The sequence below is a fragment of the Streptomyces sp. NPDC003379 genome (genome assembly GCF_053589195.1).
Genome location: NZ_JBSFRK010000009.1, coordinates 1 through 57,268, shown reverse-complemented (window position 1 = coordinate 57,268; position 57,268 = coordinate 1). Strand labels below are relative to the sequence as shown.

Annotated in this window: 46 protein-coding genes and 1 pseudogene (1 of these 47 cut by a window edge); 17 read left to right on the top strand and 30 right to left on the bottom strand. The window is 71.8% G+C overall.

Going from position 1 to position 57,268, the window contains the following annotated elements; all coding sequences use genetic code 11:
* The 6 genes and pseudogenes from nudC to ACWDVB_RS10725 form a co-directional block, all read right to left on the bottom strand.
* Positions 1–622 carry the 5' portion of an NAD(+) diphosphatase gene (gene nudC / locus ACWDVB_RS10750; protein WP_451512670.1) on the bottom strand. It extends 326 nt beyond the left edge of the window, so the window shows 622 of its 948 coding nt (coding positions 1–622); the start codon lies at positions 620–622; its stop codon lies off the left edge, out of view.
* 78 nt (positions 623–700) lie between these two features.
* Positions 701–2,104, bottom strand: coding sequence for a dipeptidase (locus ACWDVB_RS10745; RefSeq protein WP_451512669.1), 1,404 nt, complete (start codon positions 2,102–2,104; stop codon positions 701–703).
* Positions 2,105–2,114: 10 nt separating this feature from the next.
* Positions 2,115–5,717: a UvrD-helicase domain-containing protein gene (locus ACWDVB_RS10740; protein WP_451512668.1), complete on the bottom strand. Its 3,603-nt coding sequence runs from the start codon at positions 5,715–5,717 to the stop codon at positions 2,115–2,117.
* Positions 5,718–5,821: 104 nt separating this feature from the next.
* Positions 5,822–6,520, bottom strand: a complete 699-nt coding sequence (locus tag ACWDVB_RS10735) for a hypothetical protein (protein WP_451512667.1) — start codon at positions 6,518–6,520, stop codon at positions 5,822–5,824.
* Positions 6,521–6,657: 137 nt separating this feature from the next.
* Positions 6,658–10,227 (bottom strand): ATP-dependent helicase, encoded by a 3,570-nt coding sequence (locus ACWDVB_RS10730; RefSeq protein ID WP_451512666.1) that lies wholly within the window; start codon positions 10,225–10,227, stop codon positions 6,658–6,660.
* A 402-nt stretch (positions 10,228–10,629) separates the two neighbouring features.
* Positions 10,630–10,992, bottom strand: a pseudogene (locus tag ACWDVB_RS10725) (MGMT family protein); the annotation flags it as partial.
* Positions 10,993–11,204: 212 nt separating this feature from the next.
* On the opposite strand from ACWDVB_RS10725, the gene ACWDVB_RS10720 reads away from it, so the two are divergent.
* The 3 genes from ACWDVB_RS10720 to ACWDVB_RS10710 all read left to right on the top strand — a co-directional run bounded on the left by ACWDVB_RS10720 (position 11,205) and on the right by ACWDVB_RS10710 (position 17,365).
* Entirely contained in the window at positions 11,205–13,979 is a 2,775-nt protein-coding gene (locus ACWDVB_RS10720) for a lysylphosphatidylglycerol synthase domain-containing protein (RefSeq protein WP_451512665.1), read from the top strand.
* Between the two features lie 181 nt (positions 13,980–14,160).
* Complete coding sequence (locus tag ACWDVB_RS10715) at positions 14,161–15,711, top strand: alpha/beta hydrolase (RefSeq protein ID WP_451512664.1); 1,551 nt, start codon at positions 14,161–14,163, stop codon at positions 15,709–15,711.
* Positions 15,712–15,829: 118 nt separating this feature from the next.
* Positions 15,830–17,365 carry an alpha/beta hydrolase gene (locus ACWDVB_RS10710; protein ID WP_451512663.1) on the top strand — a complete coding sequence of 512 codons (1,536 nt, stop codon included), beginning with the start codon at positions 15,830–15,832 and terminating at the stop codon, positions 17,363–17,365.
* 49 nt (positions 17,366–17,414) lie between these two features.
* Here the strand turns inward: ACWDVB_RS10710 and moeZ are convergent, their stop codons facing one another.
* From moeZ to ACWDVB_RS10690, 4 genes are all read right to left on the bottom strand, one after another.
* Entirely contained in the window at positions 17,415–18,593 is a 1,179-nt protein-coding gene (gene moeZ / locus ACWDVB_RS10705) for an adenylyltransferase/sulfurtransferase MoeZ (protein ID WP_451512662.1), read from the bottom strand.
* A gap of 63 nt (positions 18,594–18,656) precedes the next feature.
* Positions 18,657–19,406 carry a spherulation-specific family 4 protein gene (locus tag ACWDVB_RS10700; RefSeq protein ID WP_451512661.1) on the bottom strand — a complete coding sequence of 250 codons (750 nt, stop codon included), beginning with the start codon at positions 19,404–19,406 and terminating at the stop codon, positions 18,657–18,659.
* Positions 19,394–20,347, bottom strand: coding sequence for an NAD-dependent epimerase/dehydratase family protein (locus ACWDVB_RS10695; RefSeq protein ID WP_451512660.1), 954 nt, complete (start codon positions 20,345–20,347; stop codon positions 19,394–19,396). Before ACWDVB_RS10695 ends, ACWDVB_RS10700 begins: the two co-directional genes overlap by 13 nt.
* A gap of 151 nt (positions 20,348–20,498) precedes the next feature.
* Positions 20,499–21,608 carry a hypothetical protein gene (locus ACWDVB_RS10690; RefSeq protein ID WP_451512659.1) on the bottom strand — a complete coding sequence of 370 codons (1,110 nt, stop codon included), beginning with the start codon at positions 21,606–21,608 and terminating at the stop codon, positions 20,499–20,501.
* A gap of 84 nt (positions 21,609–21,692) precedes the next feature.
* Here ACWDVB_RS10690 and ACWDVB_RS10685 point away from each other — a divergent pair, with 84 nt between their 5' ends.
* A complete protein-coding gene (locus tag ACWDVB_RS10685; protein ID WP_451512658.1) occupies positions 21,693–22,247 on the top strand; it encodes a hypothetical protein in 555 nt (184 codons plus the stop codon).
* An 86-nt stretch (positions 22,248–22,333) separates the two neighbouring features.
* On the opposite strand, the gene ACWDVB_RS10680 is transcribed toward ACWDVB_RS10685, so the two are convergent.
* The 8 genes from ACWDVB_RS10680 to ACWDVB_RS10645 form a co-directional block, all read right to left on the bottom strand.
* Positions 22,334–24,112: a DUF3492 domain-containing protein gene (locus ACWDVB_RS10680; RefSeq protein ID WP_451512657.1), complete on the bottom strand. Its 1,779-nt coding sequence runs from the start codon at positions 24,110–24,112 to the stop codon at positions 22,334–22,336.
* A gap of 265 nt (positions 24,113–24,377) precedes the next feature.
* The gene (locus ACWDVB_RS10675) at positions 24,378–25,985 is read right to left on the bottom strand and encodes a dipeptide ABC transporter ATP-binding protein (RefSeq protein ID WP_451512656.1); all 1,608 of its coding nucleotides are present in this window, start codon (positions 25,983–25,985) and stop codon (positions 24,378–24,380) included.
* Positions 25,982–26,989 (bottom strand): ABC transporter permease, encoded by a 1,008-nt coding sequence (locus ACWDVB_RS10670; RefSeq protein WP_451512655.1) that lies wholly within the window; start codon positions 26,987–26,989, stop codon positions 25,982–25,984. The genes ACWDVB_RS10675 and ACWDVB_RS10670 overlap by 4 nt, the downstream gene beginning before the upstream one ends.
* A complete protein-coding gene (locus ACWDVB_RS10665) occupies positions 26,986–27,924 on the bottom strand; it encodes an ABC transporter permease (RefSeq protein ID WP_451512905.1) in 939 nt (312 codons plus the stop codon). Before ACWDVB_RS10665 ends, ACWDVB_RS10670 begins: the two co-directional genes overlap by 4 nt.
* A 56-nt stretch (positions 27,925–27,980) precedes the next feature.
* Entirely contained in the window at positions 27,981–29,717 is a 1,737-nt protein-coding gene (locus ACWDVB_RS10660; RefSeq protein WP_451512654.1) for an ABC transporter substrate-binding protein, read from the bottom strand.
* 165 nt (positions 29,718–29,882) lie between these two features.
* Positions 29,883–29,975, bottom strand: a complete 93-nt coding sequence (locus ACWDVB_RS10655; protein ID WP_451512653.1) for an Ms4533A family Cys-rich leader peptide — start codon at positions 29,973–29,975, stop codon at positions 29,883–29,885.
* 115 nt (positions 29,976–30,090) lie between these two features.
* The gene (locus ACWDVB_RS10650) at positions 30,091–31,434 is read right to left on the bottom strand and encodes a DUF3152 domain-containing protein (protein WP_451512652.1); all 1,344 of its coding nucleotides are present in this window, start codon (positions 31,432–31,434) and stop codon (positions 30,091–30,093) included.
* Positions 31,435–31,442: 8 nt separating this feature from the next.
* Positions 31,443–32,495, bottom strand: coding sequence for an alpha/beta fold hydrolase (locus ACWDVB_RS10645; protein ID WP_451512651.1), 1,053 nt, complete (start codon positions 32,493–32,495; stop codon positions 31,443–31,445).
* A 170-nt stretch (positions 32,496–32,665) separates the two neighbouring features.
* Between ACWDVB_RS10645 and ACWDVB_RS10640 the strand changes: the two genes are divergently transcribed.
* The 4 genes from ACWDVB_RS10640 (at position 32,666) to ACWDVB_RS10625 (ending at position 34,537) form a co-directional block, all read left to right on the top strand.
* Entirely contained in the window at positions 32,666–32,890 is a 225-nt protein-coding gene (locus ACWDVB_RS10640) for a hypothetical protein (RefSeq protein ID WP_451512650.1), read from the top strand.
* 163 nt (positions 32,891–33,053) lie between these two features.
* Positions 33,054–33,695 (top strand): TetR/AcrR family transcriptional regulator, encoded by a 642-nt coding sequence (locus tag ACWDVB_RS10635; RefSeq protein ID WP_451512649.1) that lies wholly within the window; start codon positions 33,054–33,056, stop codon positions 33,693–33,695.
* A 155-nt stretch (positions 33,696–33,850) separates the two neighbouring features.
* Positions 33,851–34,078, top strand: coding sequence for a DUF3107 domain-containing protein (locus tag ACWDVB_RS10630; protein WP_194138286.1), 228 nt, complete (start codon positions 33,851–33,853; stop codon positions 34,076–34,078).
* 189 nt (positions 34,079–34,267) lie between these two features.
* Positions 34,268–34,537: a hypothetical protein gene (locus tag ACWDVB_RS10625; protein WP_451512648.1), complete on the top strand. Its 270-nt coding sequence runs from the start codon at positions 34,268–34,270 to the stop codon at positions 34,535–34,537.
* Positions 34,538–34,627: 90 nt separating this feature from the next.
* On the opposite strand, the gene ACWDVB_RS10620 is transcribed toward ACWDVB_RS10625, so the two are convergent.
* On the bottom strand, positions 34,628–35,365 hold the full coding sequence (locus tag ACWDVB_RS10620; protein WP_451512647.1) for a ferritin-like fold-containing protein: 738 nt from the start codon (positions 35,363–35,365) through the stop codon (positions 34,628–34,630).
* A 463-nt stretch (positions 35,366–35,828) separates the two neighbouring features.
* Here ACWDVB_RS10620 and ACWDVB_RS10615 point away from each other — a divergent pair, with 463 nt between their 5' ends.
* Entirely contained in the window at positions 35,829–38,318 is a 2,490-nt protein-coding gene (locus ACWDVB_RS10615) for a DEAD/DEAH box helicase (RefSeq protein ID WP_451512646.1), read from the top strand.
* 211 nt (positions 38,319–38,529) lie between these two features.
* Complete coding sequence (locus ACWDVB_RS10610) at positions 38,530–39,477, top strand: alpha/beta fold hydrolase (protein WP_451512645.1); 948 nt, start codon at positions 38,530–38,532, stop codon at positions 39,475–39,477.
* A gap of 36 nt (positions 39,478–39,513) precedes the next feature.
* Here the strand turns inward: ACWDVB_RS10610 and ACWDVB_RS10605 are convergent, their stop codons facing one another.
* Entirely contained in the window at positions 39,514–40,443 is a 930-nt protein-coding gene (locus ACWDVB_RS10605) for an NYN domain-containing protein (RefSeq protein WP_451512644.1), read from the bottom strand.
* 238 nt (positions 40,444–40,681) lie between these two features.
* On the opposite strand from ACWDVB_RS10605, the gene ACWDVB_RS10600 reads away from it, so the two are divergent.
* Positions 40,682–40,834: a hypothetical protein gene (locus ACWDVB_RS10600; protein ID WP_162933566.1), complete on the top strand. Its 153-nt coding sequence runs from the start codon at positions 40,682–40,684 to the stop codon at positions 40,832–40,834.
* A 76-nt stretch (positions 40,835–40,910) separates the two neighbouring features.
* Here the strand turns inward: ACWDVB_RS10600 and ACWDVB_RS10595 are convergent, their stop codons facing one another.
* From ACWDVB_RS10595 to ACWDVB_RS10580, 4 genes are all read right to left on the bottom strand, one after another.
* On the bottom strand, positions 40,911–41,516 hold the full coding sequence (locus ACWDVB_RS10595; protein WP_451512904.1) for a MarC family protein: 606 nt from the start codon (positions 41,514–41,516) through the stop codon (positions 40,911–40,913).
* A gap of 173 nt (positions 41,517–41,689) precedes the next feature.
* Entirely contained in the window at positions 41,690–42,556 is an 867-nt protein-coding gene (locus ACWDVB_RS10590; protein ID WP_451512643.1) for a PHP domain-containing protein, read from the bottom strand.
* Between the two features lie 82 nt (positions 42,557–42,638).
* The gene (locus tag ACWDVB_RS10585; protein WP_451512642.1) at positions 42,639–43,280 is read right to left on the bottom strand and encodes a DUF6758 family protein; all 642 of its coding nucleotides are present in this window, start codon (positions 43,278–43,280) and stop codon (positions 42,639–42,641) included.
* A gap of 319 nt (positions 43,281–43,599) precedes the next feature.
* Entirely contained in the window at positions 43,600–44,184 is a 585-nt protein-coding gene (locus ACWDVB_RS10580; RefSeq protein WP_451512641.1) for a suppressor of fused domain protein, read from the bottom strand.
* Positions 44,185–44,691: 507 nt separating this feature from the next.
* Here ACWDVB_RS10580 and ACWDVB_RS10575 point away from each other — a divergent pair.
* Positions 44,692–45,831, top strand: a complete 1,140-nt coding sequence (locus ACWDVB_RS10575) for a magnesium and cobalt transport protein CorA (protein ID WP_451512640.1) — start codon at positions 44,692–44,694, stop codon at positions 45,829–45,831.
* 22 nt (positions 45,832–45,853) lie between these two features.
* Positions 45,854–46,381, top strand: coding sequence for a hypothetical protein (locus tag ACWDVB_RS10570; RefSeq protein WP_451512639.1), 528 nt, complete (start codon positions 45,854–45,856; stop codon positions 46,379–46,381).
* A 93-nt stretch (positions 46,382–46,474) separates the two neighbouring features.
* Here ACWDVB_RS10570 and ACWDVB_RS10565 read toward each other — a convergent pair whose 3' ends face one another.
* Positions 46,475–47,254 (bottom strand): hypothetical protein, encoded by a 780-nt coding sequence (locus ACWDVB_RS10565; RefSeq protein ID WP_451512638.1) that lies wholly within the window; start codon positions 47,252–47,254, stop codon positions 46,475–46,477.
* Positions 47,255–47,452: 198 nt separating this feature from the next.
* Between ACWDVB_RS10565 and ACWDVB_RS10560 the strand changes: the two genes are divergently transcribed.
* The 3 genes from ACWDVB_RS10560 to ACWDVB_RS10550 are packed head-to-tail and all read left to right on the top strand — an operon-like array spanning position 47,453 to position 50,439.
* Positions 47,453–48,733, top strand: a complete 1,281-nt coding sequence (locus ACWDVB_RS10560; RefSeq protein ID WP_451512637.1) for a magnesium transporter MgtE N-terminal domain-containing protein — start codon at positions 47,453–47,455, stop codon at positions 48,731–48,733.
* The gene (locus ACWDVB_RS10555; RefSeq protein ID WP_451512636.1) at positions 48,720–49,262 is read left to right on the top strand and encodes a DUF1003 domain-containing protein; all 543 of its coding nucleotides are present in this window, start codon (positions 48,720–48,722) and stop codon (positions 49,260–49,262) included. Before ACWDVB_RS10560 ends, ACWDVB_RS10555 begins: the two co-directional genes overlap by 14 nt.
* 43 nt (positions 49,263–49,305) lie before the next feature.
* The gene (locus ACWDVB_RS10550) at positions 49,306–50,439 is read left to right on the top strand and encodes an Mrp/NBP35 family ATP-binding protein (RefSeq protein WP_451512635.1); all 1,134 of its coding nucleotides are present in this window, start codon (positions 49,306–49,308) and stop codon (positions 50,437–50,439) included.
* A gap of 84 nt (positions 50,440–50,523) precedes the next feature.
* Here ACWDVB_RS10550 and ACWDVB_RS10545 read toward each other — a convergent pair whose 3' ends face one another.
* From ACWDVB_RS10545 to sigE, 5 genes are all read right to left on the bottom strand, one after another.
* Positions 50,524–51,192 (bottom strand): hypothetical protein, encoded by a 669-nt coding sequence (locus ACWDVB_RS10545; RefSeq protein WP_451512634.1) that lies wholly within the window; start codon positions 51,190–51,192, stop codon positions 50,524–50,526.
* Between the two features lie 120 nt (positions 51,193–51,312).
* Entirely contained in the window at positions 51,313–51,777 is a 465-nt protein-coding gene (locus ACWDVB_RS10540) for a sec-independent translocase (protein WP_451512633.1), read from the bottom strand.
* Positions 51,778–51,912: 135 nt separating this feature from the next.
* Positions 51,913–53,682: a trypsin-like peptidase domain-containing protein gene (locus ACWDVB_RS10535; protein WP_451512903.1), complete on the bottom strand. Its 1,770-nt coding sequence runs from the start codon at positions 53,680–53,682 to the stop codon at positions 51,913–51,915.
* A 752-nt stretch (positions 53,683–54,434) separates the two neighbouring features.
* Positions 54,435–55,454, bottom strand: a complete 1,020-nt coding sequence (locus tag ACWDVB_RS10530; RefSeq protein ID WP_451512632.1) for a zf-HC2 domain-containing protein — start codon at positions 55,452–55,454, stop codon at positions 54,435–54,437.
* The gene (gene sigE, locus ACWDVB_RS10525) at positions 55,451–56,224 is read right to left on the bottom strand and encodes an RNA polymerase sigma factor SigE (RefSeq protein WP_451512631.1); all 774 of its coding nucleotides are present in this window, start codon (positions 56,222–56,224) and stop codon (positions 55,451–55,453) included. The genes ACWDVB_RS10530 and sigE overlap by 4 nt, the downstream gene beginning before the upstream one ends.
* A gap of 153 nt (positions 56,225–56,377) precedes the next feature.
* On the opposite strand from sigE, the gene ACWDVB_RS10520 reads away from it, so the two are divergent.
* Complete coding sequence (locus ACWDVB_RS10520; protein ID WP_451512902.1) at positions 56,378–57,076, top strand: O-methyltransferase; 699 nt, start codon at positions 56,378–56,380, stop codon at positions 57,074–57,076.
* Positions 57,077–57,268 lie beyond the last annotated feature (192 nt).

The window sequence follows — 57,268 nt, the reverse complement described above, 5'->3', positions numbered from 1 at the left end:
CGAAGCCCGCGAGGGTCGAGAAGCGCCCTTCGGGCCAGTGCACCTGGCGGCCGAGGAGGATGCGGTCCTCGCTGTCCCTGACCGCCATGATCACGGCGGGGTCCGTGCGCGGGTAGTGCTCGGCGCCGCACGCCTGGCAGCGGCGGATGTGGCCCGCGGCGGCGATGACGGTGCGCTCGCCGCAGCGCGAGCAGAAGCGGTGCAGGCGCTGCCAGTTCTCCAGGGCCACGGCGTGCACCATCAGGCCCGCGTCGCGGGGTGAGAGCAGCAGCCCCGCCTCGCGCAGTCCGGCGGGGCGCGCCGACTGGTCCATGCGGCCCGGCAGGGTGTCCTTCTGGAGCGCGAAGTAGCTGACGCCGTCGTCGTCCGTGCCCAGGAAGTAGCGGTGCTCCTCGGTGAGCGGCGCCTCGAAGGACGGGGTCGTCACCAGCTCGGTGCGGCCCTCGGGGGTCTCGTCGATGAGCACCTGACCGCCGGACACGACGAAGACCCGCGTCGTCGGGTGGCTCCAGGCTGCGGCGAGCCACGCCTCGTCCATGCGGTGGTGGGCCGCGCGGTCGATGCCGCTCGGCGCGGTCAGCGAGACGGGGCGGTCTGCGGTGCGGTCGGTCCAGGTGGTCACAGGTGCTTCCAACTCCCCCGATGGAATGGGTGGCTCAGCAGGGCGTGCGGCAGGACGTGCTCGGCGTTCCGGGGACTGTCAGTGTGCATCGCGCCAGTTCTCCGCGAGGTCGCCCCACAGGTAGGCGGTCGTCTCCACACCCTTGAGGAGCAGATCGATCTCGACCTTCTCGTTCGGCGCGTGCCAGCCGTCGGACGGGACGGAGATGCCGAGGAAGAGCACGGGTGCGGCGAGGACGTCCTGGAGGTCGGCCGCCGGTCCTGAGCCGCCCTCGCGCGTGAAGCGGATCGGCTGCTCGAAGGCGCGGCCCATCGCGCGGACCACGGACTGCAGGGCCGGGTGGTCCAGCGGGGTCAGACACGGGCGGGTGCCGGGGCTGAAGGTGACGGTGTGGCGGATTCCGGCGGGGATGCGATCGGCGGCCCAGGCTCGCACGGCGTTCTCCACGTGCTCCAGGTCCTGGCCGGCGACCAGCCGGAACGAGAGCTTCACCAGGGCGGACGACGGAACGACCGTCTTGCTGCCCGCTCCCTGATAGCCGCCGCCGATGCCGTTGACCTCGGCGGTGGGGCGGGCCCAGACGCGCTCCAGGGTGGTGTACCCCGCCTCTCCGTGAGTGGCGTGCGACTTGGCCGTACGCAGCCAGCGCTCCTCGTCGAAGGGCAGCTCGGCGAAGAGTTCGCGCTCCCGGTCGGTGAGTTCCGTGATGCCTTCGTAGAAGCCGGGGATCGCCACGCGCGCGTGCTCGTCGTGGAGGGCGGCGACCAGGCGGGCGACCTCGGTGGCGGGGTTCGGGACCGCGCCGCCGAAGGAGCCGGAGTGGATGTCCTGGTCGGGGCCGTGCAGCACGATCTCGCACTCCGCGAGGCCGCGCATGCCGGTGCAGACGGTCGGGGTGTCCTGCGACCACATGCCGGTGTCGGAGACGATCACCGCGTCGGCGGCGATGCGGTCCTTGTGGGCCTCGATGAGCTCGCGGAAGTGCGGGGAGCCGGACTCCTCCTCGCCCTCGATGAGCAGCTTCAGGTTCACCGCCGGGGCGGTGCGGCCCGTGGCGGCGAGGTGGGCGCGGACCCCGAGGGTGTGGAAGAAAACCTGGCCCTTGTCGTCGGCCGCCCCGCGCGCGTGGAGGCGGTTCCCCTGGACGACGGGCTCGAAGGGGTCGGTGTTCCAGCCGTCCTCGCGGGCCGCGGGCTGGACGTCGTGGTGGCCGTAGACGAGGACGGTGGGGGCCTGCGGGTCGCCCGAGGGCCACTCGGCGAAGACGGCGGGCGCTCCCGGGGTCTGCCAGACCTCCGCGGTCGGGAAGCCGGTCTCCTTGAGCTGGGCGGCGAGCCACTCGGCGCTGCGGCGCACGTCCCCGGCGTGGTCGGGCTGCGCCGACACGGACGGGATGCGCAGCCACTCCGCGAGGTCCTTCAGGAAGGCGGCACGGTGGTCCTCGATGTACGTACGGACGGCGCTGTCCGGTGTCTCGCTCATGGTCACGAGCCTATCCGCCATCCGAGGTGGCCTCGTGCGGCGGTTCTCCGAGCAGGAGGCGTTCGAGATCGGCGCGGCCCGGGAGGTCCCTGGGGCGGGCGGTCTCCCCGCTGCGCACATACAGGAAGGCGGCCTTCACCGCCTCTGGAGGGACGCCTTGCTGTTCGGCCCAGGCGAGACGGTAGACGGCGAGCTGGAGGGGGTCGGCGCTGTGGGTGCGGCTGGTCTTCCAGTCGACGATCTCGTACGTCGTGTCGTCTCCGTCACCTTCCTTGTAGACGGCGTCGATGCGCCCCCGGATCACACGGTTGGCGATGACGAACTGGAAGGGCACCTCGACACGGTGGGGCGTGCGGCGGGCGTACTCCGTGCGCTCGAAGGCTTCCTTGAGGGCTTCCAGGTCGCGCTCGTCGGCGATCTCCGCCTCGTCCGGGCCGCCGCCGGGCAGGTCCTCGGGGGCGAGCATCGGCAGCGTGAGCTCTTCGAAGCGGGACTCGACCCAGGCGTGGAAGCGGGTGCCGCGGCGGGCTGCCGGCTGCGGTGGGCGGGGCATGGGCCGGGCGAGGTCCATGGCGAAGCCGTCGGGGTCGGCGGCCAGGCGCATCAGCTCGGACGCGGTGAGCGACGGCGGCACGGGGATGTCCCTGACGGCCTCGCGGGCATGCAGGAGCTCCCCGGTGAGGGCGTCCAGGTCACGGTCCCAGGAGGCGAGGGTGCGGAGCTCCTCGGGGGTGAGGCGAGTGTCCGCGACGCGGTGGCGCTCGGCGGGGTGCGGGCGCGCTTCGGAGGGCTGTGCGGGGAGCGGCACGCGTGCGTGGCCGGACGTGGCGGTCCCGGGCTGGGGGCCGCTTTCCGCCTCGGGGGCGTCCGCGGGGTGCGGGATCGTCGGGCGCTCCGTCGCCAGGGAGTCCCAGTCCGCCGGGTCGGCGTCGGGGAAGTCGGCGTCTCCGTAAGGAGCGCCCTCGTAGGCAGCCTCTTCGTAGGGGACGTCTTCGTCCTCGGGAGGGGGCGGCCACTCCGGGTCGTCCGCCGGGGGAACATCGTCGTACGCCGAAGGGTGGGCCTGTTCGTGGGAGCGGGCCGGCTCCTGTGCGCCCTCACCCGTGAGGCGCTCCAGGTGGTCGAGGACGGTCCTGGCGGCGGCGCGGCGGCGGGCCAGGGAGTCGTCGTCCAGCGGGAGCGGCCACGCCTGGTCGGCGGTCACCTCGCCCAGGGCGGGGTTCTCCTCGTCCTCGGCCGGTTCGTCCGCCCAGACCTCTGTCTCGCCGTGGCCCGCCGCGCAGTGGTCGTGCAGGGCCCACAGGAAGCCCGAGGGGCCGCGCGGCTTCTTCTGGGAAGGGCCCCACCAGTGGCCCGAGCCCAGGAGCAGGGAGCGGGGGCGGGTGAACGTGACGTACCCGAGGCGGAGTTCCTCGGTGCGCTGGTGGTCCTTCATGGCTTCGTGGAAGGCCTTCATGCCCTTGGCGTCCCACGCGTCGATGTCGGGCAGGGTGGCCGCGTCGCCGCGCAGTTCGTGCGGGACGACCTTGGCCTGGGCGGTCCACTTCTCGCGGCCCTGTGCGCTCGGGAAGACTCCGTTGACCAGGCCGGGGACGGCGACGACGTCCCACTCCAGGCCCTTGGACTTGTGGGCGGTGAGCACCTTGACGGTGTTCTCGCCGCCCGGCAGGGCGTTGTCGAGGCCCTTCTCGTACTGCGCGGCGGTGCGCAGGAAGCCGAGGAAGGCGAGCAGCGTCGCGCCGTTGTCGTTCGCGGCGAAGGACGCGGCGACGTCCAGGAAGTTCGAGAGGGTCTCGCGGCGGCGGGCCGCCAGGGCGCCCGGCGACGCGGAGAGCTCCACCTCCAGGCCGGTCACGGCGAGCACGCGGTGCAGTACGTCCATCAGCGGGTCGGACAGCGACCGGCGCAGCTCGCGCAGCTCGGCGGCGAGCCGGGCGAAACGCACCCTGGCGTCCGCCGAGAAGGGCAGTCCGTCGTCCCTTCCGGAGGCGTCGCCCGGGTCGAGGGGCGACTCCAGGAAGGTGTCCAGGGCGTCCGCGAGCGATATCACCTCGGCAGGGTCGACCCCCTCGACGGCCTCGGCGAGGCGCCGGTCGGGGTCGTCGGGGGCGGTGTGCCCGGGGCGTACGAGAAGGCGGGCGCAGCGGCCCAGGAGGGCGAGGTCGCGGGCGCCGATCCGCCAGCGCGGTCCCGTGAGCAGCCGCACCAGGGAGGCGTTCGCCCCCGGGTCCTGGAGGACCTCGCAGACGGCGACGAGGTCGGCGACCTCCGGGAGGTGGAGCAGCCCGGAGAGGCCGACGACCTCCACCGGGATGTCGCGGGCGACGAGCGCGGCCTGGATCTCCGCGAAGTCGGTCGCCGTGCGGCACAGGACGGCGATCTCACCGGGGGCCTTGCCGGTGCGGACGAGGTGGGCGATCGAGTCGGCGAGCCAGTCGATCTCCTCGGCGTGCGTGCGCAGCAGGGCGCAGCGCACCAGTCCGTCGCGCTCGGCGCCGGGCGCGGGCCGCAGTGCCTCCACGCCCGCGTGCATCGCGCGCAGGGGCTCCGCGAGGCCGTTGGCCAGCTCCAGGAGGCGGCCGCCGCTGCGGCGGTTCTCGCTGAGCGCGTGGCGCGTGGCGGGGCGCCCGTCGGCGTACGAGAAGTGCTCGGGGAAGTCGTCGAGGTTGGCCACCGAGGCGCCGCGCCAGCCGTAGATTGCCTGGCAGGGGTCGCCGACCGCGGTCACCGGGTGGCCCGTGCCGCCACCGAACAGGCCGGACAGGAGGATGCGCTGGGCCACCGACGTGTCCTGGTACTCGTCGAGGAGTACGACGCGGAACTCGTCCCGCAGGATCTCGCCGACCTCCGCGCGGGTGCGGGCGAGCGTCGCGGAGAGGGCGATCTGGTCGCCGAAGTCGAGGAGGTCGCGTGAGCGCTTGGCCGCGCGGTACCCGCCGACGAGCTCGGCCAGCTCCAGGCGGGCCGCCGCCGTCTCCGGGATCTTGCGCAGATCGGCGTTGGAGAGCTTCGCGCCGTCCAGGGCGCGCAGCAGTTCGGTGTCGTACGCGCGGAGTCTCTCGGGGTGTACGAGATGCTCCGCGAGCTCGCTGTCGAGGGCGAGGAGGTCGCTGACGAGGTCGGGGAAGGACCGGGTCAGCGCGGGATAGGGCCCGGGGGCCTCGCGCAGCACGCGTGCGGCGAGCTGGAAACGGGTGGCATCGGCGAGGAGGCGGGAGGCCGGCTCCAGGCCGATGCGCAGGCCGTGGTCGGTCAGGAGGCGGCCCGCGAAGGCGTGGTACGTGGAGATGACCGGCTCGCCCGGCGGATTGTCCGGGTCCACGGCCTCCGGGTCGGTGACCCCGGCCTTGATCAGCGCCTGGCGCACGCGCTCGGCGAGCTCGCCCGCGGCCTTGTTCGTGAACGTCAGTCCGAGGACCTGTTCGGGGGCGACCTGGCCGGTGCCGACCAGCCAGACCACGCGCGCCGCCATCACCGTCGTCTTGCCGGAGCCGGCTCCGGCCACGATCACCTGCGGGGCGGGCGGCGCGGTGATGCACGCCGTCTGCTCCGGGGTGAACGGGATCCCCAGGAGCTCCTTGAGCTGCTCGGGGTCGGTGATACGAGGTGGCACGTCAGAGAGGCTAGCGGTGGCCACTGACAACCGGGGCGGGCCCGGATGCGAGCGGCCACCGCGCGCTCATGGGGTGCGTGGGATCAGGATCCGTCAGGAAGGTGTCAGGAACCGGACGAGAGCTTGTCCGGGTCCACGACCTCACTGGCCGGCGGGGCCTTGACGTCGACGGCCTTGCCGTAGTCGCTGAAGGTCACCGTGCCCGGGCCGTCGCCGCCCTTGTTCACGACCTTCAGGAAGTAGGGCTTGCCCTCCATGGCCACGTAGAAGGTGGTGGTCTCGGAGCCCTTCTTGCGGGTGAGGACGGCGGCCTTCTTGCCCGCGACCTCGGAGTCGTCCCCTCGCTTCAGCTTCTTGAGGTTGTCGGACTTGAACATGTCGTCCGGGTTGCAGGGGCTCGCGCCCTTGTTGTTCGGTGTCTTCACCCAACGGCCCTTGAGGAGCTCGGCCGTGGCGCCACCGCCCTGGCCCTCCCAGAACTTGTCGTCGGCCTTGACGTACGAGAACTTCCCGGAGGCGAGGAAGTCGGCGGTGCCCTTCTTCGACGAGCCCATCGTGCCCTTGCAGTCCCCGGACTCGGCGACGGCGAACTCGATGTCGCTCACCTCGCCGCCCTGCTTCACCTGGCCCTTCATCGAGAAGGAGCCCGCGTCCTTGGAAGCCTTGGAAGCCTTGTCGGCGATCTTGTCGGCGCTCATGCCCTCAAAGGGGTCCTTGTCGCCCTCGCTGCCGCAGCCCGCCACACCGATGACGGCGGCGGCGCAGGCCGCGGCCACTGCCAGGAGCTTCCTATTGGCTGCCATATGCGCGTATCTCCTCGAAAAGGGTGCACCGCCAGCCGGTGCACAGCATGTCTTTACGGAGACTTTAGATTGCTGGGGAGGGTGCTGTGCCTGCGGGTGGCTCGTCGTGACAATCGCCACTGGTGGGGCGGAACGAGTCATTCCACGACGTGGCGGCCCTCCGGGCGCGCGCTGCACGAGGCGCGGAAGGCGCAGTGCGTGCAGTGCTGGCCCGCGGTGGGCGTGAAGCGCTCGTCGAGCACCTTGCCCGCGGCCGTCGCGAGGAGGTCGCCGATCCACTCTCCGGAGAGGGGTTCCTGGGCCTGCACCTTGGGGAGGGTGTCGCCGCCGTTCTTCTTGGCGGCGCCCTGGCGCAGCTGCACCAGTTCCGCGCCGCCCGGTTCGGGACGCACCCCTCCGAAGGCCTCGTCGGCGGCGCCTTCGCGGACCGCCAGCTGGTAGACGGCGAGCTGCGGATGGCGGGCGACCTCGGCGGCGGTCGGGGCCTGCTTGCCGGTCTTGAAGTCCACTACGTAGGCACGGCCTTCCGCGTCCTGTTCGACGCGGTCCATCGAGCCTCGTACGCGTACTTCGTAGGGCCCCGCTTCGAGGGTCACGTCGAAGCCGTGCTCGCTGGCGACGGGTGTACGGCTCCCCCGGGCGCCGTTGGAGTCGACGTGCCACTGAAGGAAGCGTTCGAGCGCCACGCGCGCGTGCTCCTTCTCCTGTGCCGACTTCCACGGGGCGTCGAAAGCGAGCGCGTCCCACACCGAGTCGAGGCGCTCCATGAGGACGGCGAGGTCGGCGGGGGTGCGTCCGGAGGCCACCTCGTCGGCCAGGACATGCACTACGTTGCCGAAGCCCTGCGCGGCGGTCGCGGGCGCGTCCGCCTTCACCTCGCGGCCCAGGAACCACTGCAGGGAGCAGGTGTTGGCGAGCTGGTCCAGGGCGCTTCCGGAGAGCACGACGGGCTTGTCGCGGTCCCTCAGGGGGACTTCGCTCACCGTCGGCTCGTACATGCCCCACCAGCGGTAGGGGTGCGCGGACGGCACCAGGGGACGGCCGTCGCCGTCGCTGAGCGCGGCGAGGCGCGCCAGGCGCTGGGCCGCGGCCTCGCGCAGGGTGTCCGAGACGCGCGGGTCGACGGTGGTGGCGCGCAGCTCGGCGACGAGCGCCGCGACGGACAGGGGGCGGCGGGGGCGGCCCGTCACGTCCTTGGGCTCGACGCCCAGTTCGGTGAGGAAGCGGGAGGGCTGGTCGCCGTCGTCCGCGGGCGCCTTCACCGCGGTCACTATGAGGCGTTCACGCGCGCGCGTGGCCGCCACGTAGAAAAGGCGCCGCTCTTCGGAGAGGAGCGCTCCGGGGGTGAGCGGCTCGGCGAGACCGTCGCGGCCGATGCGGTCCGCTTCCAGGAGGGAGCCTCGGCGGCGCAGGTCGGGCCAGAGTCCTTCCTGGACGCCCGCGACCACGACGAGGCGCCACTCAAGGCCCTTGGAGCGGTGTGCGGTCATCAGGCGCACGGCGTCGGGGCGCGCCGTGCGGCGCGTGAGCGTGTCCGCGGCGATGTCCTGCGCCTCGGTCTCCTCCAGGAAGTTGAGCGCGCCACGGCCGCCGATGCGCTCCTCGGCGCGGGCCGCGGCGGCGAACAGCGCGCACACCGCGTCCAGGTCGCGGTCGGCGTTGCGTCCTGCCGCTCCCCCGCGACGCGCGGCGCGTTCAAGGCGTCCAGGCCACGGTGTGCCGTCCCACAGCTCCCACAGGGCCTCTTCGGCCGTGCCGCCGCCCGCGAGGCGCTCACGGGCCTTGCGGAGCAGCGCGCCGAGCCGCTGGGCTCCCCGGGCGTACGTGGGGTCGTGCGCGACGAGCCGCTCCGGCTCGGCGAGGGCACGGGCCAGCAGCTGGTCCGAGGGCGGCGGCAGGTGGTTGCCCGCCGCGCGCTCCTCCTCGCGCAGGGCGCGGCCGAGACGGCGCAGGTCGGCGGCGTCCATCCCGGCCAGGGGGGAGGTCAGGAGGGTCAGCGCGGTCTCGGTGTCGAGCCAGGAGGGGACGACGGTGTCGGCGGTCACGTCCGTGGCCGCTTCTGTGTCGGCGCCCGCTTGTGTGTCGGCGCCCGCTTCTGTATCTGCGTCGTCGGTATCGGTGGCGTCGGTATCGGTGGCGTCGGCGTCCGCGTCGGCTTCGGGCATCGCTTCGGCAGTGGACGGGCGCTCGGTCTCCGCGTCCGCCTCGGTCTCCGAACCGGACGTCTCGGAACCGGACGTCTCGGAATCCGACGTCTCGGAATCCGACGTCTCGAAACCCGCTTCCACATCCGGCGTCTCCGAGATCACCGCCATGGCCACCACTCGAAGCGCCGTCAACAGCGGCGTCACCGCGGGCTCATGGCGGAGGGCGATGTCGTCGCCGTCGATCTCCAGGGGGACGCCCGCCGCGCTGAGGCTGCGGCGGACCGCGGGGATCGTGCGGGCGCCGGCGCGCACCAGGACCGCCATGTCGCCCCAGGGGACGCCGTCCTCCAGGTGTGCGCGGCGCAGGATGTCCGCGATGTTGTCGAGTTCCGTACCGGCCGTCGGGTACGTGTACACCTCGACCCCGCCGCCGTCCCTGACCGGCGTCAGCTCCCGGTGGGCCCGCACCTTCTCCGCGGGCAGTCTGGTCAGCGGCATGCGGCGGGTGAGCAGCCGGGTGGCCGCGAGCAGCCGCGCGCCCGACCTGCGGGACGTCGTCAGGACCTCGACCGGCGCCGGGGTGCCGTCCGCGCGCGGGAAGTCGTACGGGAACTCCAGGATGCCGTTCACATCGGCGCCCCGGAAGGTGTAGATCGACTGGTCGGGGTCTCCGAAGGCGACGAGTGTCCGGCCGCCCCCGGAGAGCGCGTGCAGCAGCCGTACCTGTGCCGGGTCGGTGTCCTGGTACTCGTCCACGAAGACGGCGTCGTACTGCGCGCCCAGCGCCCGCGCCACCTCGGGGCGGCGCGCGAGCAGTACCGCACGGTGCACCAGTTCCGCGTAGTCGAGCACTCCTTGCAGGTCGAGTACGTCCAGGTACTCGGCGAGGAAGGCCGCCGCCGCCCCCCAGTCGGGCCGGCCGCTGCGGCGGGCGAAGGCGTCTAGGGCGGCCGGGCCCAGGCCCAGCTCGCGGCTGCGGGCGAGCACCGCGCGCACCTCGTCGGCGAAGCCGCGGGTGGTGAGGCAGGCCCGCAGTTCGTCCGGCCAGCGGACGTGCCCGCGGCCTTCCTTCGCTAGGTCGATCTGGCCCGCGAGCAGCTCACGTACCGCCACGTCCTGTTCGGGACCCGACAGGAGCCGCAGCGGTTCGACGAACAGGTCGGCGTCCTGATGGGCCCTGACGAGGGCGTAGCAGAACGAGTGGAACGTCGTGGCCTGCGGGGCGCGCGCCGCCCCTATGCGCAGCGCCATGCGGTCGCGCAGCTCGACCGCGGCCTTGCGGCTGAAGGTGAGGACCAGCAGCCGGGCGGGGTCCGCGCCCCGGGCCACGCGCGCGGCGACGGCCTCCACGAGCGTGGTGGTCTTACCGGTGCCCGGCCCCGCCAGGACGAGGAGCGGTCCACCCCGGTGGTCAACCACCGCGCGCTGACCTGCGTCCAAGCGAGGGGGCTCCAACGGAGCCGGCGGGGTGCGCACCAGCCGGTAGGCACCCGGGGTCCCCTGTCGTACCTGAGGGTGCGACGGGTGCCGGATGTGCCGGGCGGAAGAAGGGGAGCTCACGTGGGTCGCCGGTCCTGGTGGGTGTGCTGGTCGAAAAGTGGCCGCGGTATGACGGGGGCGCGTGCTGTCGACGCTACGCCAGTGAGCACGGGGGACGCGGGGCTTCCCCCGGACGGGCCACCGGGTCTCCGCCGGGCCGCCCGATGGCGGAAGCTGTCAGATGTGAGCCTCCGGAGCCTGCGGGCGAGCGTCACCAGCGGCGTCGCCTCCCGCGCCGCCGCGGTCCCCCGAGCCTCCCTCGGCCCCTGCGTCCACCGATCTGCCCCCGGCGCTCCCGGTACTCCGCGTGACGCTCACGGCACGAGCCGACACCACGCCCGCCGAGTCCACCGCGCCCGGCATGTCACGCACCTCACACGCATCGCGCAGGTCGCGCAGGACGCGCCCGTCACGTATGTCACACCCGTCCCACCGCGCCCGCCGCATGTCGAGCTTCGGCACATGCCCCTGGGCGGCGCGCGAAGGCTGCCGCAAAGGGGTGTCCTCTTCGCGGTAGCGCTCCAGGGCACGCAGTTCGTGGCCCGGCAGCAGGACCCCGTCGGAGCGCACGACGCGCCACCACGGAACGCCTCCTCCGTAGAGGGCCATCACCCGCCCCACCTGGCGCGGGCCGCCTTCCTCCAGCCACTCGGCGACGTCTCCGTACGTCATCACACGCCCCGGAGGGATCAGTTCCGCGACGTCGAGGACCCGCTCCGCGTACTCCGGAAGCGCCTGCTCCGCATCGTCGGGCGGCACCTGTCGCACTCCGCTCTCCTCGCTCATCCGGACCATCCTGCCGTACCCCACCGACACCGTGACGGGCCCGCCGCGGAGCGTCCCGTGGGGCTGCCGACAGGGCGCAAAGTGTCGTTTCGTGACCACTTCGCGTCCTTGCGTTGCCCCCTGATGCCTCCCTGTAGCGACCCGGCATGCCACCATCGTGCGGGCGGTGACTGGTGATACGAGATCAAGAAGAGACGACGGAGCAGCAGGGCGTGCATCCCGATGAGAAGGCGGGCACCTCTGCGTCCGAGTCACACCCGGACACCGGTGAGCCCGCCCTGAAGACCGACAAGAGCGTCAAGAGCGTCAAGAGCGACAACGACAAGCCCGGCGACGACAGCTTCGACCCCGACGACTGTGGCGACAGCGGCGCGCACGCCGACCGTGTGGAGCGCGACGAACCGCTGCTCTCCGCGCGCGTGCACCGCCCCTCCGACCTCATGCGGCTGCTCGTCGGCATCCTCGCGATCGTCGTGCTCCTCGCGATCGCCGCGTTCGCGCACGGCACGACGTCCGGGCTCGAACAGGACATCGACAAGGGCACGGACCAGGCGCCCGACCTGCTGATCAAGGTGGCGGGTCTCGTCGCCAGCATCGGCGTGCTGCTCGTCCCCGTCGCGTTCGCGATCGAACGGCTGATCAAACGGGACGGCCTGCGCATCGCCGACGGCGTCCTGGCGGCCGTCCTCGCGCACGGCGTGACGCTGGCCACCGACCTCTGGGTCGCCAAGGCCGCCCCGGGCTCCATCCAGGACGCGCTCACCAAGCCGTCCCCCGCGGACCTCCACGCGTTCACCGACCCGGTGCACGGCTACCTCGCGCCCGTCATCGCGTACATGACCGCTGTCGGCATGTCCCGCAGACCGCGCTGGCGCCTGGTGCTCTTCGTGGTACTGCTGCTCGACGCGTTCACGATGCTGGTCACCGGCTACACGACGCCGTTCTCGATCCTCCTGACGGTGCTCATCGGCTGGACCGTGGCGTACGGCACGCTCTACGCGGTCGGCTCGCCCAACGTACGACCCACTGGCCAGACGCTGCTGGCAGGCCTGCGGCACGTCGGTTTCCGCCCCGTGAGCGCCTCCCGCGAGGAGTCCCCGGACAGCGAGCACGGCGACCGCGGCCGCCGCTACTTCGTCACCATGGAGGACGGCGCACCCCTGGACGTCACGGTCATCGACCGTGAACAACAGGCGCAGGGCTTCTTCTACCGCGTCTGGCGCAGGCTGACGCTGCGCGGCATCACCCAGCGGCGCAGTCTGCAGTCGTTGCGCCAGGCCCTGGAACAGGAGGCCCTCCTCGCCTACGCGGCGATCGCCGCCGGGGCCAACGCGCCGAAACTCATCGCCACCTCGGAGCTGGGCCCCGACGCGGTGATGCTCGTCTACGAGCACACGGGCGGCCGCTCCCTGGACTCCCTGCCGGACGACTCCATCACCGACGAACTGCTGTGCGAGGCCTGGCGGCAGGTGCGGGCGCTGCAGTCCCGGCGCATCGCGCACCGCAGACTCGCGGGCGACGCGGTACTGGTGGATCGTTCCGGCACCGTCATCCTCACCGACCTGCGCGGCGGCGAGATCGCCGCGGGCGACCTGGTCCTGCGGATGGACATCGCCCAGCTCCTGACCGCCCTCGGGCTGCGGGTGGGCGCCGAGCGCGCGGTCGCCGCCGCCGTCGAGATCCTCGGCCCGGACGCGGTGGCCGACTGTCTGCCGCTGCTCCAGCCGATCGCCCTCACCCGCTCCACCCGTGCCACCCTGCGCAAGCTGGCGCGCGAGCGGTCGCAGCGCGAGCGTGAGGCGGTCCTGGAGGCCTCCCGCAGGTCCAGACAGGCCGTGCGCGCGGAGGTGTCCGAGGAGGTCGCCGAAGGCGTACGTACGGACAAGCAGGCCCAGAAGCAGGTGAAGCAGGCCGCCAAGCAGGAGCGGCAGGCCGAGAAGCAGGCCATAGACGAGGCTCTGGAGCAGGCGCGCGAGGAGGATCTGCTCACCCAGATCCGCCACCAGGTGCTGCTCATCCGTCCGACGGCGCCCGTCGAGCCGGCGCAGCTCGAACGGATCAGGCCCCGCACGCTGATCAGTTTCATCGCCGGTGCCATCGGCGCGTACTTCCTGCTGTCGCAGCTCACCCACGTCGAGTTCGGCACGCTCTTCCAGGAGGCCGAGTGGGGCTGGGTGGCCGCCGCCGTCGGGTTCTCCGCGCTGAGCTACTTCGCCGCGGCGATGAGCCTGCTGGGCTTCGTACCGGAGCGGGTGCCGTTCCTGCGAGCGGTGGCGGCGCAGGTCGCCGGGTCGTTCGTGAAGATCGTGGCGCCCGCCGCGGTCGGCGGTGTCGCGCTGAACACGCGCTTCCTGCAGCGCTCCGGGGTGCGCTCCGGGCTCGCGGTGGCGAGCGTCGGGGCCTCGCAGCTGTTCGGTCTTGGCTCGCACATCCTGCTGCTGCTCGTCTTCGGCTATCTGACGGGGACGGAGAAGACACCGTCGTTCACGCCGTCCCGCACGGTCATCGCCGGCCTTCTCTCGGTCGCGGTGCTCGTGCTCGTGGTGACGGCCATCCCGTTCCTGCGGAAATTCGTCGTCACGCGCGTGCGGTCGCTTTTCGCGGGTGTCGTACCGCGCATGCTGGACGTGCTGCAGCGCCCGCAGAAGCTGCTCACCGGCATCGGCGGGATGCTGCTGCTGACCCTGATGTTCGTACTCTGTCTCGACGCTTCGGTGCGGGCCTTCGGCAACGAACAGATGACCTCGCTGAGCCTCGCGAGCGTCGCGGTGGTCTTCCTCGCGGGCAACGCGCTGGGGTCGGCGGCGCCGACGCCCGGCGGTGTGGGCGCCGTGGAGGCGACGTTGACCTTCGGTCTGATCGCGGTCGGCGTCCCCAAGGACGTGGCGGCTCCCGCGGTGCTGCTCTACCGGCTTCTGACGCTGTGGCTTCCGGTGCTTCCGGGGTGGCTGTTCTTCAACCACCTCACAAGGAAGGGGCTGCTTTAACGCTCCGCCGGGAGGGGCAGTGCGTCATCTGGAGGGCGGTGTGTCGTCCGCGGGAGCGTCCTGGCCGGCGCGCAGTTCCCCGCGCCCCTTCGGAGCGCCGTCGAGCCGGAGCAGACGGCCCCTCTCACCCGCACGGCCCGCGCCCCGAGCGTCCCGTCAGGACCCCCCGCAGGATGGGCACATGCCCTCACAGCCCCCGCCACGCCCCGGCGTCCTGGCCGCCGCCACCCTGCTTCTGTCCGCCACCCTCGCGGCGTGCGGCGGCGGTGACTCCAAGGACGAGGAGGACCTGTCGGCTCAGAAGCTGAGCTGGAAGGACTGCCCCGCGCCCGCCGCCTCCGAAGGCGGGGGTGACGCGCCCTCCCCGCTGCCCGGCGGCGCCGCATGGCAGTGCGCCACCATGAAGGCGCCCCTCGACTGGTCGAAGCCGGAGGGCGACACGATCGGCATCGCGTTGATCAAGGCGGCCGCGAGCGGCGGCAAGGGCGACCGCATCGGCTCCCTCGTCTTCAACTTCGGCGGCCCCGGCGGCTCCGGCGTCACCACGCTGCCCGCCTTCGGTTCGGAGTACGCCAAGCTGCGCACGCGCTACGACCTGGTGAGCTTCGACCCGCGCGGCGTCGGCCGCAGCGCGGGGATCGAGTGCGAGGACGACGAACAGCTCGACGCCTACTTCCAGCAGGACTCCACGCCCGACGACGACACCGAGCGCAAGAAGCTGGTCGACAGCGTCAAGGCCTTCAACGGCGCCTGCGAGAAGAACTCCGGCAAGACGCTCCCCCACGTCCGCACCACCGACGCGGCCCGCGACATGGATCTGATGCGCCAGGTGCTCGGCGACGACAAGCTGCACTACTTCGGCATCTCGTACGGCACCGAACTCGGCGGCGTGTACGCACACCTGTTCCCGAAGAAGGTGGGGCGGGCCGTCTTCGACGCGGTCGTCGACCCCACCCAGAACGCCGAGGAGGGCTCCCTCGGCCAGGCCGAGGGCTTCCAGCTCGCTCTCGACAACTTCGCGAAGGACTGCACCTCCAAGATCACGGACTGCCCGATCGGCGACACGGAGCAGGACGTCAAGGACAGGATCGCGAAGCTGCTCCAGGACCTGGACCGCAAGCCGATCCGCGGCCTCCCGCCCCGCGAGCTGACCCAGACCGCCGCCACCAACGGCATCGCGCAGTCCCTGTACTCCAAGGACTTCTGGCCCTATCTCACCCAGGGCCTCGAAGAGGCGTACGACGGTGACGGCAGGATCCTGATGGCGCTCTCGGACTCGATGAACGGGCGCAACGAGGACGGCGAGTACAGCAACATCCAGGCCGCCAACGTCTCCATCAACTGCGCGGACGACAAGGCGCGTTACTCCACGCAGTACGTCGAAGAGAAGCTGCCCGACTTCCGGAAGGCGTCACCGCTGTTCGGCGACTACCTGGCGTGGGGCATGGTCGGCTGCACCGACTGGCCGGTCGAGGGCCAGGCCGACCACCCGGACGTCGGCGCCGACGGCGCGCCGCCCATCGTCGTCATCGGCAACACCGGCGACCCGGCCACTCCTTACGAGGGCGCGCGCAAGATGGCGCGGGCGCTCGGGGAGGGCGTCGGTGTCGAGCTGACGTACAAGGGCCAGGGGCACGGGGCGTACGACAGCAAGAACACGTGCGTGCGCGACGCGGTGGACGGCTATCTGCTCGACGGCACGGTCCCGAAGGCGGGGACCGTCTGCTCCTGACGAGTCTGCTCCTGCCGGAGGCTGCTCCTGACGGCCGAGCCCGGCAAACCCACCCAAGTCGCTGTCAGTGGCCCCGCCTACTATGGCTTGACTGTCTTCCAAGGGGGGAAGCGCCTTCATGCAGCGTTTCGTACGGTCAGCGGCACTGGCCGCCGCAGGGGTTCTGGTGGCGGGGCTCGCCGTCGGTTGCGGTGGTTCTTCCGACGACGACAAGAGCGGCGACAGAAGCGGGAAGAGCGACGGGAAGGGCGCCGGCCAGGGCCTCGCCGCGCAGAAGCTGGACTGGGGTGGCTGCAAGGCTCCCGAGGGCGGCACCGCGCCGGGCTCCGGCTGGCAGTGCGCCACGCTCAAGGTGCCCTTGGACTACGCGGAGCCGGACGGCGAGACCATCGGCATCGCCCTGATCCGCGCCAAGTCCACCGGCAAGGGCGACCGCATCGGCTCCCTCGTCTTCAACTTCGGCGGGCCCGGCGGCTCGGGCGTCTCCGGCCTGCCGTCCTTCGCCGACATGTACGACACGCTGCGCGAGCGGTACGACCTGGTGAGCTTCGACCCGCGCGGGGTCGGGGCCAGCGAGGGCCTGCGCTGCCGCGACGACAGGACCACGCAGGCCGCCGAGGAGAAGGTCGACCTCACGCCGGACACCCCGGCCGAGGAGAAGGCGTACTTCAAGGACGCGGCGGACTTCGGCGCGGGCTGCGCACGCGGCGCGAAGAAGCTCATCGGGCATGTGTCGACCGCCGAAGCCGCCCGCGACATGGACCTCATGCGCCAGGTCCTCGGCGACGACAAGCTGCACTACATGGGCGTCTCGTACGGCACCGAGCTCGGTGGTACGTACGCGCACCTGTTCCCCCAGCGCGTCGGCCGCCTCGCCATGGACGCGGTCGTCGACCCCGGCGCGGACTCGGTCGGCCACGCGGAGAACCAGGCGCGAGGCTTCCAGCGCGCCCTGGACAACTACTTCAAGTCCCGCGGCGAGGACCCCGAGGCGGGGTCCAAGAAGGTGGCGGAGCTCCTTGAGCGCGTGGACCGCGAGCCGATGCGCACCTCCGGCGACCGCAAGCTGACCGAGTCCCTGGCGAGCACGGGCGTCCTGGTCACGCTGTACAGCAAGCAGAGCTGGCCCGCGCTCACCCGCGGCCTGGAGGACGCCGAGAAGGGCGACGGCACGGCGCTGCTCCAGCTCGCCGACGCCTACAACGAGCGCGATCCCTCCGGGCGCTACAGCACCCAGAGCCACTCGCAGCGGGCGATCTCCTGCCTGGACAGCAAGGAGCGCTCCACTCCGGAGGAGGCCAAGAAGCGCCTGGACCGGTTCCGGGAGATCTCGCCGGTCTTCGGAGGGTTCCTCGGCTGGGACACGGCGGGCTGGTGCTACGACTGGCCCGTGGCCGGCCAGCACGACTCCCCCGAGGTGAGCGCGCCGGGCGCCGCCCCGATCCTGGTCATCGGCAACACCGGCGACCCGGCCACTCCCTACGAGGGCGCCCGCAAGATGGCGGACGAGCTCGGCAAGGGCGTCGGCGTCCACATGACCTGGAAGGGCGAGGGCCACGGCGCGTACGGCAACGGCAGCGACTGCGTCGACGACGCGGTCGACGGCTATCTGCTGGACGGCACCGTCCCGAAGGACGGCACGGTCTGCTCATGAGAAAAGCCCCGCTCACCGAAGGTGAGCGGGGCTTTCCCAGCAGGTTGGGTCAGTACACCGGCTTGTCGGGCTCGATCTGGTGGACCCAGCCGATCACGCCGCCGCCCACGTGCACCGCGTCCGAGAAGCCCGCCGACTTCAGGACGGCGAGGACTTCCGCACTGCGGACACCCGTCTTGCAGTGCAAGACAATCTTCTTGTCCTGCGGGAGGCTCTCCAGGGCGGTGCCCATGAGGAACTCGTTCTTGGGGATCAGCTTGGCGCCGGGGATCGAGACGATCTCGTACTCGTTGATCTCCCGGACATCGATGATCTCGATGTTCTCGCCCTCGTCGATCCACTCCTTGAGCTGCTTGGGAGTGATCGTCGCACCGGCCGCCGCCTCCTGGGCCTCCTCGGACACGACGCCGCAGAAGGCCTCGTAGTCGATGAGTTCGGTGACGGTGGGGTTCTCGCCGCAGACCGCGCAGTCGGGGTCCTTGCGGACCTTGACCTGGCGGTACTGCATCTCCAGGGCGTCGTAGATCATCAGGCGGCCGACCAGCGGCTCACCGATGCCCGCGAGGAGCTTGATGGCCTCGTTGACCTGGATGGAGCCGATCGACGCGCACAGCACGCCGAGCACGCCGCCCTCGGCGCAGGAGGGCACCATGCCGGGCGGCGGGGGCTCCGGGTAGAGGCAGCGGTAGCACGGGCCGTGCTCGCTCCAGAAGACCGACGCCTGGCCGTCGAAACGGTAGATCGAACCCCAGACGTAGGGCTTGTTGAGGAGCACGCACGCGTCGTTGACCAGGTAGCGCGTCGCGAAGTTGTCCGTGCCGTCGACGATCAGGTCGTACTGGCTGAAGATGTCCATCACGTTGTCGGCCTCGAGCCGCTCCTCGTGCAGGACCACGTTCACGTACGGGTTGATGCCGACGACCGAGTCCTTCGCGGACTCCGCCTTCGAGCGGCCGATGTCCGCCTGGCTGTGGATGATCTGCCGCTGGAGATTGGACTCGTCGACCTCGTCGAACTCGACGATGCCGAGGGTGCCGACACCGGCCGCGGCGAGGTACATCAGCGCCGGGGACCCGAGGCCACCGGCGCCGACACACAGCACCTTGGCGTTCTTCAGCCGCTTCTGCCCGTCCATCCCGACATCCGGGATGATCAGGTGGCGGGAGTACCGGCGGACCTCGTCGACGGTGAGCTCAGATGCGGGCTCGACCAGGGGTGGCAGCGACACGGGGACTCCGTTGGTCGGTTCCTACGTACGGTTGTTCTCTCCGTAACACTGCCACGCCCTTCTTCATTCCGAGACACCCGTTCCGATACGCGAGACGATTTCGTCCCAGTACGCGGGCATGGTCTCCCAGGGGTCGCCCGGACCACCCCCGTCCACGCGGTCGGTGAAGTAGATCGTCGAGGCGCCCTGCCAGCGGGCGATGCGCAGCGCCTCCTCCAGGTGTCCGCGCGGCACGCCGTGCACGAAGTGGCAGAAGCGCTCGGGCGGGTGGTCGGCGGTCCACTCGGCCACCTGCGACCAGCGGTAGTCGCTCCAGGGCCCGGCGAAGGTCACCAACTGGTCGCCCGTTTCGGCGTATCCGGGATACGGATGCGTTCCGTGGCCGAGCACGATGTGGGCGTCGCCGACGAGCGCGCGCAGCGTGGTGACGGTTCTGCGCACCTCCGGGAGCGCGGCCCGCTCCGTGGGGCAGCGGTCCAGCGAGAAGCCGTCGACCTGGTACCAGTCGAGGTAACGGTGCGCGTCGGAGACGAGTTCCCCGAAGGGGCGGACGCCGTACTTCGCGTCGAGGTGGCCGAGCACGCGGACGCCCGCGTTCCGGAGGCGTCCCGCCGCTTGCAGGCAGTGCGGGTCGGGCCGCTCTCCCGCACCGTTCGCGACATTCAGGACAACCCACTTCAAAGGGGTGCCGGGCCTGGTGAGTTCGGCCCACTCGTCGGGGGCGACGAGGGGGTGCGCGAGGCCCGGGATGCCGAACCCGATGCGTACGTCGGTGCTCGCGACCCCCCTCGTGGTCCTGGTCAGATGCGGCATGCGGCCTCCATCCAGATGTCGGCGAGTGACTCTTCGAGGTTGATGCGGGGCCGCCAGCCGAGCCGGTCGCGCGCGGTGCGCACGTCGGCCTGCTGCCAGCTGCCGCAGCCGTCCGGGTAGGGGTACGCGGCCGGGGCCCCGTGCTCCGATTCGGCGCGGGGATGGCCGATGACCGCCCGCACGGGCACCTGGTCGAGTTCGTGCAGGGCGCCGCCGTACCCGGCGACGCGGGCCAGCACGGCGGCCGCGTCGCGCAGCCGTACGGCACGGCCCGCGCCGATGTTCACGACGCCCTGGGCGGCGGAGAGCGAGGCGGCGTGCACGGCCCGCGCCACGTCGCGTACGTCGACGAAGTCCCGTTGCACGCCGAGGCCGCCGAGCTTCAGCTCGCCGTCCCCCGCCTGCATCGCGCGCCGCATGGCCTCCGCGAGCCGACCGAGCGGTGACCCGGCGGGTGTGCCGGGCCCGGCGGGCGAGAAGACCCGCAGGACGACGGCGTCGAGGCCGGAGCCGAGCACGAGTTCGGTCGCCGCCAGCTTGCTGACGCCGTAGGGCCCGCCGGGCCTCGGCACTGCGTCCTCGGCGGTCGAGGAGCCCGGCTGGCTCGGCCCGTACTCGGCGCCGCAGCCCAGCTGCACGAGCCGTGCCCCGCAGCCGCTGCGGCGCAGGGCCTCGCAGATGGTGGCGACGGCGACGGTGTTGTGCCGGGTCAGCTCGCGGGCGCCGCCTCGGGTGGCGCCCGCGCAGTTGACGACGACGCCCGGGTGCACGGCGTCCAGGAAGCGGGTGAGCGCTCCGGGGCTGCCGCTGGCGAGGTCGAACCGTACGTCCGAGTCGTCGCCGCGGCCGAGCGCGGTGAGTTGCACCGCGGGGTCGGCGAGCAGTCGGTCGGCGACGAACCGGCCGAGGTATCCGTTGGCTCCGATCAGCAGCACCCTCATCGGGCGCCTCCCGGGGTGGCCGCGCGGAGGCGGAGGCGACTACCGGTGGTCATCTGTCTTTCTCCTTCAGGGTGGTGCCATGGGTCACGGGGATGAGGCCCGCGGTGTCGGCCCCGCGGGAGAGTGGTCTCGTGGGCCTGCGGCCGGCGGCTCACGTCGCGTCGCCGGGACCGGCGTGGGCCGAGGCCAGGGTCAAGGTCCTGGCCGCGTGGACCAGGAGGGCGAGGGCGGCGGCTCCGCAGGCGGTGGCCGGGATGATGCCGGGGCCCCAGGTGTCGACGGCCGCGGTGACGGGCGCCGCCGCCGCGCCGCACCCCGGCAGACGCCCCGCGAAGACCGTGACCAGCGCCGCCACTTCGCATGCTCCGGCGGTGCCGAGCAGCAGGGCGGGGGCGCGCCTGAAGCCGTACACGCCGAGCAGCCGGGCGAGCAGCAGCAGGGCGCCGAGCGCGCCGGTCCCGGCGAGCGCCGAGGTGTCGGCGGGGGCGCCGGGGGGAGCGCCGCGGGGGGTGCCGATCGCCGCGGCCAGCGCGTCCGCTACCGCGTCCGCCGTCGCGAGCGACGCTCCGAGCGCGGCGAGGAACAGGGTGACGACGCCGAGCAGCAAGGGCCTTACGGAGGCGGTGAAGTCGTCGAGTCCGCGGCTGGTCCGGAGCCGCGTCCTGGCCCGTACGGCGAAGAGCCGGGCGCACCAGGCCGCGGGCGCGACGGCGAGGGCGAGGCCGAGGACGGCGGCGGTGGCGGGCTCCCAGAGGTCGCCCGGCTCGTCGGGGCCGCCCGCGACGGCGCCCCTCAGCAGGCCGTCGCCCAGCAGTGCGTACGCGAGGAGCCAGCACGCCCACGCGCGCGTGGCGGACGTCGGGCGGGCGCCTGCGCGCAGCGGCCCGTTCCGCAGGGTGATCCGCAGCGCCAGGGCCACGGCGAGCACGCCGCCGAGCACCACCGCGAGCCGCGTGCCCCCGGCGGTCAGGCCGAGCCCGGCCACGGCCGCCGCGCACACCGCGCCGGGCAGCAGCGCGAACAGGGACCAACCGGGCGGTACTTCTGGCTCACCGCGTACGTCGGTTCCGGCGCCGGAGGTGCCACGCCTGCCGTCGTCTTCACCGCGCGGCACGCGCGCGTACATCTCCTCGGCCAGGGCGAACACGTCCCGGTGCCGGTAGCGCGCGGCGGCCCGGTCGGTCACGCCGTGCGCCTCCAGCCCCGCCGCGATCTCCAACGGGTCAACGGCCCGCTCACACAGCCGACGGTGCCGATGCATAAGAACTTTCACGGGATCGCCACTCCCACGCCGCGCAGCCTTCCCCGCCACCGACCCCGCCCACGCACGCCCGAGGCCACCCTCGTGACTTTCGCGCCCGGCGACGCCGAACTCCCGACCTTCACGCCCGGCGGCGCCGGACTCGTGGCTTTCGCGCCCGGCGGCGTGGGGCTCACGGCTTTCGTGCCCGCCGACGCCGACGTCACCGCCGACGTCACCGCCCTCATCGCCGTCTCCGCTCCGAACGGCGCCGACCTCACTGTCCTCGCACCCCGCAGCGCTGGCCCCGCTGCCACCATCCCCGTCTCCAGCGGCGCCGACGGCGCCACCCGCGCCGGCCCCCTCGCTCCCTCCCCCACATCCAGCGACGCCCGCCGCCCCCGCCCCGGCATGGCTGCCGCCCCCGCGTCCGCGGCCGCCCGCGTCCCATCCGCTGTCGCCCTCGTCGCCATCGCCCGCGTCACCACGGAGAGCGCCCTCACCGAAGCCAGGAATGGACCGTCCCCACACGGGAGGGCCCGGCAGCCCCGGGTCCGTCAGCAGTTCCTCCGACCGCGAGTCCCATCCGCTCACCCCCTCGGGCGCCCGGGGTACATCCCCCGCAGCCCGCGGGATGTCCACAGCGCCCGCGCTCCCTAAGGCCTGCGGCGTATCCACGGCATCGGCCCTCTCCGTAGCCCGTGCCACGTCCACAGCACCCGCCCCGGCACCACCCGCCTGTCGCGTCATACGGCCGCCGCCCCCTTCAACTGCTGCCTTGCGTCCGTCCCTTTGACCGGCGCGGCCCAGCTCGGGACTCCGCCGCCTTCCGTGCCCGGTGTGGGGCTCGCCGCGGCCGCCCACCGTCCGGGTACGTGTGCCTCGGCCGGGGTCGCGAACGGGACCGGGTCGGTCGTTGCGTCGTGCCGTACCGGGCAGTGGGAGACGATCTCCAGATAAATGCCGCGAAATGCCGCGACGTTCTGCTCGACGGTGAAGAGTTCCAGGGCCCGCGCCCGCGCCGCCGCGCCGAGGCGTGCGCAGCGCGCGGGGTCGCGTAGGAGCGCCACGCACGCCTCCGCGAGCGCCCGCGGATTGCGCGGCGGTACGACGAGTCCCGTCCCGCCTATGACCTCCACCACCGCGCCCACGTCCGTCGAGACGGTCGCGCGGCCGCAGAACATGGCCTCGACCAGGCTGATCGGGAAGCCCTCGACGATGCTGGAGAGCACCACCACGCCGCCCGCGGCATACGCGTCGGCGAGCTCCGGCACCTCGGGCCCGCCGATCTCCTCGAAGGAGACGGGGTTGTCACCGACGGCGTACGCCCCCTCCGCCTCGTCCGGGAAGAGCTGCGCGGCCAGCACCCGGCAGTGCGCGAGATAGTCCTGGGCCTCGCGCCCCTCGGCGGGCGCCCCGACGATCCGCAGACGCGCCTTCGGCCGCTCCCCGCGGACCTCGGCGAAGGCGTGGAGCAGGGAGATCAGGTCCTTGGCGGGTTCGATGCGGCCGACCCAGAGGAGCGTGTCGGGGGCGGCGGCGCAGTCGTCGTAGCCCCGCTCGCCGATCTCCGAGAAGCGGCCGGACTCCATGCCGGGGTGGACCGTGCGCAGCTTGGCCCGGTCGGCGCCGCAGCGCTCCTGCCAGCGGCGGGCGTGGGTGTTGCCGGGGGTGATCAGGACGGCCTGGTCGTACACCTCGGCGGCGAGGAGGCCGTGGAAGGAGCCCAGCAGCGCGCGCGCCGGCGCGCTCAGGTCCATGCCGCCCGCGGCGAGGTGGTGCGCGCGCAGCCGCACGCCGTACTCGGTCAGGAGGAACGGGACCCCCGCGAAGTGCTTGGCGAGCAGCCCGGGCACCGCCGCGGGCCCGCCGGAGGTGGCGTGGCACAGGTCGACCGCGCCGAGCGCGTCGTCCTCGTACCAGTCGAGGGAGAGCGGCCGCAGTGCCCGCTCGATCAGCCCGGCGGCGACGAGCAGGTCGGCCACCCGCGCGGTGCGGACCGCGCCCAGTGCGCCGGGTGCGCGGCAGGCGCTCTCCAGCGCCCGCACGGCGGCCTCGGAGCGCAGGGCGGCGACCAGGCCGCCCTCGTCGCGGGTGAGTCCGGCCAGTCCGTACAGCGCGTTGGCGAAACGGTCCGCCACAGCGCCGCAGTCTGCCTCCGGAGCGCCATCACCCCAGCTCCCGCCCCCCGGGGGGCCCGGTCGACCGGCCCCGCCCCGGCACACCACATCGGCCAGCTCCCCGAAGCACTCCGCGAACCGCCGCCGCGCCCGTCGGCCGCGCCCGCCGCGGGGCCCGGCGCCGCGCAGCGCCTCGTCGTCGACGGACCACAGCGGTGCCGTGCGCACCCGCGCGACGTGGGGCGGGAGTTCGATCCAGCCCCGCGCCTCCTGCCGCTCACCGCGGCTGAGCGCGTAGACGTCGAACTCGTGCTGCCCGAGCCCGCGCACGAGCCGGTCGCACCACAGTCGGCCCTCACCACTCACATACGGATAGCCACCTTCCGTAAGCAGTGCAACGCGCACGAGTGCACCCCCGATCTCCCGTCTGGGGAGCCGCCGTTGGATCGGCGGCTCGCAGCGGGACGAACGTATGGGGCATGCGGGTGGCGCGACGGACGGTTGTCCATCGCGCCACCAAAAGGGGTGAACGGCCGTAACTTTCCCGTGCCGGGGGCGTTCGGTCGCGCTATGGGGCCACCGAAGTCCCCTTTCGCTACGAAGCGCCTACGGACGCCTACGGAGCGCCTGCGGATGGCCTGCGGAGGGCCTACCGAGGGTCTACGGAGCGTCAGGCCGCGGCCAGCTCCTTGCGGGCCTCCCGCCGCCGCGCCGCCGCCTCCGGATCGAGGGACGGGACGGCCGCGAGCAGCCGTCTCGTGTACGGGTCCCGCGGCGAGCCGTAGACCTCGTCGACGGTTCCGTACTCGACGATCCGGCCCTGCCTCATCACCGCGACCCGGTCGCTGACCTGGCGTACGACCGCGAGATCGTGCGCGATGAAGACGAGCGCCAGGCCCAGCTCGCGTTGCAGCCGAGCGAGCAGTTCGGTCACTTGTGCCTGTGTCGTCACGTCGAGGGCGGACACCGGTTCGTCGCACACGATGATCCGGGGCTCGGCGGCGAGTGCCCGTGCGATGCCGACGCGCTGCCGCTGGCCGCCGCTGAACTCGTGCGGATAGCGGTCGTAGTGCGCCGGTTCGAGCCCCACGCGCTCCAGTAGTTCACGCGTACGCCCCCGTACGAAGGCGTCGCTCTCACCACGCGCGCGCAGCGGGTCGGCGACGGACTCACCGATCGAGCGGCGCGGGTTGAGCGAGGCGACGGGGTCCTGGAACACCATCTGCACCCCGGGGTCCACCCGACCGCCCCGCTTCTCCACACCTTCGTGGCGGAGCCGCCCCGCGCTCGGTTCCAGCAGGCCCACGAGCATGCGCCCCAGCGTGGTCTTGCCGCTGCCGCTCTCGCCCACGACACCGAGGGTCTCCCCGCGGCGGACGCTGAGCGAGACGTCGTCGACGGCGGTGACGGCGCGCTTCCCGCGGCCGAACTCCCGCCGCAGCCCGACCGCTTCGAGCACGACCTCCGTGTCCGGCTCCTTCAGAGACAGCGGCGCCCGCGGCGAGTCCACCCGTGGCACAGCCCCCAGAAGCTCCCTGGTGTACGGCTCGCGAGGCGCGGCCAGGACGTCCCGCACCGCCCCCCGCTCCACCGCGCGCCCGCCCCGCATGACCAGGACCTCGTCGGCGCTCTCCGCCGCGACGCCCACGTCATGGGTGACCAGGAGCAGCCCCATGCCGGTCTCGTCCCGCAGCGTGTGCAGCAGGTCGAGGATCTGGGCCTGGACGGTGACGTCGAGCGCGGTGGTCGGCTCGTCGGCGATCAGCAGCGCGGGTTCGCACGCCAGGGCCATGGCGATGAGCGTGCGTTGGCGCATGCCGCCGCTGAACTCGTGCGGGCGCGAGCGCGAGCGGCGTACCGCGTCGGGGATGCCGACCCGGTCGAGCACGTGCACGGCACGCGCGCGTGCCGCCCGTCGGGACGCCCCGGTGTGCACGCGGTACACCTCGGCGATCTGGTCGCCCACCGCGTAGTACGGGTCGAGGGAGGAGAGCGGGTCCTGGAAGACCATCGCGGCCTTCCCGCCGCGCAGCCTCCGAAGCTCCGCCTCCGACGCCTCCTGTACGTCGACGCCGGCGACCCGCACCGATCCGTCGACGCGCGCGCCCGTGCCCCGGTGGAGCCCGAGCAGCGCGGACGCCACGGTCGACTTGCCGGACCCGGACTCGCCGACGAGGGCCAGCGCGCCGCCCGCCTCCAGGGTGAAGGAGAGCCCCTCGACGGCGCGTACGCCGGACCCGAACTCCACCCGCAGACCCTCCACTTGAACGAGGTTCACGACAGCACCACCCGTCGGTCGGCCACCGCGTACAGCACGTCCGCGACGGCATTGGCGAGCACCACGAAGAAGCCGGTGACCATGACGAGGCCGACCACCACCGGCAGGTCGACGACCTTCACGGCGTGCACGAGTTCGCGCCCGAGACCGGGGAGGCCGAACAGCGTCTCGCTGAGCACCGCGCCGCCGAACATCGACCCGACGTCGTTGGCGGTCAGGGCGATGACGGGCGCCACGGCGCCCCGCAGCGCGTGCTTGCTGATGATCGACCGCTCCCCCACGCCGTACGCACGGAAGGTCCGCACATGGTCGTCGGCGAGCGTCTCCAGCATCGAGGAGCGGGTCAGCCGCGCGTACTTGGCGGCCTCGATCAGTGCGAGCGACAGCCAGGGCAGGAGGAGGTTCCACGCCCACTGTGTCGGGTCGGCGCCGAAGTCGACGTACTGCGGGAAGGGCAGCCACTGGAGCTGTCCGCAGACCACGATCATCAGCAGCAGGCCGATCACGAAGACGGGCGTGGCGGTGCCCGCCAGTGTGACGGCGGTCAGGACGCGCTCGCTGAGCCGGCCGCGCCGCCACGCGGAGAGCACGCCGGTGCCGACGCCCAGGATCAGCCACATCACCATCGCGCCGAGCGCCAGCGACGCCGTGACCGGCAGCTTCGCCACGATCAGCGCGGTGACCTGCTGATCGCTCCGGTAGGAGATCCCGAGGCAGGGTGCCTCGCAGTGCTCCACGCCGGTGCCGGTCGAGTAGTCGTGGCCGACGAAGACGCCTTGGAGGAAGTCCCAGTAGCGGACGTACAGCGGGTCATCGAGGCGCAGTTGCTCGGCGACCTGCTGGACTTGCGGGGGCGAGCAGCGTGGGCCGCAGGTGATCTGGGCGACGTCGCCCGGAGCGACGTAGAACACCGCGTAGATGATCACGGAGATGGCGAGGAGCGTGACGAGGGCGCCGATGAGACGCCGCAGCAGGAAGCCGGAGAGGCGCGCGAACCCCGTCATGCGTGCGCCTCCCGCTTGCGTCCCGTGCCGATCCGCAGCCGCGAGGCGGCCCGCGGATCGAGCGCCGTGCGCACCCCGTCACCGAGCACGGTGAGCGCGAGGACGGTCACGAACAGCGCGCCCGCCGGGTACAGCAGATACTGCGGTGCCGCCTGGTACCAGACGTCCGCGGCCGTGAGCATCTGCCCCCACGAGGCGGTCGGCGGCTTCACGCCGACGCCGAGGAAGGAGAGCGCGGCCTCGACCGTGATGTTCGCGGGGACGAGCAGCGCGGCGTAGGTGATGACGGGTGCGGTGAGCGCGGGCAGCAGCTCGCGCCGGGCGATGCGCACGGAGCCCCAGCCGCTGAGCCGCGCCGCGGCCACGTGGTCGAGCTCCTTGAGCGTCACCGTCTGCGCCCGCACGATCTTGGCCACGTTGCCCCAGGCGACGAGCCCGATGACCAGGGCGACGAGCACGGGCCGCGGGAACCCGTCCGGCACGACCGCCATCAGCGCGAGCGCCAGGACCATCAGCGGCAGGGCGACGATGACGTCGGTGGCGCGGCTGAGCACCTGGTCCACCCAGCGGTTGCCGAACCCGGCCGCGACGCCGACCACGACCCCGATGAACACCTGTACGACGGTCGCGGCGAGCGCGACGCCGAGCGAGACCCGCGCCCCGTAAACGAGGCGTGCGAAGAGGTCGCGCCCGGTCTGCGGTTCGACACCGAGCCAGTGCTCGCCGCTGATCCCGCCGAACGGGCCGACCGGCACGCCGCCGCGCGCCGAGTCGATCAGATCCGGGTGGTACGTGGTGGGGTCCTGCCCCTCCAGAGCCGTGAGCAGCGGCGCGGCGAGCGCCACGAGGACGAGCAGCGCGACGACGGCCGCCGCGACGAGGGCGGCGCGCTGCTCGCGCAGCCGCCCCCAGAAGACCGTGCGGCGCCCTCGCACGACCGTGTGACGCCCCCGGAAGACGGAGCGGCGCCCCCGGAAGACGGAGCCGTCGGTCACGACGACTTCACCGCCACCGCGACCTGGGAGACGTCCAGGACGCCGGTCCAGTCGCTGATCACGATGTTCTTGACGTCCTTGCCGTACAGCCGCTTGTAGACCGGGTGGAAGAGCGGCACGGTCAGCGCCTTCTCGCCGATCTTCTTGTCGAGGGCGCCCCAGCGCTCGGCGGCGGCCTTGAGGTCGGTCAGCTTGTTGATCTCGTCGATCTCGTTGTTTACGGACTTGTCGTCGAGGAAGCCGGTGTTGAAGTTGGCGCCGTCCTCCACGATCTGCCGCCCGTCGAAGATGGGGGCGAGGAAGGGGCCGCCGGAGGGCCAGTCGGCGCCCCAGTGGGAGAGGAAGAGGCCGGGCTCGTCCTTGGTGCTGTGGATCTTGTCGGAGTAGTCGTTCTCCTCGAGCCCCGCCAGCTTGACGGTGATGCCCGCCTTCTTCAGGGCGTCCTGGACCGCGGTCGCGATCTCGGGGCTGGTCTCGAAGTCCTTGGCGTTGGAGTGCGTGAGCGTGATGGTGAGCCCGTCCTGGTGACCGGCCTCCTTCAGCAGCTCCCTGGCCTTCTCCGGGTTGCCGGAGGCGCCCGCCGGGAAGTGGTCGTACTTCGTGTATCCGAAGGACTTCTGGTTCGGCAGGTACGTGGTGGCGGGCTCGGCGAGCGAGGAGCCGCCGGCGGCGTTGACCACCGAGGAGCGGTCCACGGCGTACGAGATGGCCTGGCGCACCTTGGGATCGTCGAAGGGCTTCACCTTCGGGTTGAAGGCGAGGTAGTTCGTGTACCCGAAGTGTCCGGTGCCGACGTGCGAGGCGAGTTCCTTGTCGCCGGTGACCTTGGCGAGTTCGGCCGGGCCGAGATTGGTGTCGGTGGTGACGGCGGCGGCGTCCGCGCCCTGGCCCGCGGAGAGCCGCTGGTTGATGACGGACGAGTCGAGTCCGGAGCGTACGTCGATGACGTCCGGGTACGCCTTCCGCTCCGCGTCGGTCTTCGCGGACCAGTGCGGATTGCGCTCCAGGCGCAGCCGCTCCCCGTCGTTGTCGTTCTTGACGACCTTGTAGGGCCCGGAGGAGAGCGGGTGCTCCTCGTACTTCGTGCCTTTGTCCTTGCTCTTGGGTACGGGCGTGAACTGGGTCTGGGTGGCCAGGTAGGGGAACTCACCCTCGGGCTTGTTCAGGTGGAAGACGATGGTCCGCTCGTCCGGTGTCCCGATCGATGCGAGCCCCTTGCCGCTCTTGTCCTTGTAGGGGCCCTGGTACTTGTCGCCGCCGATGAGCCAGTCCCTCAAGTAGGGCGCTCCACCGCTGAGTTCGGCGGCGAAGGAGCGCTCGATGCCGTACTTCACATCCGCGGAGGTGATCGGTGAACCGTCCTCGTACTTGAGCCCCTTCTTCAGGGTGTACGTCCACACCGTGGCGTTCTTGCTCGGCCTGCCCAGATCCGTGGCGAGGTCCGGCACGACCTCCGCGCCCTTGGCGCCGTCCTCGCGGTTGCGGGTGGTCAGTGTGCGGAAGACGAGGCTCGGCACGTTTCCGCCGCCGGAGGTGTAGAGCCGCGCGGGGTCGAAGTCGGTCTGCGGGTCGCGGTTGAGGACGGTGAGCGTGCCGCCCTTCGCGGGCGTGCCGTCGCCGCCGCTCCCGGCGTCGCTGCCCTTCGGGCCCGCGCAGGCGACGGCGCCCGAGGCCAGGACCAGGCTGACGGATGCCGCAGCCACGCGGCGGGCTATGACGGACGATTGACGCATCGGAGGAGACCTCTCGGGGAAAACGCCGCGCGAGGGCGGCGGATCAGCGGAAATGGAGCAGAGCTGACCCCGGGGAGGGTGCGGGAAAAAGCAGCACAGAGCTGTGGGAGGTGAACGCAGCACAGAACTGGCCGTGAAAGAGCGACGCACTCGCCGGGGCGGGCGTCAGCAACAGTGGACGTCGGCCACGCAGAGCGCGGTCACGCCGAGCAGCGCCAGCTCGATGGCGGCGCTCGAAGGGGCGTGACGGTTCGACATGCGCAGAAATATGAACGAACTTCCGACGAATGTCAAAGCGGCCACCGAAGCGGCCACCGAAGCGAACGGCGTCCCTCGGCTGTCGGCTGTCGGCCGGCGACTGTTGGTCGGCGGCTCAACCCTCGGGGAACGCCCAGGGGTTGGCCTTGCACCTGATCCCGTCGTGGTCCAGGAACTTCGTCTGCTGCTGCATGACGGGCGCGAGGTCCCCGTCCTTCGTGCAGTCCGTGTGGTTGAAGCCGAGCCGGTGCCCGACCTCGTGGTTGATCAGCATCTGGCGGTACGGGTGGATGGCGCTGCCGTAGGCCTTCTGCACGGCGTCGCCATAGGTCTTGGCGCCCTGGGCCCATCGATAGGCGTTGATCATCACGCGGTCCGTCGCCGCGGAATCGCAGGACACATTGTCCTGGGTCGTGTCGAGACCGGATTTCGCACACCAGGCGGCGGTCGTCCCCGGGCTGGCCAGCGTAATGACGAAATCAGGCTGTCCCGACGAAATGCGCTCGAAGGCGCGGGCCCCGTCGTGCGCCCAACTCCGGTCGTCGTTCAGGGTTTTCTGCACGGCCTCCGCGAAAAGACCACCGTCGAGACCGAGCCCCTTTTCGATGTCGACGCGATAGCGGAAAAGCTGTCCCTTTCCGGGCGCTCTGTCGAATCCCGGAATCGCCTCGAAGTCACCGGAGGCCGTGAGCTTGGCGTCCAGCGGATACCTCTTGCCGATTCTCTGTTCGTACGTCACCGCGATCGCGCCCGGCGCTCCGGCGCGCGCCTCGGGCGGCCTGGGGCGCTCCTCGGAGCGCGAGGCGGGGTCACCGGTGTCGCGCGCGCCGCCGCCGGGGGCGGCCTTGGGCCGGGCGTCGGACTCGCCCTCGCCGTCGGCGGCCTGGTCGGCCACGACGACCGCGAGCACGGTGGTCACGGCGGCGGCCGCGACGCCGGTGAGGGCGCGGGCCCACCCGCGCTTCTTGTTCCTCTTGCTCTTCGCGCTCTTCGTGCTCTTCGTGTTCTTCACGCTCTTCGCGCTCTTCTTGCCGCCTTGGGCGGGCCCGCGGACATCGTCCCAGTCCGTGTCGCTCCAGTTCGTGACGGAGGCGTACGGATCGCGGGCCTCCACATAGTCCGGGCGGGGGCCGGGCCGCTTCTGCCGGGGGCCGGGCCTCTGCGGCCGCACGGGCGGCGGCGCGCCGGGCGCGCCGTATCCGGCGCCCATACGCGGCCCCGACCCGGTGCCGGAGACGTCTCCCCAGCCGCCGCCGGGCTCCCGGTGCTCGGGGTGCCCGCCGCGGGCCGCGTGGGGCGGCGTCCCGTCCCCGGCGGGCGCGCGCCTGCGGCGACCGGTGCCGGTTCCGGTGCCCTGCTGCGGGGGCGGAGTGCCCGAGGTACCCGAGGTGCCCTGGGTGCCCGAGGTGCTCGTGTTGTCACTCGCGTCTGCCGGACCCCGGCGGCTATGCCGTCCCACGCGCCGCCTCAGCTCCCCGAACCCGTACGAGAGTCACTGGAATCACGGGCATCACGGGCGTCATGGGCGTCACGGGAGCGCCGAGATGGAGGTCGTCGCCCGCTCAACTCCCCGATGTCCACGAGCAGTTCGCGGAAGGCGGTCGCCACGCTCTCCGGTTCCTCCATCATCGCCACATGCCCCGCGTCGGGCAGCGTCAGCAGCCGCGCGTCACGGAACGCGGCGGCCGCCTTGCGTGCCATGCGGTACGACACGAGAAGGTCGCGCCCGCCGTAGACGAGCAGGGTCGGCGCGAGGACGCGCTCGGCCTGCCGCCAGAGGCCGTGCTGGCCGCCCAGCGTGTACGCGTTGACGATCCCGCGCGCCGAGCGCGCCATCGCGTCCCAGAAGTAGGGGAGCTGCAGCCTGCGCTCCATCTCCCGCACCGCCGCGCGGAAACCTTCCGGCGTCACCTTGCCCGGATCGCCGTAACAGAGCCCCATGACGCCCCGCACCCGCTGCTCGGCCGTCCACTCCCTGGTGAGCCGCGTGAAGAGCGCGGCCACCCCCGGCACCGCGAGCAGCCCGGTCGGCACCGCCGTGCGCTGCACCCGCAGCTCGGGCAGCGCGGGCGCGACCAGTGTCAACGTACGTACGAGATCGGGTCGCACCGCGGCGACACGCGTCGTGATGGCGCCGCCCAGGGAGTTCCCGAAGAGGTGCACGGGTCCGCGGGCGCGCGCGTCGAGGTAGCGGATGACGGCGCGGGCGTGTCCGGTGATCGAGTAGTCACCGTCGTCCGGCGGCGGCGAGTCGCCGAACCCCGGCAGGTCGATCGCCTCGCAGTCGACGACGTCCTCGAGGAACGGCATCAGGGCCGACCAGTTCTGCGAGGAGCCGCCGAGCCCGTGTACGTACAGCGCGGGCGGGAGTCCTTCGCGGACCGAGGGCCGCGACCGCACGGTCAGCGTGAGCCCGGGCAGCCCGACCGAGCCGAGCCGCTCGCCCTCCGCGACCGCTACGGCACCGGGCTTGGGCGAGCTGGTGGCGGCCAGCAGATTCGGCAGCTCGGTCGAAGACATGCGGCAATGTTACGAGACGATCACGCGCTGGTTCACGTGTTCGCCGTCACAGATGGCACAAGGATCGCGTAGCGCCCCATCCGGGTCTCTCCTACGCTCATAGAAAGCGGGCGATGAGGGCACTCGCACCCACGAAGGGCCGCCAGTACCTCAAGGGAAGAGAGCCATACATGAGTGTCGACCCGACCGACCCCGAGACCTTCGAGACGGAAGAGGACGCGAGCGACGCCGAGGCCGGCGTGGAGGCCCCGGAGGCGGACACCGCCGAGCAGCGGGCCGACCTGGCCCCCAGCAGGGACGACTCCCTGGAGGACGCCGATCCGGGCGCCGCGAGCGAGGGGGACCTCGCGGAGCAGGCCCGCGTGGTCAGTCTCGACGAGGACGACTACCGCTGAGCTGGGCCGACCTGACCGTGTTTGCCCCGCTACACACCGCGGCGGAGCTCCGCCGCGGCGGTCCAGTCCGTGAAATTCTGCGCCCGCACCGCGCACATCACTGTTACCGAAAAGTACGATGGCGGCGCGGCGCACACCGCACATCGGACGATTGGGAGGCGGCGTGACAGCCATCGAGCAGACAGAGGCGGCACGCCCGCGGGGCACACGCCTGCCGCGCCGTGCCCGACGGAACCAACTTCTCGGCGCCGCCCAGGAAGTATTCGTCGCACAGGGTTACCACGCCGCCGCGATGGATGACATCGCCGAGCGCGCCGGGGTCAGCAAGCCGGTGCTCTACCAGCACTTCCCCGGCAAGCTCGACCTCTATCTGGCCCTGCTCGACCAGCACTGCGAGTCGCTGCTGCAGTCGGTCCGCACGGCGCTGGCGTCCACCTCGGACAACAAACTGCGTGTCGCCGCGACGATGGACGCCTACTTCGCGTACGTCGAGGACGAGGGTGGCGCCTTCCGGCTGGTCTTCGAGTCGGACCTGACGAACGAGGCCGCGGTCCGCGAGCGCGTGGACCGTGTCACGCTCCAGTGCGCGGAGGCGATCTGCGAGGTCATCGCCGAGGACACCGGCCTGCCCAGGGACGAGGCGATGCTCCTCGCCGTCGGCCTCGGCGGATACTCGCAGGTGGTCGCCCGGTACTGGCTGGCCAGCCGCAGCACGGTCCCGCGCGACAAGGCGGTGGAGCTGCTGACGTCACTCGCGTGGCGCGGCATCGCGGGCTTCCCGCTGCACGGCACCGAGGGCCACTGACGCCAGGGCCGGACACGACCTGGCCCTTCTGTTCCCGTTCTGTGTTCGCTACCGGCGTTCACGGCGGCGGCCGTCCACGTCCCCTCACCGGGCTAATGTGTGCTGGGTACGGCGCGGACGGCCGCGCACAGACTGACCGTCGGAGGGACAAAGCCGTGGAGGTCAAGATCGGCGTGCAGTACGCGCCCCGCGAGATCGTGCTGGAGAGCGGCCAGAGCGCCGAGGAAATCGAGCACGCGGTGTCCGAGGCGCTGACCGGCAAGTCGCCGCTGCTGAGCCTCGTGGACGACCACGGCCGCAAGGTCCTGGTTCCGGCCGACCGCCTCGCGTACGTGGAGCTCGGCGAGCCCACCGCGCGCAAGGTGGGCTTCAGCGCCCTGTAGGACTGTAGGACGCGCAGATGAGTGCGGCCCGGTGGTTTCTCAACCACCGGGCCGCACTTGTGTGTTGTACGACTTGTGTGTCATACGAGGTGACAGCGGGGCCACCGGATCATGGAGGGTTGCGTTCCGGCCACCGGGGGTAGACCGGCTACGACCGATTTGCACCTGGCCGCGAGGGAGGGCATCACCGTGATCCTGGAAGCACTCGGCTCCGTCTTGCTGGGCCTCGCCCTGGCCTGGGCCACGGCACACCGACTGGCCCACCGGCTGCCCGCGCGCAGCCTGGTCCTGTCGACCGGCCCCGCCGGCGCCCTCATCGGCGCCTTCATCACACACATGGCCCTCGGCCCCGGCCACGCCCCCGCGACACTGCTGGGAGCGGTGGCCGTCTCGGTGGCCCTGCTGTCCCTGCTGATCCGCCCGACACACACGGGAATGCACCGCTCGGCGACGGCGTAACGGGACCAGCGGCCCCGAACCGGACCGTCCGTCCGTCTGCCCGTCTGTCCGTCTGTCCGTCTGTCCGTCTGTCCGTCTGTCCGTCCGTTGCTAGGCCGCCAGGCCCAACGCGGCCATCCGCTTGGTGTGCGCCTCAGTGATCCGGGAGAACATCCGCCCGACCTCGGCGAGGTCGAATCCATCGGCCACGCCCCCGACCAGCATGGTTGACAGCGCGTCCCGATCGGCGACGACCCGCTGCGACTGCGAGAGGGCCTCGCCCATCAGCCGCCGCGCCCACAGCGCGAGCCGCCCGCCCACCCGCGGATCGGCGTCGATCGCGGCCCGCACCTTCTCCACGGCGAAGCTCGCGTGCCCGGTGTCGTCGAGGACGGCCAGCACGAGACCGCGCGTATCGACGTCGAGTCGGGCTGCCACCTCACGGTAGAAGTCACTGGCGATGGAGTCACCGACGTACGCCTTGACCAGGCCCTCCAGCCAGTCGGACGGCGCGGTCTGGCGGTGGAAACCGTCGAGCGCCGCCACGAAGGGCTCCATGGCCTCGGTCGGCTCCGCGCCGATCGCCGAGAGCCGGTCCCGCAACTGCTCGAAATGGTGGAACTCCGCCGACGCCATTTTCGCCAGCTCCGCCTTGTCGCCGAGCGTCGGCGCCAGCTTCGCGTCCTCGGCGAGCCGCTCGAACGCCGCGAGCTCCCCGTAGGCGAGCGCGCCGAGCAGGTCGACGACCGCGGCGCGGTAGTGGGGCTCGGCGGAAGCTTTCGCCCAGTCCTGGGCGGCGACCCCGGTGGGTTCGGCGGCGGATTCAGCGGCGGTGTCAGGCGTCTCCATGAAGCGCACAATAGCCCGCCTGCCGTAAGGCGTAAGGCCTGCCGGGTCAGTGTGACGACGGCCATGTGACGAATTCGCCGGACACGCATGCGAGATTCCGGGGTACAGTGGTAAAGCGCCTGCCGAATATTCGACGGGCCGTACGAATGAGGATGCCCGGTCGGTGGCCCGATCGGCTCCGACCCGACAGCCCTCCGGGCGGTACGCGCAGATGCGTACGGCACGAGGAGGGAACCTCAGCGGTAAGAGCGCTCGAGCGCAGGCAGTTGGTCCCGCGCCCCCGGCCAGCCCCCCAAGCAGCCGGCGGTAGTGGCACGGTCACGACCCCCAGCGTTCGCCTCCCGCCGCGTCTCACAGAAGAGGCATAGCCCTGACTACGACTTTCCGAGATCTCGGGATTCTTCCCGAGACAGCCGAGGCCCTCGAAGCCGTCGGCATCGTCAACCCCTTCCCCATCCAGGAGATGACACTCCCCGTCGCCCTTTCCGGCTCGGACGTCATCGGCCAGGCCAAGACCGGCACCGGCAAGACGCTCGGCTTCGGCCTTCCGCTCCTGGAGCGCGTGATCGTCCCCGCCGACGTCGAGGCGGGCCGCGCCGAGCCCGAGCAGCTGACCGAGGCGCCGCAGGCCCTCATCGTCGTCCCCACCCGCGAGCTCTGCCAGCAGGTGACGAACGACCTGCTGACCGCCGGCAAGGCGCGCAACGTCCGCGTCCTCGCCATATATGGCGGCCGTGCCTACGAGCCGCAGGTCGAGGCCCTCAAGAAGGGCATCGACATCGTCGTCGGCACCCCCGGTCGTCTCCTCGACCTGGCGGGCCAGCGCAAGCTCGACCTCAAGCACGTCAAGTGCCTGGTCCTCGACGAGGCCGACGAGATGCTCGACCTGGGCTTCCTGCCCGACGTCGAGAAGATCATCAACATGCTTCCGCCGAAGCGCCAGACGATGCTGTTCTCGGCGACCATGCCGGGCGCCGTCATCGGCCTCGCCCGTCGCTACATGTCGCAGCCCACGCACATCCGCGCCACCGCGCCGGACGACGAGGGCCAGACGGTCGCGAACACCGCGCAGTTCGTCTACCGCGCGCACAACATGGACAAGCCGGAGATGATCTCCCGCATCCTGCAGGCCGACGGCCGTGGGCTCGCGATGGTCTTCTGCCGCACCAAGCGCACCGCCGCCGACATCGCGGAGCAGCTGGAGAAGCGCGGCTTCGCCTCGGGCGCCGTCCACGGCGACCTCGGCCAGGGCGCGCGCGAGCAGGCCCTGCGGGCGTTCCGCAACGGCAAGGTCGACGTGCTCGTCTGCACCGACGTCGCCGCGCGCGGCATCGACGTCGAGGGCGTCACGCACGTCATCAACTACCAGTCGCCGGAGGACGAGAAGACGTACCTCCACCGCATCGGCCGCACCGGCCGCGCGGGCGCCAAGGGCATCGCGATCACGCTGGTCGACTGGGACGACATCCCGCGCTGGCAGCTGATCAACAAGGCGCTGGACCTGGGCTTCAACGACCCGGTCGAGACGTACTCCAGCTCTCCTCACCTGTACGAGGAGATGAAGATCCCGGCGGGCACCAAGGGTGTCCTGCCGCGTGCCGAGCGGACCCGTGCGGGTCTGGGCGCGGAGCAGATCGAGGACCTCGGCGAGACCGGTGGCCGTGGTCGCGGCGGTGGCCGTCCCGGCCGGGGGGACCGTAGCGACCGTGCCGGCCGCGCTGACCGTGCCGGTGGTCGTACGCAGGACCGCGACCGTTCCGCCTCGGGCCCGGCGTCCGCTCCGACCGAGGGGGAGCGCCCCGCGCGTACGCCGCGGCGTCGCCGCCGTACGCGGGCGGGCAGCCCCCTGGAAACGACGGCGCCCCAGACCACGGAGTCGGCCGCTCCGGCTACTCCTGTCACTCCGGTAACTCCGGTGGCTTCGACCGCAGAGGTCACCACCGAGGTCACCACTGAGCCGACGGAGCCGCGTACCCCGCGTCGCCGCCGTCGGACGCGTGGCGGCGCGGCGTCGGAAGCGCCGAGTACGACCGAGAACGCGCCCGAGAACGTGGCCACGGCCACAGTCACGGCTACGGAGCCGGAGGAAGCCCCGGTCGCGGAGAAGCCCAAGCGCCGCACCCGCAAGGCCGCGGAGACCGTGGCGACCGAGGCCGCCGTACCGGAGGCCGAGACGGAGAAGCCCAAGCGGAAGACCCGCAAGGCCGCAGAGACCGTGGCGACCGAGGCGACCGAGGCGACCGAGGTTGAGGCCCCGGCCGCGGAGAAGCCGAAGCGCCGCACCCGCAAGGCCGCCGAAACGGTGCCGACCGAGGCGGAAGCCCCGGCCGAAGAGAAGCCCAAGCGCCGCACCCGCAAGGCCGCGGAGACCGTGGCGACCGAGGCCGCCGTACCGGAGGCCGAGACGGAGAAGCCCAAGCGGCGCACCCGCAAGGCCGCCGAAACGATGGCGACCGAGGCAGAGACCCCGGCCGCCGAGAAGCCGAAGCGCCGCACCCGCAAGGTGGCGGAGACCGTGGCGACCGAGGTGGAAGCCCCGGCCGAGGAAAAGCCGAAGCGCCGCACCCGCAAGGCCGCGGAGACCGTGGCGACCGAGGCAGAGACCCCGATCGCGGAGAAGCCGAAGCGCCGCACCCGCAAGGCCGCCGAAGCGGTGCCGACCGAGGCGGAAGCCCCGGCCGAAGAGAAGCCCAAGCGCCGCACCCGCAAGGCCGCGGAGACCGTGGCGACCGAGGCCGCCGTACCGGAGGCCGAGACGGAGAAGCCGAAGCGGAAGACCCGCAAGGTCGCCGAGGCGGAGATTCCCGCGCAGTCGACGGAGGAGCCGAAGCCGCGTCGCCGTACGCGCAAGGCTGCTGTTGTCGCCCCGGCGGAGGTGACCGAGGCCCAGGCCCCGGCGCCGCGTCGGCGGACGCGCAAGAAGGCAGCGTCCGTGGAGACCGCGGAGAGCTGAGTCTCCCTCCTCCACGCCACGAAGGCCCGCCCCATCCCTGGGGCGGGCCTTCGCCGTCCCTGCACCCCTGCCCCAGCGGGGTTGGTCCCTACGGGGCGATGGTGCTACGGGGCTAACGGGCGGATGGGTGGGGAACCGCCGCGGAGCGGCGAAGCACAGCACACCAAGACCCCGAGCACAGCCGACCCACCCCCAAGATAGCCTCGGGCACATGAGCAGGCCTCCCACCTTCACACCACCCCCGTGCACGACCCCGCACACGCTCCACACCGCCCGCGGCGACTTCGCCGTCCTGGACGCGCTCCCGCCCAAGAGCACCGAGAACGCCAGGGGCACCAAGGGCACCAAGGTCAGAGGAACCGCCCTCCTGCTCCCCGGCTTCACCGGCAGCAAGGAGGACTTCATCGCCCTCCTGGAGCCCCTGGCCACCGCCGGCTACCGCGTCGTCGCCGTGGACGGTCGCGGCCAGTACGAGACGACCGGCCCCGACGACGAATCGGCTTACGCCCAGGAGGAGTTGGCCCGCGACGTCCTCGCGCAGACGGCAGCGCTGACGCAGACGGCAGCGCTGACACAGACGGCAGCGCCGGCAGAGGCGGCGCCGCTCCACCTCCTGGGCCACTCCCTGGGCGGCCAGATCGCCCGCGCCGCCACACTCCTGGCGCCCGGCGCCTTCGCCTCGCTGACCCTGATGTCCTCGGGCCCCGCCGCGATCACCCCGGCCCAGCAGTCCCGCGCCAAGATGCTGGCGGACGCCCTCGCGGTGCTGTCGATGGACGAGGTGTGGCAGGCGATGCGGGCCATGGAGCCGCCGCCCCCGGAGGACGCGGACACCGGCGGCGCCCGGGCGGACGGCGCGGACGACAGCGAGGCCCTGCGCGCCCGCTGGCTGCGCCACAACCCCGCTCAGCTCATCGCCACCGGCAGGCAGCTCTCCACGGAGCCGGACCGCGTGGCGGAACTGGCCGCCGTACCGCTGCCCAAGCACGTCATCTCGGGCGAGCGCGACGACACGTGGCCCGTCCCGCTCCTGGACGACATGGCACGCCGCCTGGACGCCCGCCGCACGGTGATCCACGGCGCCGAGCACTCCCCCAACACGGACCGCCCCGAGGAGACAGCCGCGGCCCTGATCAGCTTCTGGGAGGAAGCCCAGTAACCCTCAGGCACCCCCCCAGGCCCCAGGGGACGGTCCTCAGTACTGCGTACGCAAATGGTCCCAGAACCCGTCCCGCAGGGCCCGCCGCAGATCCGACTGTCCCCGCAACGAGTACTGCAGCAGCCGCTCCGCCTCCACCAGCAGCTCCTGGTCCACCGACCCCGGCAGATACGGATGCCCCGGCAGCAGCCCCACCAGCGCGTCCCGCCCCCGCGCCGCGAGCCACTTCGCGGCGATCTGCGCACCGACGAAGCGGACGTCCTCGCGGGAGGGCCGCTGCGCGGTGGGCCCCGCCTCGTACACCGTGGCGGCGACGCGCCGCGACACGTACGGCTTGAAGAAGTCGAGGTCGAACGTCCGCTGGCTGTCGACCTCCCAGAGCAGCGGCTCCGCCTGGTTGCGCCCGTCGGGCGCCTCGATGCCCCACAGGTGCACCCGCGCCCCGTACCCCTGCGCCGCCTCGACCGCCGAGACCAGGTCCTCGTCGCCGCCGATGAGCGCCGCGTCGCTGATGGCGCGGTGCCGGGCCAGTGACTCCAGGTCGCTGCGGATGAGGGAGTCGACGCCCTTCTGCTGGTTGTTGGCGTTCAGGTTGCCGAGCCTGACCTTGACGTCGGGCAGCTCCGCGATCGACTGCTGCTCGGTGGTGTGGATGCGGCGCCTGGCACCGTCGTACCAGTAGACGCGCAGCAGACGGCTGTCCGCGAAGATCGTGCGGGCCTTGTCGATCAGTGCCTCGATGAGTCCTTCGGCGTCGAGGTCGAAGGAGCGCCGGTCCTCGGTCCCGGCGGCGAGCCGGCCCGCGGCCGCGTACAGGTACCCGGCGTCGACGAAAATCGCGTGCGTGGACGGGGTCTTCGCCACCTCGGCGAGCACGCGTGCGAGCAGCCCGTTGGCGCGCTCCAGCTGAGCGCTGATGTGGGCCGCACCGTCATCGGCGGCTCTGTCTTCGACGTCGTCGTTCATAGGGAACCCAGTCTCCCGCTGGTCACACAGCGAACACAACCGGTGCCGCTACCCATGGGTAATTAGGTTCCCGAAAAATTTCCTTAGCGTAGGGAATGTTTGCAGGGGGCAACTCGTTGTACCCATCAGGAACGCGGGGCACTGTAGACCCGCAACCGACACTTCATGGGCAGGAAACAGCCTGGCCATCTCCAGTAGTTCTCCTTCAGGAGGATGACCAGACGAAGGGAGAAGCCTCATGCGCTTCGAAATCATGCGACTCGATGACGTCGACGGCAACGCCGTGGACAGCACCGTCGTGGACGCCGCCTCCGTCAATCGGATCGTGCAGCAGGCCGCAGCGATAGGCCAGCGCATCTACATCCGACCGGCCGAATCCTCGGCCTCGTAACGCAGACGTCGCAGGGCCCCCGTACGGAAGCCGTACGGGGGCCCTTCGTGCGTCCGGGCCCGGAGCGGGCCGGGCGTCAGCTCCCGTTGATCACCTGCGTCACGCCATTGATGATCTGCTGCACCGCGATCGCGGAGAGCATCATGCCCGCGAGCCGCGTCACGAGCACCACGCCGCCGTCCTTGATGACGCGGATGATCAGCAGTGAGTACCGCATCACCAGCCACAGCACCACGTGCATCGCCACGATCGCCGACCAGACGGAGAGCTGCGTGCCGACGCTGTCGGCGTCCTGGACGGCGAGGATCACCGAGACGATCGCGCCGGGCCCCGCGAGCAGCGGCATGCCGAGCGGTACGAGTGCGACATTGACGTCCTTGGTCTGCTTCGGCTCGTCCGTCTTGCCGGTGAGCAGGTCGAGCGCGATGAGCAGCAGCAGGAGCCCGCCCGCGATCATCAGCGCCGGGACGGAGACGTGCAGGTAGTCGAGGATCTGGTGGCCCACCAGGCCGAAGACCGCGATGACGCCGAAGGCGACACAGACAGCCTGGAAGGCCATCCGCTGCTGCACCTTGGCGGGTCGGCCCGCGGTCAGGCCGAGGAAGATCGGGGTGATCCCAGGGGGGTCCATGATCACGAAGAGCGTGAGGAAAAGGGAGCCGAAGACGGCGACGTCGAACACAGTGATGGCCTTGCGGAGAGTCGTACGAAGGAGCCGCACCGGACACCGCCGGGCGCGGGGCACGGCGACCACCGGCACGCAGCAGCGGAACAGTGGAGCGAGGGAGAGGGAGAGAGGGAGGGAGGGGAACGGAACTGTGGAGCGGGGAGAAGGGGTGCGCGCGAGCGCGGGGCTTACGCCGCCGGGCCTCCGCCCGCTCCGGGCACGGGGAACGCCCCTGTGGCCCGGCGCGTGATCTCGCCGTAGATCTCGGGGTCGGTGGTGAACTCCCCGAGCACGCACGTCTTGCGGCTGCCGTGGTAGTCGCTGGATCCGGTGACCAGCAGACCGAGGTCCGCGGCGAGGCCGCGCAGCCGGGTGCGGGTCTCGGGGGCGTGGTCCATGTGGTCGGCCTCGATGCCGTCGAGGCCCGCCGCGGCGAGTTCCGCTATCGCGTTCTCGGGCACCACCTGGCCGCGCTTGACGGCGGCGGGGTGCGCGAAGACGGTGACGCCGCCGGCCGCCTTGACCAGGCGGATCGCGTCGAAGGGGTCCAGTTCGTGCTTCTCGGCGTACGCGCGGCCGCCGTCGGCGAGCCACTGCGGTGTGAAGGCGTCGGAGACGGTGGGCACGACGCCCAGCTCGACGAGGGCCTCGGCGATGTGCGGGCGGCCGACCGAGCCGTCGCCCGCGATGCGCGCGACCCGCTCCCAGGTCACGTCCACGCCGAGCTCCTGAAGCTTGCCGACCATCGCCTTGGCGCGCGGCACCCGGTCGTCGCGCACCAGCTCGCGCTCGCGGGAGAGCTCCGGCTCCTCGGGGTCGAAGAGGTACGCCAGCATGTGCAGGCCCACGCCGTCGAGGCGGCAGGACAGCTCGGCGCCGGTGACGAGGGTCAGGCCGGGGGGCAGGGCGGCGATCGCCTCGGCGTGGCCGCGCGTCGTGTCGTGGTCGGTCAGCGCGACGACGTCGAGACCGGCGGCTGCCGCGTTCCGTACCAGTTCGGCCGGGGTGTCCGTGCCGTCGGACGCGGTGGAGTGAGTGTGCAGATCGATGCGCACGGGGCTGACTCCAGGCTCTGACGGGGTGGACGAAGGGGACGCTCAAGGATAACGGGAATCGAACGCTCCGCCGCCCGCCCCCTCAAGGCATGAGCAGCCGCGGCGAGAGCGCCCCGCACGGCACCAGGTCCGTCTCGGCGCCCGCGTCCCGCAGGTCGGTCAGCACCAGCTCGTCGTACATGAGGAGCCCCGACTGCTCCGGCCACGCGATGGCCCACAGCCACAGGCCCCGCGCCTCGCCCGCGAAGACGGCGCGGTCGTCCGGCGTGCCCGACAGGTGCCACAGCGGCGTGGGCCGCCCGGCGGCGAGGACCTTGGTCTGCGGCGGCTTCTCCACGCTCATATAGGGGCCGGGGTCGGGACCGTCGACGCCCGCATACCGCGCGCCGAGGCCGACGCCCAGTTCCTCGGCGACGAGCACCAGCTCGCCGACGCCGCCGAGCGGCGCGGGTCCCGAGCAGGCCACGGCGGTGGCGCGCCCGCCGCTCCGGTCGTCGCCCGCGCAGGCCACGCCCGTGTACAGCCAGCCGACCGGCAGGGGCCACGGCATCCACACCGGCACCTGCGCGCGGTGCACGACGACCTGGAGGGCCTCGACGCTGGGCGGGAGCACGGGCTGCAGCGGGTGCACGGTGCCGTGCACATCGCACTGCCAGGAGTCGGCAAAGAGACCGGGAGCCCTGACCCGGCCACCACACTTCGGGCAACTGGGTTCGCCCCTCATAGCGACCAACGGTCCTCTCCGGTCGTCGCCCCGTCAAGGACGATCACCCGTCCGGTGGCCCTGTCACCAGGAAAACTTAGATGTAGCTAGCACTCGCTTTGCGGCAGCCGAAGGCCGTCTGGGCCACGGCGGGCGCCTCCGTCGTCGCCTTCATGGGCATCGGGCTCGTCTGCACGGTCCTGTCGGGCGCTTCATCGGCGTGAACAACACCGTCTACACCGAGCCGGCCCTCGGCGTCTCCGACGCGCCCCGGCCGGTGGCCGGCGTCGGCGTCTTCGCCAACTGACGCCGCCGTTCAGGGATTTCAGCGTTCAGGGGTTCAGTCCAGGGACACGGACTTGCGCAGCGGATCGCGCAGGTCCGTTCCGCTGTTCAGCCAGCGCTCCTGGAGGGCCGCCGCGCCGTGCACCCGCTTCCACGCGGCCTCGTTCGGGGTCATGGGCAGCAGCGGCAGGAACCGCACGGGATCCATCGGGTCGTCGAGGTCCAGGTCCTCCACCAGGCCGCCGGACTCCGCGACCAGGACCGAGGTGAACGGCGCGCCCGGCCAGAGCGGTTCCCCTACGTCCAGCGAGGCGCCGGGCGCCACGACCAGGCCCTCCACCTGCGGCGACGCGGCCAGCACCGCCAGGGGGCGCAGCACCTTGTCCGTATCGGCGAGTCCGCCTCGTACGGAGAGCACCAGCTCGGCGCGCGGCCCCTTGACGGGGTCGGCGAGCGCGGCGGTGGGGTCGGTCATCGGCTGGGCCGCCATACCGAGCGTGGCGTAGCGCACTACGTCCCCGTCGGTGAACCGCAGCACTTCGACGCGGTCGGTTCCGAGGAAGGTCACCGCGGCGCGCGCGTCCGGTTCCCCCAGGCCAGTACGGAGACGGGCTTCGACCAGCGCAAGAACATCAGCCATGACGTGAGCATAGAACTCGTCAGTGAAGGGTAAAGCGGGGACTTGACACTTCAGTCGGCTGATAGTGTTGGCCGCTGGTCAGGGCAGCACGCAGAAGCGTCGCTTTCAAGCCCTGCTGACAGACACTGACTCTGCGCCACGGGCGCAGAGGGCGCATCGGACTTCCCTTACGGGGGACCGGCCGGAGGAGGTGGGGCTGCAATGGAACGAAGTCGACCGTGCAGTACCACCCGCTCTTCCGCCCGGTGAATCACGCAGCCCGGTAGCTGCAGAAGCACACTCACGCCCCGCATGCACCGCATGCGGTGTCCGTGCCGTGTGCGACGGAAGAGCACTTCGTTTCCACCTGATCTGTCTGAGTTCTCTGATCTGTGTCAGTAGCGAAGCTGCCACCGCGACGGTGCGGTGCTCCCCGCTTTGTGGACGTGCCAAACATCCCGCAGCAGGACGTCCCCATTCCGGGCAGTTCCAACCGTCGTAGGCGGCCTCCCTCGAAGGAGCCTGCCCATGTCGATGATCCGCGACCTTCGTGCCGCCGTCCGCCCCTCGCTCCGCAAGGACGGCACCGCCTACCCCGCCTCGCCCACCTCCTCGTACGACTCCTACGACGCGACCCGTGACGCCGCGTCCGCCGTCGTCGACTGCGCCGTCTACCAGGACGGCCGGCGCGTGGAGTGCGCCGACACCCTGACCCCGCACGAGGCGATGCTCCACGTACGCCGCGAGGGCGGCTTCGCCTGGATCGGTCTGCACGAGCCGACCGAGGCCGAATTCGCCGGTATCGCGGCCGAGTTCGGGCTGCACCCCCTCGCCGTCGAGGACGCCGTCCACGCCCACCAGCGGCCCAAGCTGGAGCGCTACGACGACACGCTGTTCACCGTCTTCAAGACCATCCACTACGTCGAGCACGCCGAACTCACCGCCACCAGCGAGGTCGTGGAGACCGGCGAGGTGATGTGCTTCACCGGACGGGACTTCTTCATCACCGTCCGGCACGGCGGCCACGGTTCGCTGCGCGCCCTGCGCCGCCGCCTCCAGGACGACCCCGAGCTGCTCGCCAAGGGGCCCTCCGCCGTCCTGCACACCATCGCCGACCACGTCGTCGACGGCTATCTCGCGGTCGCCGACGCGATGCAGGACGACATCGACGAGGTCGAGACGGAGGTCTTCTCCGCGCCGAGCAAGGGCAAGGGGTCCGCGCGCGGCGTCGACGCCGGGCGGATCTACCAGCTCAAGCGCGAGGTCCTCGAATTCAAGCGGGCCGTCTCGCCACTGCTGCGGCCCATGCTGCTGCTCAGTGAGCGGCCGATGCGGCTCGTCGACCCCGACATCCAGAAGTACTTCCGTGACGTCGCCGACCACCTCACGCGCGTCCAGGAGCAGGTCATCGGCTTCGACGAGCTGCTCAACTCGATCCTCCAGGCGAACCTCGCGCAGGCCGCCGTCGCGCAGAACGAGGACATGCGCAAGATCACCTCGTGGGCGGCGATCATCGCGGTGCCGACCGCCGTCTGCGGGGTGTACGGCATGAACTTCGACCACATGCCGGAGCTCCACTGGCGGTTCGGCTATCCGATGGTGCTCGCCCTCATCGGCGGCGTCTGCTTCGCGATCCACCGGACCCTGAAGCGCAACGGCTGGCTCTGAGCGCCACCGATAGGCTGCCGCCATGACTGCTGACCCGCTGACTGCTGACCCGCTGCTCGGCCGCGCCCTCATTGAGGAGGCCGGTAAGAAGTCCGGCCTCATCTGGGTGCAGGGTGAGGGATCGCCCGCTCGGGCCCTGTGGCACGTCTGGCACGACGGTGCGGCGCACGTCGTCGGCGACGGCCCCGGCGAGCAGCCGCTGCCGGGGCTCGTCGACGGGGGGCTCGCCGAGGTCACCGTACGCAGCAAGGACAAGGGCGGGCGGGTCGTCGCCTGGACGGCGACCGTACGGGAACTCGCGCCTGGGTCCGAGGCGTGGAAGGCGGCTGTCGCCGAGCTCAAGGGGAAGCGGCTCAACGCGGTGGACGCGGAGCGGATCGCTTCGCGGTGGGCTTCGGAGTGCCGTGTCGTGCGGCTCACTCCGCGTGGGGCGGTGGGCGAGTTGCCCTCGGGGTCTCTTGCCGCGGCGCCCTTGGTCACTGGGGCTACGACGCGGCAGGCTGTGCCTGCGGGGCTTCCTCGGTTGTTGTTCCGGCGCAAGCGCCGTTGAGGGCCGGTTCGTCCTCGCCCCGCGGGTGGGTTTTGGTCGCTCGCGCAGTTCCCCGCGCCCCGGAAAGCTCGCCCCTTCGGGGCTTGCTTCCTCCTATGACGTCGGGAGTTGTCTGCCGTAGTCGACCATCTCGGTCTTCGGTGGCTCCTGGAGGGGGAAGTCCTTGTTCCAGTCGGTGAGTTTGAGGGTGCCCGCGTGACCGCCCCGCTCCAGGCGCAGGGGGTACGGCTTTCCGTCCAGGGAGACGCTCAGCGTGCCGCCCGCGCCCTTGTCGCCGGTGATCTTGATGGTGCGTACGGTGCCCGATTCGCCGCGGTCCCCCTTGGCGAGCCGGCCGTGCAGCGTGAACATGCCGTCCAGGAGCACGTCCTTGTCCGTGAAGCCGCTCAGCTGCTGGTAGGCGGGATCGCCCTGCGGGACCTTCACGTACTTGCCGTCGAGCTTGGCCGCCGCGGTCTCGTCCGCCTTCTGGGGCGTTCCCTCACCCTGGCCGCTCTCGTGCGTCCAGAACCCCGAGTCGGCCTTCAGAAACAGCTGCTCCCCGACGCGCAGCAGCTGGAACGTCTGCCCCTTGGAGGTGACCGAGCCCGTGCCGCCCTCGTCCTTGAGGCGCATGTCGAGGGTGTACGTGTTGCCCTTGCTCACCACCGTCCCGGAGAGCCGGACCGCCGACGCCGCCTCCGCCATCCGGGACGACTTGCTCTGGATCTTCGGCGCCGACAGCTTCCCCACGCCGTTCGTACCCGCGTCCGGATCGTCCTCGGCGCTGCCGCCGCAGCCGGTCAGACTCGCGACCGCCGCGACCAGGCCCGCGCACACCGCGCTCACGAACGCTGCCCTGCGGGCTCGGCTGGCCAGGGGAAGTGCGGTCACAGGTGGCGCTGCCTCTCGTGCGGACGACCTCTACGGCTTCGGCAGTACGGCAGCGTACCTGTGTCGGCCGAGCGGTTCGGCGCCAGTCCGTACGGACCCTCCGCCGGGGCGTATCCGACCGGGACGGGCTAGCCTGAAGTCCGTATTGCCGGACAGAACGGCAGGAATTACTTCGGCTCGTGAGAAGGAGGCGCACGCATGGCGGCAGGCGCCCCCCGGGTCTTCGTCTCGCACCTCGCCGGCATCCCCGTCTTTGACCCCAACGGCGACCAGGTCGGGCGGGTGCGTGACCTGGTGGCGATACTCCGTGTCGGCCGCAAGCCACCTCGGCTGCTCGGTCTCGTCGTCGAGCTGGCCACCCGGCGCCGCATCTTCCTGCCCATGACCCGTGTCACCGGCATCGAGTCGGGCCAGGTCATCACCACCGGCGTGGTCAACGTGCGGCGCTTCGAGCAGCGGCCCACCGAGCGGCTCGTCCTCGGCGAGATGCTCGACCGCCGCGTCCACCTCGTGGAGACCGGCGAGGAGGTGACCGTCCTCGACGTGGCCGTCCAGCAGCTGCCGGCCCGCCGCGACTGGGAGATCGACCGTGTCTTCGTACGCAAAGGGAAAGGCGGAACGTTTCGGCGCAAGGGCGAGACGCTCACCGTCGACTGGTCCGCCGTCGACGGCTTCTCGCTCGAAGAGCACGGTCAGGGCGCCGAGAACCTCCTCGCCACCTTCGAACAGCTGCGCCCCGCCGACCTCGCCAACGTCCTGCACCACCTGTCGCCGAAGCGGCGGGCCGAAGTGGCCGCCGCCCTCGACGACGACCGGCTCGCCGACGTCCTCGAAGAGCTCCCCGAGGACGACCAGATCGAGATCCTCGGCAAGCTCAAGGAGGAACGTGCCGCCGACGTCCTGGAGGCCATGGACCCCGACGACGCCGCCGACCTCCTCGCCGAGCTGCCCGAGGACGACAAGGAGCGCCTGCTCACCCTGATGCAGCCGGACGACGCGGCCGACGTGCGGCGCCTGATGGCGTACGAGGAGCGCACGGCCGGCGGCCTGATGACCACGGAGCCGATCGTGCTGCGCCCGGACGCGACGGTCGCCGACGCCCTCGCACGCGTGCGCAAGGAGGACCTCTCCCCCGCCCTCGCCGCACAGGTGTACGTATGCCGTCCGCCCGACGAGACACCGACGGGCAAGTATCTGGGCACCGTGCACTTCCAGCGGCTGCTGCGCGACCCGCCGTACACGCTCGTCGGCTCGATCCTCGACGACGATCTGCAACCGCTCGCGCCGGGCGCCACGCTGCCCACCGTCGCCGGGTTCTTCGCGGCGTACGACATGGTGGCGGCGCCCGTCGTCGACGAGGGAGGCGCGCTGCTCGGGGCGGTCACCGTCGACGACGTACTGGACCACATGCTGCCCGAGGACTGGCGCGAGACGGAGTTCCACCTGGAAGAGGAGGCAGCGGACCATGGCGGCGGCTGACCGGGAGCGCGAGAACCGCGCCGAGCCCAGGAGCCCACGGTTCCGCCTCGACCAGCCACGCACCCCGCGGCCCAAGCTGCTGCCCGACTACGACCCTGAGGCGTTCGGGAGGCTCTCGGAGCGCATCGCGCGCTTCCTGGGCACCGGCAGGTTCATCGTCTGGATGACGGTCGTCATCATCCTGTGGGTGGTGTGGAACATCGCGGCCCCCGATCACCTGCGCTTCGACCAGTACCCGTTCATCTTCCTCACGCTGATGCTCTCGCTCCAGGCGTCGTACGCGGCCCCGCTGATCCTCCTCGCGCAGAACCGTCAGGACGACCGCGACCGGGTCAACCTCGAACAGGACCGCAAACAGAACGAGCGGTCCATCGCGGACACCGAGTACCTCACCCGCGAGATCGCCTCGCTGCGCATGGGCCTCGGCGAGGTGGCGACGCGGGACTGGATCCGCTCCGAGCTCCAGGATCTGGCCAAGGAGCTGGAGGAGCAGCGGGCCGAGCGCGGACGTGACGCAGGCGACCGCTGACGGCCCTTTCCCGGGCGGGGTTACCGCGCCGTACTATCGGCGTATGGCTACGGAAGACGCGGTGCGTGAAGCACTGGCGACGGTGAACGACCCGGAGATCCAGCGACCCATCACCGAGTTGGGGATGGTCAAATCGGTAGATATCTCCGCTGATGGGGCGGTAGCGGTCACCGTGTACCTGACGGTCTCCGGCTGCCCGATGCGCGAGACCATCACCAAGAACGTGACCGACGCGGTCGCCGCCGTCGAAGGCGTCACGCGTGTCGACGTCACCCTCGACGTGATGAGCGACGAGCAGCGCAAGGAGCTGGCGTCCGCGCTGCGCGGCGGCACCGCCGAGCGCGAGGTCCCCTTCGCCAAACCCGGCTCGCTCACCCGGGTCTACGCGGTCGCGTCCGGCAAGGGCGGCGTCGGCAAGTCCTCGGTGACGGTGAACCTCGCGGCCGCGATGGCGGCGGACGGCCTGAAGGTCGGCGTCGTGGACGCGGACATCTACGGCCACTCCGTGCCCCGCATGCTGGGCGCCGACGGCAAGCCCACCCAGGTCGAGAACATGATCATGCCGCCGTCCGCGCACGGCGTGAAGGTCATCTCCATCGGCATGTTCACCCCGGGCAACGCCCCGGTCGTATGGCGCGGCCCGATGCTGCACCGCGCCCTCCAGCAGTTCCTCGCGGACGTCTACTGGGGCGACCTCGACGTGCTGCTCCTCGACCTGCCGCCGGGCACCGGCGACATCGCGATCTCCGTGGCGCAGCTCGTCCCGAACGCCGAGATCCTCGTCGTGACGACGCCTCAGCAGGCGGCGGCCGAGGTCGCCGAGCGGGCCGGCTCCATCGCCGTACAGACCCACCAGAAGATCGTGGGCGTCGTCGAGAACATGTCGGGGCTGCCCTGCCCGCACTGCGGCGAGATGGTCGACGTGTTCGGCTCGGGCGGCGGCCAGAGGGTCGCCGAGGGCCTCACGAAGACGACGGGCGCCACGGTGCCGGTCCTCGGCTCCATCCCGATCGACGTGCGGCTGCGCGAGGGCGGCGACGAGGGCAGGCCGGTCGTCCTGACGGACCCGGAGTCGCCGGCCGGTTCGGCGCTGCGCACGATCGCGGGCAAGCTGGGCGGCCGCCGGCGCGGCCTGTCGGGCATGTCGCTGGGGATCACGCCGCGCAACAAGTTCTGATCCGGGGGCGCGCCCCGAAGGGGCGCGGGGAACTGTGCGACCAGCCACGACGGGCCCGCGCAGAACCCCGCGCCCCACGCAGCGCTACGCGTACGCCCCGATGTCCTCGATGACGGAGAAGCCGAGGCCGTACGCGCTCATGCCGCGCCCATAGGCGCCCAGGTGGACGCTCCCCTTCGTGGAACCGGCGAGGACCCACCCGTACTCGGACTCGCGGTAGTGGAAGGGCGTGGGCACCCCGTCCACGGGCAGCGAAAGCGTCGACCAGTCCGCGCCCTCCAGGTCGTCCGCGAGGACCCAGGCCGTCTCCGTCTGCTGGTCCAGCCAGTCGTCGCGCCGAGTGTGGTCCATCTGCCCCGGCCAGGTGTACGAGAGCAGACCGACGCCGGCGAGCCAGGCCGCCGAGGAGACCGACGTGGCCTCCAGGACGCCCGTGCCGTCCGAGCTGCGCCGCACCGGGTTGGCCGCGACGGTCACCACCACCGCGTAGCGTTCCTTGTCGCTGTCGCCGAGGCTTCCCTCGGGGCGGACCGACGGTTCGTCCCCGTGGCCGATCGAACCGTGCTCCACGGAACCGTCCGCTGTCGCGCCGACCTGCATCAGCCAGCGCTGCCCCGTGAAGGCCTCGTCAAGGCCGTACCAGGGGAAGGGCGCCAGCAGGTAGCCGTCGACCGTGCGCCGGGCGGAGGGCACCGCTTCTGCGGCGCCCTCCGCGGCCGGCGCCTGCGCGCCTACCCGACTTGTCGTCTCCATGTACCCGGCCGCCTCCTCGCTCTCGTCCGTCCGGAGCGGCCCACCCCCCTCGGGCGTCCTCACGCCGGACAACAAGGCAGGATAGCCACACCGATCGGCGGCGAGTGTTCAGGCGCTGCCTCAGGTGGCGTCCGCGTCGAACGGCGGGCGGTCGCCGGAGTCGGCCTTCGTGGGTTCCTCGGACTTCTTCCGCATGTCCACGCGGGCCCCGCCGGAGGAGGCCGCCGCGGCGGCCTGGGAACCGGCGTCGGAGGAGTCGCTGTCACGGCCGTGCACGGCGTCCGCGACCTCGTTCATCTCCTTCTTCAGGTCGAAGCCGTTGCGGATCTCCTTGAGCCCCAGCTCGTCGTTGTCGAGCTGCTTGCGGATGAACTTCTTGGGGTTCAGGTCATCGAACTCGAAGTCCTTGAACTCCGGCCCCAGCTCTTCCCTTATGTCCGCCTTCGCGCTGTCCGAGAACTCGCGGATCTTGCGGATCGTGCGGGAGACGTCCTGGATGACCTTCGGCAGCTTGTCGGGGCCGAAGATGAGCACGGCGAGGACGACCAGCGCCACTATCTCGAGTGCGCCAATGTCATTGAACACCTAGAGCTCCTTGCGATGTCCTCAGCCCGCAACAGGTCGTCGTCCGAGGTCTGGACCGTGTCCACGGTACCCGGCGCTCATGTCTGTCCGGTAGCCGCTGCACGACAACGGGGAAGGACGTGGCCGGCCCTTTACTCAGTCACCGTCCGCCGAGCCGAGCACCAGGGTCACCTCGCGGTCGCGGCCGTCGCGCTCGACCGTCAGATCGAGGCGGTCCTTGGGGCGGTGGGCGCGGACCTTGACGATCAGTTCGTCGCTGGAGTGCACGGGGGCGCCGTCCACTTCGGTGATGATGTCGCCGGGCTTGAGGCCCGCCTTGTCGCCGGGACCGTCCGTGTTGACCGCGGGGCCGCCGTCCTTGCCCTTCTCCGCGATGCGGGCGCCGTCGCCGGTGAACTCGGTGTCGAGCGTGACCCCGATCACCGGGTGCGTGGCCTTGCCGAAGTTGATCAGCTCTTCGGCGACGCGCTTGCCCTGGTTGATCGGTATGGCGAAGCCGAGGCCGATGGAGCCGGCCTGGCCGCCGCGCGAGTCCGAGCCGTCGTCGGCGGAGCGTATGGCGCTGTTGATGCCGATGACCCGTGCCTTGGAGTCGACCAGCGGGCCGCCCGAGTTGCCCGGGTTGATGGGCGCGTCGGTCTGGAGTGCGTCGACGTACGAGACGTCGCTGCCGTCGCCCTTCTCGCCGCCCGCGGTGATGGGCCGCTCCTTGGCGCTGATGATCCCGGAGGTCACGGTGTTCGCCAGGTCGAAGGGGGCGCCGATGGCGACGACGGGGTCGCCGACCTGGACGTTCTCGGAGTTGCCGAGGGTCAGGGGCTTCAGGCCCCGCACGTTGGAGACCTTGACGACCGCGAGGTCGTAACCGGAGTCGCGGCCGATGACCTTCGCCTTGGCGGTCTCGCCGCCGCTGAACGTCACCGATATCTCGCCGCCGGTGCCCGCGGGCTCCACGACGTGGTTGTTGGTGAGGATGTGGCCCTTGCCGTCGAGCACGAACCCGGTGCCGGTGCCCTGCGCCGAGTCCCCTCTGACGTGCAGGGTCACGACGCCGGGCAGCGCCGCGGCGGCGATACCGGCCACGCTGCCCCTGGGGCGGTCCTTGGACTCCGGGTCGGTCTGCGGGAGTTCGATCGCGTCGACGCGGTTGCGCTCCAGATACGACCCGAGCGCGCCGCCGATGAGCCCGGACACGAGGGCGACCAGAGCAACCCCGACAACGATGATCCGCCTGCCCCGCGTGCGCTGCCTCTCCTCACTCTCCGGAGGCACCGCACCGGTCTGCTGAAGGGGCGCGTTCCAGGGATCGTACGGCTGCCGGGGGGCGCCGACACCGAGGGCACGCTGTGGCTGCGCGGGCGGCGCTGTGGGCGCGCCCTGAGCCTGCATCGGGTGAGCGGTGAGCCCGCCCTGAGGCTCCGTGGGCGGCACCGCGGGCACGCCTGGGCCGTGGGAACTGCTGCCGTACGGGGACCCTGGGGCAGGGGCGGGCGGGGGCGCGGCGTGCGGAGGTGCGGCGTGCGGGGGCGTTGCTCCGGGGAGCGGCGCGGGCATAGGTACGGGCTGCGGAGGCGTGGCTCCGGGGAGCGGCGCGGGGACGTGGGTGGCGTGCGGGGGCGGGGCGCCATGGGCCGGGGCGGGGGCTGAGGTGCCGTGTGGGGGCGTGGCGCCGCCGTGCGTGGCTCCGGGGGCAGGCGCGGGGCTGCCTGACGTGGCGTGGGGCGGCGGGGCGCCGCCGTGCGTGGCCGCGGGCAGCGGAGCGCCGTGGACCGAAGTGGGGGCCGACGTGCCGTGCGAAGGCGTGGCTCCGGGGGCAGGCGCGGGGCCGCTTGACGTGGCGTGGGGCGGCGGGGCGCCGCCGTGCGTGGCCGGTGAGAGTGAGGTGCCGTGGGCCGGGGTCGCCATCGGGTGCTGTACCGGGGGCGCGGGCGCCCACGGTCCCGGCTCGCCGTACGGCGGGGTGCTGTACGGGTCCGGGTCATGCAGGGGGCGGGGCCGCTCGGTCGGCGCGGCGTCGCCGGAATGGACGGCACCGGCGGCCGGGGTGCCCTGCGGGGGGACGGTCGGCGCGGGGTGGGTCGGGACGGCACCCGGCTCGGGGGCGGCACCTTGCAACGGGGCGGCGCCCTGCCCAGGGGCGGCGCCGGATTGCGGGCCCACGCCCGACTCCGAGGCCAACCCCGGCTGCGAGGCAGCTCCCCGCGCAGGGGCGGCGCCCGGCTGCGGGCCCACGCCCGACTCCGAGGCCAACCCCGGCTGCGAGGCAGCTACCTGCTCAGGGGCGGCATCAGGCTGCGGGCCCACGTCCGAGTCGGAGGCAGACCCCGGCTGCGGGGCACAGGTCTGTTCAGGCGCGGTACTGGACTGGTGGGTGACCTCCGCCGGCGGGGCAGCGCCCTGCTCGGGAGCCACCCCAGGCTGCTGGGCCCCGTCCCACTCCGAGGCAGCCCCCGGCTCAAGGGGGCCCGGCGTATTGGGCCGGGGGCGGCTCCACCACTTGGCCTTCGTGGGCTTGCCCTCGTCCATGCTCTCCCCACAACTGGCCCGCGGCGCACGCCGATTAGATGCTGAACTCCGCGCCGCCAAGTCCCCCCGGCAGGCACGGCCCACCGAGATTCAACCAGGTTCCCGCGCCGAAGCGCAGGGCACCCGTCGCGTCAGTGGACCTGCGAGGTGCCCTGTAGGGGACCCGAACCGGGGGACGCGGCGGCGGTGCTCACCGGATCCGCGCCTCCCGCCCCCGTGGGGCCCGTCGCGGGCGGCCGCGCGAGGCCGGGCCTCACGGGGGCGCGGTGGACCGGCTGCGGCGGGCGTATCAGCGGGGAGAGCGTGGTGGCGCCTGCCAGCAGCGGCGACGTCAGTTCATACGCCGCGTCATGCGTGCGCGGCGGCCGCGCGGCGCCGGGCAGCAGCGGTCCTGTCACCTCGGTCGGCGCGACCGGCGCCGACAGGGCGCCGGGGCGCTGGCCCTGCGCCGACAGCGGATTACCGGCGCCGCGGCGCCGCACCGAATCGGGGGTCGCGGTGACACCCGAGCCCTGGGTGCGCTGCGGCGTCACCTTGCTGTTGGCCTTGGAGCCGCCGGCGCGGGGGTCACCGGGGTCGGTGGGCGCGCCCGTGGTGACGCCGCCCAGCGCGATCGCGGCCAGCGACACCGCGCCCGCCGCGGCGAACGCGAAGCGGCGCCCGCGCCAGAGCGAGCGATCGCCCTCGTGCCGGGTGACGTCGTGGATACGGAAGCCGCGCCCCTCGCTCGGCAGCACCGCCGCGTGGACGCCGGACGGGACATACCCCACGAAGGACTCGGTGCTCACGCCGAAGATTCCGGGCCGCGGCAGACCGGCGGAGCCGGATGATCCGGTGGCGAACCCCTCCCCGTCACCGGGGCGTTCGGGACCGCCGGGCGGCGGCTCGGAGCCGCCCGCCGGCAGACCTTGGAGGCGGGCGAGGAAACTCTCGCTGGGCGGTGGCGGCGCCGCCTGCGCGAAGACGCTCTTGAGCCGGCGCTGGGCGTCGGCCTCGGTCTTGCACATCGGGCAGGTCGCCAGATGCGCGAGGACACGCTCGCGCGCGTCATGGCCCAACTCCCCGTCCACCAGGGCGGCGAGTCGGTCTCCCAGATGCTGCTCCGCGTCGGCCAGTTGCCGCTCCGCGGGATTCGACCGTGATCCACTCACGCGGGCGCGCCCCCTCCTCCCAGCGCCACGGCTCCGGTGACCGCGAGCGAACGACGCTCGGCGCGGGCTTCGGGAGAGCGGTGCTGCAGGGCCTTGCGCAACTGCGAGCGGCCCCGGTGGATACGGCTGCGGACCGTGCCGAGCTTGACGCCCAGCGTGGCGGCGATCTCCTCGTACGAAAGGCCCTCGATGTCGCAGAGGACCACGGCGGCGCGGAATTCGGGCGCGAGGGTGTCCAGCGCCTGCTGGACGTCCGCGTCGAAGTGCGTGTCGTTGAACACCTGCTGCGGCGACGGCTCGCGGCTCGGCAGGCGCTCCGCCGCGTCGTCCCCGAGGGCGTCGAAGCGGATGCGCTGCTTGCGGCGCACCATGTCCAGGAAGAGGTTCGTGGTGATGCGGTGCAGCCAGCCCTCGAACGTGCCGGGGGTGTAGGTCGAAAGGGACCGGAAGACACGGACGAAGACCTCTTGGGTGAGGTCTTCGGCATCGTGCTGGTTGCCGGTCAGGCGATACGCCAGGCGGTACACGCGGCCGCTGTGCGTGCTGACGATCTCCTCCCAGGTGGGCGGAGTCCACGCCTGCGATTCCGCGTCAGCGGCAAAGGTCGCGGTCTGAGCGGAGTCGTTGGCACGGATGCGGTCAGCAGTCTCGGTCACGGATTTCGGCTCACCCGCCAACCCGAGAAAACGCCGCAGCGCTCCTCCCCGATCCGCGGACGCAGCCGCACCTCCCCTGTCGGCTCTGGTGGTGGCCAGTGGAGCCCCTACCATAACCACCTCGCCCGTTAGCTCCGGATAAGCGTTTTTACGTGAATTTGGTACGGGCTTCTCTGCGAGTGTCCTGTCGCTTCGACGCGCCCGCTTCCGGTCTTGATCCATCCGTTACCCCCGCTGTCCTCCCACCCCCTATAAACGCCCGGTCCCATCTGCGAGTTCCCGGCCCCAACGGATACAGTCACGGCCAGGCAACCACGGGGACAGGAGAGGGCCATTACCGGCAACCGGCAGACGAGCTGGGCGTTCGCCGACGCCTTTGTCGCCGAGGACGAGGCGCTGCGCTGGGCCCGTGACCGGGCCCGGGAGGCCGGGCTGCGCTCGGTGTCGCCCGGCACCGGCGCCGCGCTGGGGATGCTCGCCGCCACGGCTGACGCGAAAGCGGTGGCCGAAATCGGTACCGGGTCGGGGGTGTCGGGCATTCACCTGCTGCGCGGCATGCGGCCCGACGGCGTACTGACCACCGTGGATCCCGAGCCTGACCACCAGCAGTTCGCCCGGCAGGCGTTCCGCGCCGCCGGCTTCGCGGGGAACCGCGCGCGGTTCATCCCGGGGCGTGCGCTCGATGTGCTGCCGCGCCTCGCCGACGGCGGTTACGACCTCGTGTTCTGCGACGGCGACCGCATGGAGTCCCTGGAATGTCTCGCTGAATCGTTGCGCCTGCTGAGGCCCGGCGGGCTCGTCTGCTTCGAGGGTGCCTTCGCGGACGGCAGGACCGTGGACTCCGGGCCGCAGCCCGTGGAGGTGCTGCGGCTGCGGGAGCTGCTGCGGGCGGTACGGGAGAGCGCGGATCTGGTGCCGTCGCTGCTGCCGGTGGGGGATGGGCTCCTCTGCGCCGTCAAACGGTAGCGCGGCGCCGACGGGAGCGGTTCTCCTGCCGCCTCTTCGGCCTGTCCCGTCAATCTGCCTCTTCGGCCTGTCCCGTCAATTCAGCTCGCCGTCATCCGCTCGTCATCGTCCGCGGGCCATTCGTGGCTGGTCGCGCAGTTCCCCGCGCCCCTTTTGGGCGCCTCTCCGGCCCGGAAAATGAGCACTGCCCCG

Coding starts and splice junctions, on each gene's coding strand:
- ACWDVB_RS10640 (WP_451512650.1), top strand. CDS start 32,666: ATGAGTGTCGACCCGACCGACCCCGAGACCTTCGAGACGGAAGAGGAC.
- ACWDVB_RS10610 (WP_451512645.1), top strand. CDS start 38,530: ATGAGCAGGCCTCCCACCTTCACACCACCCCCGTGCACGACCCCGCAC.
- ACWDVB_RS10560 (WP_451512637.1), top strand. CDS start 47,453: ATGGCGGCAGGCGCCCCCCGGGTCTTCGTCTCGCACCTCGCCGGCATC.
- sigE (WP_451512631.1), bottom strand. CDS start 56,224: ATGGTAGGGGCTCCACTGGCCACCACCAGAGCCGACAGGGGAGGTGCG.
- ACWDVB_RS10745 (WP_451512669.1), bottom strand. CDS start 2,104: ATGAGCGAGACACCGGACAGCGCCGTCCGTACGTACATCGAGGACCAC.
- ACWDVB_RS10545 (WP_451512634.1), bottom strand. CDS start 51,192: ATGGAGACGACAAGTCGGGTAGGCGCGCAGGCGCCGGCCGCGGAGGGC.
- ACWDVB_RS10700 (WP_451512661.1), bottom strand. CDS start 19,406: ATGCCGCATCTGACCAGGACCACGAGGGGGGTCGCGAGCACCGACGTA.
- ACWDVB_RS10575 (WP_451512640.1), top strand. CDS start 44,692: ATGTCGATGATCCGCGACCTTCGTGCCGCCGTCCGCCCCTCGCTCCGC.
- ACWDVB_RS10535 (WP_451512903.1), bottom strand. CDS start 53,682: ATGGCGACCCCGGCCCACGGCACCTCACTCTCACCGGCCACGCACGGC.
- ACWDVB_RS10570 (WP_451512639.1), top strand. CDS start 45,854: ATGACTGCTGACCCGCTGACTGCTGACCCGCTGCTCGGCCGCGCCCTC.
- ACWDVB_RS10735 (WP_451512667.1), bottom strand. CDS start 6,520: ATGGCAGCCAATAGGAAGCTCCTGGCAGTGGCCGCGGCCTGCGCCGCC.
- ACWDVB_RS10580 (WP_451512641.1), bottom strand. CDS start 44,184: ATGGCTGATGTTCTTGCGCTGGTCGAAGCCCGTCTCCGTACTGGCCTG.
- ACWDVB_RS10585 (WP_451512642.1), bottom strand. CDS start 43,280: ATGAGGGGCGAACCCAGTTGCCCGAAGTGTGGTGGCCGGGTCAGGGCT.
- ACWDVB_RS10600 (WP_162933566.1), top strand. CDS start 40,682: ATGCGCTTCGAAATCATGCGACTCGATGACGTCGACGGCAACGCCGTG.
- ACWDVB_RS10555 (WP_451512636.1), top strand. CDS start 48,720: ATGGCGGCGGCTGACCGGGAGCGCGAGAACCGCGCCGAGCCCAGGAGC.
- ACWDVB_RS10715 (WP_451512664.1), top strand. CDS start 14,161: ATGCCCTCACAGCCCCCGCCACGCCCCGGCGTCCTGGCCGCCGCCACC.
- ACWDVB_RS10620 (WP_451512647.1), bottom strand. CDS start 35,365: ATGGAGACGCCTGACACCGCCGCTGAATCCGCCGCCGAACCCACCGGG.
- ACWDVB_RS10695 (WP_451512660.1), bottom strand. CDS start 20,347: ATGAGGGTGCTGCTGATCGGAGCCAACGGATACCTCGGCCGGTTCGTC.
- ACWDVB_RS10615 (WP_451512646.1), top strand. CDS start 35,829: ATGACACTCCCCGTCGCCCTTTCCGGCTCGGACGTCATCGGCCAGGCC.
- ACWDVB_RS10605 (WP_451512644.1), bottom strand. CDS start 40,443: ATGAACGACGACGTCGAAGACAGAGCCGCCGATGACGGTGCGGCCCAC.
- ACWDVB_RS10550 (WP_451512635.1), top strand. CDS start 49,306: ATGGCTACGGAAGACGCGGTGCGTGAAGCACTGGCGACGGTGAACGAC.
- ACWDVB_RS10655 (WP_451512653.1), bottom strand. CDS start 29,975: ATGTCGAACCGTCACGCCCCTTCGAGCGCCGCCATCGAGCTGGCGCTG.
- ACWDVB_RS10660 (WP_451512654.1), bottom strand. CDS start 29,717: ATGCGTCAATCGTCCGTCATAGCCCGCCGCGTGGCTGCGGCATCCGTC.
- ACWDVB_RS10710 (WP_451512663.1), top strand. CDS start 15,830: ATGCAGCGTTTCGTACGGTCAGCGGCACTGGCCGCCGCAGGGGTTCTG.
- ACWDVB_RS10645 (WP_451512651.1), bottom strand. CDS start 32,495: ATGTCTTCGACCGAGCTGCCGAATCTGCTGGCCGCCACCAGCTCGCCC.
- ACWDVB_RS10690 (WP_451512659.1), bottom strand. CDS start 21,608: ATGCATCGGCACCGTCGGCTGTGTGAGCGGGCCGTTGACCCGTTGGAG.
- ACWDVB_RS10670 (WP_451512655.1), bottom strand. CDS start 26,989: ATGACGGGGTTCGCGCGCCTCTCCGGCTTCCTGCTGCGGCGTCTCATC.